Raw genomic sequence first — 53691 nt, 5'->3', positions numbered from 1 at the left:
CCGGCTCCTCCACCCCCCCCACCCCCGCCGCCGCCCCCGCCACCGCCGCCACCCCCCCCGCCACCCCCGCCGCCGCCTCCGGCACTGGTTGCCGGTGTGGACTATCCGTCAGCGACATCGCGCGAATATACGCGCAGCTGGGGTCTGGCCGGCATTAAGGCAGTGAAGGCATGGGAGTATGGCGCAACTGGCGCGGGCGTTCGTGTCGGCGTTATCGATACTGGGATCGATCTTCAGCAGATTGATCTCAGGAATAATATTTCGCCTTTGTCGCGCGATATGGAAACCGGCCGCCCCAATCAGACCATCGCGGCAGAAGAGCGTCACGGGACACGCGTATCGGGTGTGATTGCCCATGAGTTCAATGGCCAAGGCACGGTGGGCGTTGCCTTCAAGTCTACCATCATCAGCTATCGCGCAGACCGCGAGGGCACGTGTGAGGAAGTGGGTGCGGACAAAGGCTGTAAACTGCCAGAGACCAATATTGCACGCGGTGTCGATTCTGCCATTGCAGACGGCGTCCGTGTGATCAATCTATCCCTTGGTGGGTCAACGTCAACTGGGTCGACGCTAACCGCTGCCCTGTTGCGTGCAACCAATGCAGGGATCGTTATTGTGGCTTCGGCTGGGAATGATGCGACGGCGGATCCAGAATTCCCGGCGCAATTGTCGATTGATCCGCGATTCCGTGGTCTGATCATCGCGGCAGGTTCGACCGATACGGCTGAGGCGCTTTCGACCTTTAGCGCAAAGGCCGGGGTAACGCGCACCAATTATTTGGTGGCACCCGGTACGGATATCATTGCGGATTGCGACACAACTTCCTGCTGGCGCGTGTCGGGAACCTCTTTTTCGGCCCCGCATATCAGTGGTTCCTTGGCCCTTTTGTTCCAAGCTTTCCCTAATCTGACCGGTGTACAGGCGGTCGATATCCTTTACCGCACGGCGCGCGATCTAGGCACAACCGGCATTGATGACACATTTGGGCGTGGCATTATCGACCTTGAACGCGCGTTCGCGCCCGTCGGGGCGACGGCGACCACCAGTTCTAGCGGCGAAGCCGTGCGCGTCGACTTATTCGATGGGATTGCAGGCCAAGCCTTTGGCGATGCCTTTATGCAGGATGGCCTGTCGACTGCCGTGCTGGATGAATATCAGCGTCCTTTCAATGTCTCACTCGGTTACCGCCTACGTCCTCAATCGGATTTGGGCTTCAGTGCAGAAACCTATGCTTCTGAGCCACAACAGGCCGCCCAGATCGGCGATAGCCTTTTGAGCTTTAGCCGTCGCACGCCTGCCAGTGCCGCTTGGGGCGTGCAAGATGATCGGGTCCATGCACAAACACCGATTATTCGCGCTTTGATGCCCGCTTCAACAACGCCATGGGGCGGCAGCCTGGCCCTATCGTTAGCGCAGTCGGGTTCAGATGCCGCAACGCGACCCTATGGTCTGGCGGGAGATGCGGCAGGCGGTGGCACTCAGTTTGGCCTAATGGGCCTTGGGCAATTCCAATCCTTCCAAGGCCTGATTTTTTCGAAAGATGCTTTCAGTTTGCATGCATTCAATGCGACCGGTGGTGCCAGCCGTGTGCGGACCTTAGCTGAGACCCGCCAGAATGCTTCCCTTGTCCAACTGGCACATCAAGGTGCACGCCTTACCAGTGTGCTGGAACTGGGCAGTTTGGCAGAGCAGGGCAGCTTCTTGGGCTCTCGTTGGAATGATGGCGCGTCTCTGGTTGAAACCCGACAAGTCGACGGGACCCGGGCCCAAAGCCGGTTTTTGGGGCTACAGTTTGATTGGGCTTTGACCGAGACAGCCAGTGTAACCGCGCGGCTTCAAGGCGCGCGGCTGTCTGACTTTTCCGGCAACAAGGCTTTCGCGGCAGGAGCCCCAATTTACGCCAGCGCGGCATCGCTGGTTTATGCCCAAAGCCTATCCAATGGCTGGTGGCGCTTCGGGCTGGAGCAGCCTTTGCGGGTAGAGCAGGGCAGCCTGCGTTACCGTTTAGCCGATCCCTACCTAACTTGGGGCAGTGCTCAGACTTGGTCAGAGCGCCGCTTTGATGTGGCACCAACGGGCCGGGAGTTGCGTTTGACGGCAAGCCGGGACTGGCTCTTGGGGGGTGCATCTGAGACTTCCGCGTGGCTGGGCGTTGAATTGACCCACATTCACGAGCCCAACCATATCGCCGACGCCTCGTCACAAACCCTGATGCGGGTGCGCGCGTCGACGCGGTTCTAATACCGATTAAGTGTAGGCCCGATTGCACACCAACTAACAGTCATCGGGCTTCCAAAATTCGCAAGAGACCGTTATGTCTGTGCCTATAGGGCCCTTAAGTGAAGGGGCCCGCGACCCCTTGCCCGGCCGTCGCGCCGGGCGATTTTGTATCTGGAGGCCAGAAATCATGTACGAGATCTTGATGCCCAAAGCCACTGCCGTGTGGTTGATCGACAATACCGGCCTGACATTCGACCAGATCGCAGCTTTCTGCGGCCTGCATCCGCTGGAAGTTAAAGGGATTGCCGATGGCGATGTCGCAACCGGTGTGCGCGGGTTGGACCCAATCGCCAATTCGCAATTGTCGCGTGAGGAGATTGCGCGCGGTGAAGCCGACCCAAATTATAAGATTAAGCCGCTGGAAGGCCGCAAGTTAGACTTGCCACCGGTCAAGAAGCGGGGTGGTCGCTATACGCCGGTATCGCGTCGCCAAGACCGCCCAGACGCGATTGCTTGGTTCTTGCGCTACCATCCAGAAATCACTGACGCCCAGATGGGCAAGTTGATTGGCACCACCAAGTCGACCATCGAAAGCGTGCGCAGCCGCACCCATTGGAACAGTGCGCAGATTAAGCCGGTTGACCCCGTAACGATCGGCCTGTGCACGCAGATTGAGCTGGACGCTTTGGTCAAAGCTTCTTCTTCGCGCCGTGCAAAAGCCGCGGCTGAAGCTGGCATTATTGATCCGGAAGAAGGTCCAAGCCTGCAGCCCGCGTCAAAGCCCAGCTTCTATGTCGATGAGAGCGAATATTGATCTCTAGCCGAAAGGCGAGATTGGTACATGTCAAAGCCCTTCCCCATTTATGGGGAAGGGCTTTTTCTTGGGCTGCTTGGGGGGTCACTTGGAATTCCGCCGCGCCTTAGATGGGGGCACTTAGGCTGACTTACGCCCACTTATGAATTTCAACACTCAGGCCAAGCTATTGCGGGCATTCAAGAAGTAGTCTTGGATAGCAAAGTCCGGGGGCGGATGGGACACTGGGGGGCATATGGGGCGGGTTCAATCTTGGTTATCGCGTGCCCATCCGGCGGCTTTCATTGCCTATGGTGGCCTTGTTGCTTTTTGCGCCTATTTTTCGATGTTTGCGTTTCGCAAGCCGTTTTCGGCGGCGACCTATGAAGATGTCGCGGGCTGGGGCTTTATTCTCGATTACAAGGTCGCCTTGGTAATAGCCCAAGTGCTGGGTTATGCCGTCTCGAAATTCATCGGTATCAAGGTCATTGCGGAATTAGATGGGGCCAAACGGGGGGTCGCAATCTTGGCCCTGATCGGCTTTTCTTGGTTTGCCCTCATCCTATTCGCGCTTGTTCCAGCCCCTTGGAATGTCGCGGCACTGTTTCTCAATGGGCTGCCTCTGGGGCTGATTTGGGGCTTGGTTTTCAGTTTTTTGGAGGGGCGCAGAACCTCTGAGGCTCTTGGCGCAATCCTCTGTGTCAGCTTCATTGTCTCTTCTGGCATTGTGAAAACTGTCGGAAGCCTTTTGATGAGCCAGTTTGCCATCAGCCCGTTCTGGATGCCAGCGGCAGCTGGGGCATTATTCTTTCCGCTGTTGTTTTTGGCCGTCTGGGGCCTATCCCTCTTGCCACCTCCCTCAGAGGAGGATCAGGCCCAACGCGTCCGTCGCGCGCCCATGCAGCCCAAAGAGCGTAATGGCTTTATGTTGGCCTATGCGCCCGGCCTTATCCTTCTTGTCGGTGCCTATGTCTTTCTGACCGCCTTTCGCGATTTCCGCGACAATTTCGCCGCCGAGATTTGGCGCGACCTTGGCCAGGCCAATGGTGCCGCGATCTTTACCCTATCTGAGCTGCCGGTTGCTGTTGTGGCTTTGGCCATCTTAGCCTCCCTTATGGTAATCAAGGATAATCGGATCGCCTTTCTCGTTGTGCATGGCATTTTAGCGGCAGGCTTTGCCTGTATCGGCCTGTCGACTTTGGCTTTCCAGCTTGGGCTGATTGGTCCCATTCTCTGGATGATTTTGGTGGGCGCAGGGCTTTATGCGGCTTATACCCCGTTCAATACGGTCCTGTTTGACCGACTGGTGGCGGCCAGTGGCCGTGTCGCCACGGCCGGGTTTCTAATCTATGTTGCTGATTCGGTTGGCTATATTGGCAGTATCAGCCTACTTCTGACCAAGAATCTGGGCAATATCCATCTCGCTTGGGTGCCATTTTTTGTCCAAGCTGCCTATGGCGTTGGTTTTATCGGCTTCCTCGGCATTTGCGCCTCCGCGCTTTACTTTCGCAAACGCTTGGTACGGTGACAGGGCGTTTCAGCCTTCCAGACCCGCACATTCAGCCTCGAATGGCTTGGCTGAGGGCAGCAGCGCCTTGCAGGATGAAATCGTGATCTGAGCTTAAGACAAAAAGGCTCGCCCCTTTTTCACGCCAAAGGGGCACATCGCTAGTCCGCGCAAGGAACAACCCCGTGACCCGTCCTGCGGCTTTTCCAGCGGCAACGATCCGCTCGACAGCTGCCACGACGATCTCATCATCGGGCGTTGTCGCGCCATAGGCGACGGTCAGGTCCGCACGACCAATAAATAGCGCGTCAATTCCCTCTACCCGCGCGATTGCCTCACATTCTTCAACGGCTTCAACGTCTTCGATCTGTGCAATGACGATGACATTTTTGGCGGTCTCACGATGTTTCGCCATGCCCTTGGTTGTATAACCTGCTGAGCGGCTAGAACCGGCATAACCGCGACCGCCCCGGCCATAGTGGCAGGCTTTCACGGCTTCGGCGGCCTCCTCGGCACTGCGAATATGGGGAAGGACGACGCCATCGGCACCACAATCAAGGGCATTGAGAATGTGCTCATGACTGCTCGATGCAGGCCTCACAAGTACGGGTTTTGCATAGGCTCGTGCGGCCAAAATGCATAAGTCTAAGCTCGTCCGGTCAAACGGGGCATGTTCGGCATCGAGGACTAAGCAGTCCAGCGAACTCAGGCTCAAGACCTCGACAATCATTGGGCTAGGTGTTTTGACCCAAGTTGCTGCAATCACGTCACCCGCGCGCAGCTTATCTCGAAACGCACTCACGCGGCTTGGCTCCATAGTTTGCTGCTCGCCAATTCGGCACCATCAACCAATGTTTTGAGTTTAGCCCAGACAATTTCAGGATCAACCGCCCCAAACCCTGCAAAGGTCGAGAAACCGCAATCGGTGCCTGCAATCACGCGCTCTCGACCAATGATTCCAGCAAACCGCTCGAGGCGTTCTGCCACAACCCGGGGATGCTCAATGAAATTAGTCGTCGAATCAATAACGCCCGGGATCAGGATTTTGTCGTCTGGAATGATCGCCAGCATTTCAACAAAATAATTCCAGTCGTGCTGGTGACGTGGATTGGAGGTCTCGAACAATAGGCCTGCTGGCTTGGCCTTCATCAGTGTTGGCAGGATCACGCCCATCTCAACATCATGATGGTGCGGCCCTTCATAATTGCCCCAACAGACATGCATACGAACACGGTCTGCTGGTACATTGCGCAGTGCATGGTTCAGCACATCAACATGGGTGCCGATGAGTTTGAGATAGTCCTCATCGCTACGATCTTTATACATCATATGCCGCCCGAGCCCTAAATCTGGGCTGTCGAGTTGCAAGATCAGGCCAGCCGCGACGATTGTCTCATACTCTGGCCGCATGGCCTCGGCGAGGGCCTCAAGATAATCATCCTGTGTTGGGTAATGCTCATTAGGTTGGAAGAGCGCGATGACGCCGGGCGAAGCAGCATTCATGAAGCCCGCAACAGGCTGATGCTTCGCGATGGCCACTGCCATGAAGCGCAGGTCGGCCTTGAGGGGTTCCATCGACTTCACGGCAACCGGACCGATACATTTTGGGCGCCGATAGGTTGGCGTACCGCCACCACTGGCTTGGCGTTGCAGAAAGCTTGGAAAGGCTTCGAGGTCAGAAGGCGGGGTTCGTGGACTATCGCCGTCAAAGCCTGTGATCCGGTCCTTGATATAGGTCGCATAGGAAATCTTGGACATTTCGCCGTCTGAAACCAAATCGATCCCAACCCGAACTTGGTTCGCGACGGTCTCATCAACTGCTCTACCAATCACTTCGTCAAATTGGGCTTGGTCAATCGGGTCGCCGCGTTCTGCAGCAAAAATCAGGTCCGTGACGGCTTTGGAGCGCGGCAATGAACCGACATGGGTAGTTAGAATGCGGTCGCTCATGCGTTCATCTCCTGCTTTGGCGTTGTTTTTAGGGTGGTTAGCCAGTCTGAAATGGCCCGAAGGAAGGCTGATGGCTGCTCTAGCGGCACCAAATGCCCGGCACCTTCAATCTGGATAAGGCTGGCATGGCGATTACGGGCAGCCATTTGGGCGTGCCAGGCCGGTGGACATAGGCGGTCGTCTGCGCCAGCAAGGATAAGGATTGGGCCCTTGAAGCCGCCAATCACGTCGCATAGGGCTGGTCGGGTGCGAAGTGCCTCGCTTTGGCGCAAAAACACGTCTGGCCCAAGATCCATTCCCATTTTCAAAGTTAGGTCGAGGATTTCTGCACGCTTTTGGCCAAGCGAGGCAGGGCTTAGATAATGTGGCTTAAGCTCGTCTCGTACGATCTCGAGCAAGTGGCCGTCTCGAACTTGGGCTTGTTGGGCTAGGCGGGCAGCCGATCTTTCGGGTAAATCTGCCGTGCAATTGGTGCTGGAAAGCACCATCCCAACCAAGCGCTCAGGTGCGAGCTTGGCCATCATCAGCCCCACAATAGCCCCCATAGAAAAGCCGATTGGGATAATGGGCCCTGTAACTCTCTCCAAGATATTATGGGCCAAGCTCTCAACATGATCTGACTGGGTTAGGTCAGCAAACTCATTTGGGTAGCCAGTGATTGGCCCCACATCCTGCCACAGTCTGTGGTCGCACATGTGGCCCGGGATCCAAACGAGGGATGGAGGTGCCGTCACAACAGACGTGCCGACCGGCCGGACAGCAATTCCCCCGCGAACAAACGTTGTTCTGGAGAAATGTCTGGGCTTTCAATTCGCTCCAACAGCATGGCGACAGCCGCTTGGGTCATGCGCCGCACGGGCTGGCGGATCGTCGTGAGTTGATAGGCCTCCCAAGTTGCAGGGCTCACGCCATCAAAGCCCGTGATCGACAATTCGTTTGGAACCTTTTTGCCAATAATATTCCGCGCCGTGTCCATGGCCCCAATCGCCATTAAATCATTGACGCAAATCAGCGCATCCAGCTTGCCCTCTGTAAGGTCCATCAGTGTCTTTAGGCCGGCACCGCCACTTTCATAATCGAACCGACCCCGGACAAATTGGGCTTGAATGCCATGATGGGCGAGGCGATTCATCGCTGCATTGGCGCGTTCTTCGCCGACATAGGAATCAGCGGGCCCACCGATAATTCCAAAGCACCGATGGCCAGCTTGCACCAAACCGTCCACCAAAGCACGCTCGCCCAAGTCTGAATCACAACAGACGCTGGCGACCGGCACCCCTTCACCAACGCGGTTATAGAGCACCAAGGGGACCCCGCGGTTAGAGAAGGCAACCAATTGATCCGTAGACAGACGGGCGGCGACAATCGCGCCATCGACGCGGTAACGCCAGACCTGACCTAGAACTTCCTCAACATCAGATTCTGCGGCCAAACTAAACAAAAGGACGCGCACCCCATGTTGGGACAAACGTTGGGTGAGCTCGGCCAAGACCTCTGGATAATAGAGGTTTGTTAGATTGGAAATAATGATGGCAACGAGGTTGGAGCGCTTGGTAATCAAGCCTTGTGCAATGGCATTGGGCTCATAGCCTAGCGCTTGAGCGGCCTCGACAATGCGAGCCCGGGTAGCCGGTGCGACGGAAGCGCCTTTCCTGAAGGCCCGGCTGACGGCGGACTGGGACACGCCGGCGCGACGTGCAACATCATAGGATGTCACCCCAGTCTTCTCTTGTGTGGTTTGATCAAGCGGCTTCTTTTTTGCCATAACGTCGCACCCGAATATCTGCCTGCTCTTTATGGCCTGCAAAGCCTTCTATGGCGCAAAGGCGTGAGCAATATTCACCTATCATCACACTGGCCTCATCGGTCAAGACACGTTGATAAGTGCAGGTCTTGATGAATTTCCCAACCCACAGCCCGCCGGTAAAGCGAGCATTGCCGCGCGTTGGTAAAGTGTGGTTGGTGCCGATTACTTTGTCCCCATAGCTGACATTGGTGCGAGAGCCCAAAAAGAGCGCGCCATAATTGGTCATGTTTTTCAAGAAATAGTCAGGATCACGGGTCATGACTTGGACATGTTCCGAGGCAATTTGGTCGGCGATTGTGACCATCTCTTCATAGCTATCAGCAACGATGACTTGGCCATAATCGGCCCACGCTTTTCCCGCGATCGCCGCTGTTGGCAGGATTGTCAGCTGTCGCTCGATCTCTGCCATCGTATCGCGCGCCAGTTTCTCGCTATTGGTCAGCAAGACTGCCGGTGAATTGGGGCCATGTTCGGCCTGACCTAACAGGTCAGCGGCACATAGCTCGCCATCGACGCTCTCATCGGCAATGACGAGGGTCTCGGTCGGACCGGCCAATAGGTCGATGCCGATGCGGCCAAAAAGTTGGCGCTTGGCTTCTGCGACATAGGCGTTGCCCGGACCCACGATCATATCAACCGGGGCAATGGTTGAGGTTCCAAGCGCCATAGCGGCAACCGCCTGCACCCCGCCGATACAATAGATTTCGTCTGCACCCGCCATGTGCATCGCAACTACAATGGCTGGATTAGGCACGCCTTGATAGGGTGGGGCGACCGAGACAATCCGCTTCACGCCTGCAACTTTTGCAGTCACCACACTCATATGAGCAGATGCGACCAAAGGATATTTGCCGCCGGGGACATAGCAACCCACACTGTTCACTGGCAAATTCTTATGCCCCAGAACGACGCCGGGCAAAGTTTCGACTTCAACATCCTTGAGGGCGTCTCTTTGGATTTGGGCAAAATTGCGTACCTGTGTTTGCGCGAACCGAATATCTTCAATCGTCTGTAGGCTTAGTGCGCGATAGGCAGCATCGATCGCATCTGGGCCCAGTCTGAAATCATCGGGTGCCCAATTGTCGAATTTCGACGACCAATAGCGCACAGCATCATCACCTCTGGCCTTGATGTCTTGAATGATGGCCTCAACGGTTGCCCGAACGCCCGCATCGGCTTCCTCAGCTGCCGTTTCACTGATTCCGGTTTTCAGATACTTGGCCAAATCAGCCTCCCAACGCTTGCTACTTAGCTCGATTGCACGCTACGCTAACGGAAATGACTGCGAAGTCAAAGACCAAATTGCGGAAACAAGAATGGGATACAGTGATGGGAAAAAGCACGATGCTTCCAGTTTGGGCACAGGGGCTTTCAGGGCGACAAGCTGTCGTAACCGGGGCTAGTCGGGGGCTCGGGTCGAGCATCGCAGTTTATCTCGCGGAGGCGGGTGCCAAGGTGCATGCCGTGGCGCGTAACGCGGTCGATTTGCAAGAGCTGGCTGATCAAAACGCCAATATTCTACCGATGGTCGGCGATCTGACCGATCCTGAATTTATTGCCGATTTGGGCAAGCTCGAGATCGACATCCTTGTCAATAATGCCGGCATGAACCGCCCGCTTCCAATCCAAGAGGTCGAACCAGAGACACTCGATAGAATGCTAGACCTCAATGTACGCGCTGCCTATTTAGTCGCCCAAGCCGCCGTAAAATCGATGTTGGCCCATGGGCGTGGCGGCTCAATCATCAATATCACCAGTCAAATGGGTCATGTCGGCTCGCCAAGGCGCACGGTCTATTGCATGACCAAACATGCGTTAGAAGGTTTGACCAAGGCGATGGCGGTAGAGCTTGCCCCCCAAGGCATACGCGTAAACTCGGTGGCACCGACCTTTATCGAAACCGCGATGACCAAGCCCATGTTGGACGATCCCGCGTTCCTTAGTTTTGTTAAGGGCATGATCCCAATGGGCAAGATTGGGCAGGTGGAAGATGTTGCGGCGGCGGTCTTGTATCTTGCAAGTCCTGCCTCCGGCATGGTGACGGGCACTAGCCTGCTCGTTGATGGAGGCTGGACAGCGCAATAGGCAAGAAAAAGGGCTGAAGCGTTTCCACTTCAGCCCGTCATTCTTAAGTTGGCGCGAGATCAGAAGCGCAGATTTGCCTTAATGCCCCAGAGCTTAGGTGGCGCATAGCTGGCTTGGAGGGCACCGCCGCCGCCCCAAACGAAGCGGGTCGCCGTTGCTTCATCGGTCACATTGTTGACAAAGGCACCCAAAGACAGATTGTCATTCAGATCCCACGTAACGCGCAAGTCCAGTTTCGTGTAAGCGTCCTGCTTGTCCAAGATTGAGTTGGCAGGTTGGCCATAGAAACCGCTATTGAACGTCAGGACGGCTAAGGGCGTGACTTGGCCCAGACCGCCGAGGTCAAAGACATATTGAGCCGAGAAACTGCCCGAATAGTCAGATGCATATGGCAGTTTCTTGCCCGTCAGATCACAGCCAAAGGCCAAGGCTGGGGCACCTGGAGCGCCAGTCCCGGTTCCTGGAACTGGGCCACAATTATAGCCCGGTGCGAAAATGCGACGCTGCCCAGCATTGGCAATCGTGATGCCGTTGACAATTGTCGGGGTGAGTTGAGTTGCGTCTGCCACAACAATCGAGGTCCCGAATGGCAAGGGCACATTGGTATAGTCGGTGTATTTCGCATCTAGGACCGAGAGCGAGAAGTTCAGCGTCAAATCATCAATCGGACGCCAGATGGCCTCAATTTCAGCACCAGTGGCTTCGGCTTTACCGCTGTTCTCGATGATCGACAGGGTCGTATTGCCTGCCGGGATCTGCCGCTGCTCTTGCAGGCTGTCATATTGGTTGAAGAAAGCAGCAATGTTCAATTGCAGCGTATTGTCCAAGAAGCGATTTTTGCTACCGATTTCAAATGCGGTGACTTCTTCGGGTTTGAAGGTTGGGGTCAGAGCGGCTTGGTTCTGACCCGAGTTAAACCCGCCTGAACGGAAACCCGTTGAAACAGAGCCGTAAAGCAGGCTGTCTTCACTCAGCTGATAATCGGCGGCCAAGCGCCAGGTCAGCTTCTCAAACTCAGCCGTATCATAGGTCGCCCCAGTCAGCACTGCCGTATTGGCGGCCAAACAGGCAAAGCCCGGACGTGGCTGGATTGCGGTTGCCGCAAACACGCAATTGGTAGGCGCACCCTTGGACCCAAAGGCACTGGCTGGAATGCCGCCGGTGGCCAAGGTGATCGCGGTCCCCACTGGCGTTGGGGGTGTCCCGGTCAGGGGAAGCACGGATGCCGCATTGGCGAATTTGAAGTCCTTCGTGTCACGGGTAAATCGAAGGCCAGCCGTCAGCTTCAAGGCTTCGTTCACCGCATAGGTGCCTTGGGCATAGGCTGCAATCGACGTCGTATCAGCGCGTTGCTCATCATAGAAACCGGCCCCGGCAACAGGCAAAGTGACGGGTGCCCCCACCCCACGAATGGTCCGTGGTACTTGCTCGTTGATAAAGACGCCGCGCAATTCGTCATCAAAATAATAGGCACCCACAACATAGCTCAGCGGGCCTTCCCCGCGTGACAAGATCTGGAATTCCTGGCTGAACGTCTTCGCCGACGTTAGCTGATAGTCTGTACCGATTGTGCTGGCGGAAAAATCCGTGTCAGAGGTGCGCACGGCCTCAAAGTCCGCAAAGCCGGTGATGGACTTGAGGGTGAAGGCGTCAAACTCATAGGCAATGTTGGCGCTAGCCCCTGTGGAGCTTAGGTCCAAAATGGTCTTTTGGTCGGTATCAATGGTGTATGGGTCACCGGCAGCAAACAGCGGAATGCCAGCATCAATGGTGAGTGGCGCATCGACCACCCCATCGCGATTCCCGCCACGCGTATTCAAATTGCGGATCGGGGTTGCATTGAACAATTGCTGATTTGAAGGGACGTCGAAGAAAGTGCCGACAAGCTTATAGCCAAAGGCCGAGCCCCCCGCGCCACCACGGGTTCCTTGGTCGATCTTAATGGTCGCTGTCAGCTTGTCTGTTGGCTTCAGAAGTAAAGCTGCCCGCAAATAGCGCGTCTTTTCGTCAAACAGATTATTGCCGTTTGGATTGACGTTCTTGACATAGCCATCATCATCTTCTGAAGCCCCACTGATGCGCAAAGCGGCATTGTCGCTAATGGGGATGTTCACAAATGACTCGATGCGAACTTTGTTGTTCTCGCCGATTGTGACGTCTAGCCCGCTTTTGAACTGTCCCATGCGTGGCTGGGCGGTCGCGATGGAGATATTGCCGCCAAATGTGTTGCGGCCATAAAGGGTTCCCTGTGGGCCACGCAACACTTCAACGCGATCAAGATCAACGAAGCCTAAAGTCGCCTGCTGGGCGCGCGATTGATACACGCCATCAATGAAGAAGCCGATTGTGGTATCGCCATTTACGCCGACATTTTCGGTACGAACGCCGCGAATGGCGGGACGCGCATCAACACCCGAACGCCCAAATGTTAGGCCGGGTACCGAGTTTTCGAGGCGCGACATGTCGGTAAGGCCGCGCGCTTGAATTTGGGCAGCGCTAAAGGCGGATACAGACAGGGGCACATTCTGCAGGTTTTCCTCGCGCCGCTGTGCCGTCACCACAACGGTTTCAATGCCACGCTCAGGCTCGGCTGTTGCATCCGAGGGACTTTGTTGCGCGAAGCTCGGCGTCGCGACCATAAAGGCCAAGCTGGATATGGTTGCTAAAAGTGTTGTTTTTGTCGCGTGAGTGACGAAATTATTCAGCATCGCAAGGACCCCCTCGATTTTTCGAAAGATAATATGATTGTATTATGACTTCGAATGCAAGCAGAATTTAACAGGGTCATGCGCCGTCTGGGCGTAATTTATGACCTTGCTGCGCGAGAAATGTCCAAGTGTGGCAGAAATGCCCGCAAACTGGTCTAATGCTCTGCTCTATGAGGCAGGCACGACTCAGCCCATCTCGCATGCGCATGCAAAACTGAGTCGCCTTCAGACGAGATATTCAAACAGAGCCAAGGCGATCAAGGTGGCGACAAGATAGGCCAGCAACCACAGGCTCTGCTTATCAATTGCGCCCGGCATCGTATTCCAATTACCATCCTTGAGCGGCCGGCCTTCCGCTGCAAACCGGGCTTGTTGACCCGGCACGGAATAAGGGGACCATTCGGCTTGCTTGCCGTCCAAGATGCGGCTTGCGGTCCAGCCGACAATGATGGTTGCCGCCCCGCCGATCAAGCAGAACCAAGGCCAAGCAACATCGGTGTAATTTGCGACGAACCAAATGATGGCAAAACCTGCGACCACACCAGCCATCAGGCCGCGCTCAGTTGTGTGCTTTGAGAAGAAGCCCAAGCCATACATGCCAAGCTTTGCCCCAACAAAATAGCTGCCAATCTTGCTCAAAACTTCCAGAATGGAGCCGTTGGATTGATCGTAGAGGATTGCAGGGCCAATGATGATGACCGCCCAAATGACCGTCGCTATACGGGTTGCGCGGAGATAATGTGCGTCATCTCCATCTTTTTTGAAATAGCGTTGATAGAAGTCGACCACGCTGGCCGTCGCCATCGAATTGAAGGCAGAGCTTAAGGTCGACATGGAGGCCGCCAAAACCGCTGCTGCCAAGATACCGAGCAACCCCGGCACCCCAGACTCTGAGGCAAATTGCAAGATGATTTGATTGGGCTGGTCGAAAGGCTTGCCGTCATAATAGCCATAGGCAAGCACGCCGATGAAGAAGAACAGAAAATAGATCGGAAAGGCGGCATAGCCCATTAAAAGATAGGATTTTTTGGCGTCACCTATGTTCTTCGCCCCTAAGGTACGCTGAACCATCATCTGGTTCGCACCATAAACGGTGATGTGAAACAACGTCATGCCAAACAGGCCCGAATAAATGGTCGTCGCCACACTTGGGTCGGGTGTGAAATCAATCGCACTCAACCGCCCCAATTCCTTGAGGTTTGCCAAGACCTCACCAACTGGTGTCGGCATGGAAACAAAAAGCGCAATGAGAATGACGATCGCGCCACCAAACAAAACCGCTGCTTGGAAGACATCGGTCCAGATAACGGCCAACATGCCGCCCATCGTTGTATAGATGAGAGCCATAATGGTCACGATCACCACGGCCATGGGGATGGACATCCCAGTAATGAACTTCAAAACAAGGGCAGTCGCAAACAGGATCGCGCCCGTTGATAGGCCTTGTGTCACCAAGAAAATAATCGACATGACGGCCCGACTTAATTGCCCAAACCGACGTTCTTGATACTCATAAATTGAGGCAACCCCACTCATATAAAAGAAGGGTAGGAAGAAGCCTGTGACCAGAATAATGACGATGGGATAATTCAAATGAATGGCTAAGGCCGCCAGTCCATCCTTATAGGCCCAGGCGGGCGCGCCCAAAAAGGAAAGCGCACTGATATAGGTGGCAATCACCGACAGACCGATTGCCCACCACGGTGTTGAACCGCTTCCGAGGTTAAACTCCTTGGCAGTCGTGACTTTACGACCCAAGACATAACCAAGCACCAGATTGCCAATCAAAAAGGCGATGACGATTGCCCAATCAAGTGCGTCAAACTTCATGTCATGCCCCCGCTTTTGCTTTAGCCAAAGGGCCTGCAAACACATCTAAATCGAACTGCTTGAGCAGGTCGATCATATCGATAAAGACCCAATTTTCACTCAGGAAGTCGCCATCGCGACGCCAGAAATCCATAACGCGCATGGTTATGCGCTTGTTGGTTGCCGGAAGCCCTAACCACCCATCGCCCAGATGCGTCGCGTTTATGCTGGGCCAGCCTGAGGATGCGACAAAAGCACCATCCCCAATGCGACACCGGTGATTGCCGCCGATACGGTCTGGAAACGCGGTCAAAAAGGGTTGTTGGTGCGCCCGTTCATAATCCTGATGCCCGCGGGCACTGCCAATGCCGCCGGGCCCATACCAATGAAACTGAGGGGTCCAAAAGCGGGTCATGCCCATGCTCTTTAGCGACTTGCCGTCATAACTCATGAGACCGGCAATCATGGCTTCAACCAGTTTCAGGCTCTTCTCGCTCTCAGAAGCCTCCGACAAGCCAAGGTATAGGCCGTCTTGGGTGGCTGGTGCAGGCGACCAGGATTCACCCAATTGTGCTCGAACCGGCCAAACGCCACATTCTATCATCAGCCGTGCAATGTCTAGGATAACAATACTTTCAACAACTTGACCATATTCCAGTCGCTCAAACCAGCCAAAGCGAAGCCAGTGAGGACGATGGGTTGCGGCAATCCCAAAGAAGTCCTTTTCAAACCTGCCAACGAGCCAACCGTAACTGGCAATCCAATCACCCGATTTGAAAACACCCTGCATCAAGATGTCGGTGCGGCGTTCGAGGTCGGAGAAAGACGCCACTAAAGGGGCGAAGAAGCCCTCATAAATCGCGTCTCGACCAACCAAACGATCCCCCGTGGCGCGGTCAAATGGGGCACACACCGACATGACACAGTTTGGGGCATAGAGTTCGTTCAAGAGGTTGGACGCACAGAGGCTTAAGTCGCGCGCCGCATCGATTGCGCGCCAGTAGTCCGGCTTGAGGTTTTTCGGTTCGTTCATCCAAAGCATATTGACTTCGAATGCAACGGTCGTAAACCCTTATTTTGAAGCAAGTGGCTTTTAGGGTGTTGAAGAATCTGTCGATCGCCAGGTTCTGATGATTGGATGGTTGGGGTGGATCAGGATTTTGCTTCTATGTCCCGCGAAGGTCTGCGCCCCAGGCGCGCAGAAGATTGGGAAGCGCGTTTGGTGCGCTACGTAGATTTGCGTCCGTGCTATAATGCTTTCATCGACTGTCGTTCACCGGGGTCGGAAGCAAAAGAGAATTTCACCATTATTGGCCCCGGGGTTTCTGAAAATCCCGATCAATATGTCCATATTGCTGAGCCGCATGGTTTCAATATTGGGGGTGCCCGCCAACCACCCGCATGTGTGAACTCTCAGCATAGTCACGATACGGCAGAAGTATTTCTCGTTCATACGGGGCATTGGCGCTTTGATTTGGGTGAAAAGGGTCAAGATGCTCAGGTTGAAATGGGGCCTGGGGATGTCATTTCGATACCGACGGGCATGTTTCGCGGATTTACCAATATTGGCGAAGACATAGGCTTCCTGTGGGCGGTTCTGGGCCAGGATGATCCCGGTCGTGTTCTTTGGGCGCCAGATGTTTTCAAATTGGCCCGAAAGCATGGACTTGTCCTGTTGGAGACGGGTCAGTTGATCGACACGGTGGCTGGGCAAATGGTACCTCCTGATGCCGCCATCATGCCCGAAACAACCGCAGAGCAAGTTGCCTCACTTCGCGTTGTCACGCCGGCGGAGGCGGCATCTTTTGTTGCAAAAGCAAAGCCGGGCACCTACCCGATCATCCATAAAGACGGCATCTTGCGCGGTGAGCATGGTTTCAGCCTGTCGCAAGTCTCGCTCAAAGCGGGCCAAGAGCTTCAAGAGATAGCTGGTGCGGTGCTGTTTGTTCATCGAGGCGCGCTGACCCTGACGTGTGAAGACGGTCCCTTGCCTTTAGAGATTGGCGATACATTGTCTGTTCCTCGGGAAGAAACGCCCAAAATAATTGCCAACCAAGACAGCGTTATCCACGTCGTCAAAAAATTATAGGGCCACAATGAGCGCTTTGGGCCTTTATGGTCGAGACATTGCCGACCTCCTTGCGCCTCAAGGTGCACGCCGACAGCCCATGCAGGGCTTTGACCCGATTTATGTGGACATCATTGACTATATCATTCGCTGTACGCACCGAATTTGGGAGGAAAAGGACATTGGTCTTATCGCCACCCATTATAGTCCCGATTGTCCGATCCATTTGATGAGTGGCGATGTCGCGGGCGTTGAGGGTGTGATCGCGGGCACGCTCAAAACCTTGAACAGCTTTCCGGATCGAACCTTGGTGGGCGAGGCAGTTATCTGGTCGGGTAATGAGACCGATGGCTATCATTCATCCCATCGCATCACGAGCCACGCTACCCATCAAGGCGACGGCGAATTTGGGCCTGCGACTGGGCGCAGGGTTTGTTTCACAACCATTGCCGATTGCTTGTGCCTTGAAAACCGCATCGTTGAAGAATGGCTTGTCCGAGACAATGCCAAGATTGCCCGTGATTTGGGGACGAGCGCGAAGGCTTTAGGGCAGGCGCAAGCCAAGGTTTTACCAGCGGCCAATGCCGGGATCGCAGACTGGCGGGCAAAGCTTATTGATGACATTCTTGGCCAGGGGCCATTGGACTTTAAAGACCCATCATTTCCCGATCCCGCTCAAGATCCCGATGAGTTTGCCCACCTCGTTTTTCAGCAAATTTGGAACTTGCGTCGCTTATCGCGGGTGAGGGAAATCTATGCCCCCCATGCCCATTGGGCCGGGCCGGATGCCCGGTTGCTGTTTGGCCATGGCGAAATAGCGGGATGGATTGGCGCGCTCTTGTCCATGTCTAAAGGTGCACGCATTCGCGTTGACCATGTTGGATCCGTCACCGAAGGGCCCTTCACCGACATCGCGGTGCGCTGGAGCTTTGCCGGGACCCATAACAGCACGGGGCTGTACGGCCCGCCAACAGGTGTGCCGCTCTATATTTTAGCGATTAGCCATTGGCGCACCTTGGGCGGTGTCATTGTCGAAGAAACCACCATTTTTGACGAGATCGCCCTGTGGCATCAATTGAGCGGTGGAGCATGAGCGCCATGACCTTCGGCGAGATGTTGACTGAACTCTATGTCAACGAAAATGTCGGCGCGCTTGAACGACTCTATCTGCATCGGGCCACCCGACGTAGCCGCGGCGAACTTATCTTCGGGCGAGACGCCATCCGACAGCAGGCCCTTGCCGACCTCGCCGAGTTTTCAGGCTGGCGCTTCCAAATCAACGCCAGCACAGACGCGTTTGCAGATGTTGAGTGGTTATCGCCTGATGGCGCAACTGTGCGACGGCACTACTGGATCATACTGGAAAATGGCCGAATATCGGCCGATAGAGTGATTTCGCGTCCGCTTCATCCAGCACCAATTCAGCAACATCATCAGCTACTTGGCGAATTAGATTCAGGTCACGGGCAAGTCGGGCCGGGTGAGCTTGTTGGGTTCAGCTTGATCGCTCAAAATCTACACAAGATTTGGAACGGCAGGCAGATTGGGCTCCTAAACGCGCTTTATGATGATGAAGCACGCTGGACTGGCCCCGGCTTAGAGGGGGGGCTGTCAGACCTCAAAAGCTGGTGGCTCGCCCAATTCTTGGCGTTTCCGCAGTCCCACATTGTGTTTGAACGAGAACTGAGTTTCGAAAATCATAGAGCCCTTCTCTGGCAATGGGCCCGTATTGATGTCGATGGGCGTCGAGACCGCGTTGCTGGCAGCACGTGCCTGCACCTGGTGGGCGACAAAATTGTGCAAGAGACCACACTTATTGAGTGAGGCGCGCCCCTATTGAGGTGGCACACGCAGGGCGAGGCAAGCCAGCTTTCGATTTTCCCCTTCTCTGCGCGTTAGGGATCAGTTGGATTATTCTCATGCCCGCAGACCGATATCGCCTTGATCGCGGCCTTGCTTGGATCACCCCTATCCAGCTTGAGAGTGCGGATCTTACTGGCCGACGAACTTTGGGGCTGCGTCAAAGTCGGCCGGCGTGAAAGGCTTATCGGTGAAGAGGAATGGGTAATAATAGGTTCGAAGCTGGGTGTGAAAGGCCCGTACGCGCTCTTGATAAGCCAAGTGTGCGGCTACATCTGTGCGCGCAATGCGGTGCAGGCCGCGCTGGATCGCAATAGGCGGTAGAGCGAGGGCGACAAGTCCCGCCCGGGCATCACGCGTGGCGATCCCTTCGCGATAGGCACGCGACATTGGCGCAACCTGTTCATCGCCTAAATGCTGGAAAGCATAGTACCACTTCCACTCAAATGGTCTTTGCATAGGCGGTGATTCAGCAAATTCCGGATAGAGCTTGTAAAAGCGCTGTAGGGTCGCTTCGCGATCTAGATCCCAAGCATCATGCACTGCCTCGCGATTTTCGCGCATGATCGCAGCCCCATCTGGAATGGGCGTTGTGGCATTGATGACGAGATTGGAGCCGGCGGGCGCAATCAACGTGATGACAAACCAGATGGTGGCCAGCATGGCGGCATTGGTTGGCGAGCTTGATCCAGCTTGTGCGACGAGGGTTGCAATGAAGGTCCAAAACCCAAGAAAGACAAGGATGAGTGCAGTGAAGGCGAGCGTCTCGCCAAGTCCAGCACCGCTTACGACAGCACCGATCCAGAAGACCAATAGGAGAATTGCGCTGACCAAACCAAAGCGCGCCGCAATGCGGGGAATCCAAAGGCGGGTTCGGGCTTTTGGCATGACTTGCAAGCTCGACAGGCGTCCTGCCTCGCGTTCCCCAGACCACAGGTCATAGAAGAGAACAATCAGCACCAAAGGCGCTAAATAGATCAGTACGAAGGCAAAATCGAAGCGGCCGGGCAGCGTCAGCTCGGGGTTTTGCGCTTCATTCTCATGAATTTGACCCTCCAAAGCCAAAGCCCGAATACGCAGCACAGAGGGGGCAATATCGCGCTGGCCAAGGGCAGCAAAAGCAAGCGGGGCTGGCGGGTCCCAGGTGGGGTGAAAGCGATAATAGGCCGCGTCACCCGCCTCTGTCGCAAAGACTTTGATTGCGGCCGTATCCTTGTCTTGCAGCGCGATAACTTCGGTGATGGCGGCCCTTTGTTTGGCAACTTCCTGTAGCCCAAGCCAAACGGACCCGGCCGCTAAGGCGGCTAGGAGTGCAATCGCCCAAAGGCTTGCCCGCTGGCGCAACAGAAAGCCAATTTCTCGCCAGAAATGCCTCATAGCGCCCTGGCTCCCAAGGTGCGGGCACTAAAGCCTGCTAAAACGACCAAGCCAGCAAGCCAGGCTGCGAGCTTCAGGATTGGGGAGATGGCAGCAGAGAAGCGCTCGGCGGTGCTGGTGGGTTTGAACATAAAGTCAGGGGCTTTGGCCCAATAGTCTGAAGCGATGCGGGTGCGTTGCTCGGCTTGCCGATCCTTAGAGCGCGCCGCATCATCGGCAAGCCTTAGTTTATCGCGGTGGAGACCGTTGAGATATTGGACCATGGCGAAGCGATGGGCCTCGCTTTGCTGCAGAAAGCGCAAATGGGTTTCAAGATCGGTTCCCGCTCCTGCCATCGAGACGCGGCGAACCGCCAAGGCTGGGCTTAAAATCGAAAGATGCGACACGATTTGGCTTTGAGCGCGTTGGGTTGCGGCCAATTTGGAAAAATACTTGTCGAACAGTCTGGAGGTCAGCGCCTCCCCTTCGGCAGAAACGGCCCCTCGGAAATTGAAGGGGAGGTCCTCAATCTTCGTCACGCCATACCGGGCCAATGTCCGAGCTTTAAAGGCGGCAAAGAAGGGATCGTCTGGATTATGGCTATCGCCCAACTCGCGCAGCTCTGCTTGGATCCTCAAATCGGTTGCGGCACGGCTGTCTAATGGCACCAAGCGGCTTGCCAGTTCGGCGGCCCCGCGCGGGGCAATGATGGCGACAAAGCACCATATTCCAATCAGGATCAACAAAGCGGCTTGCCCTGATCGAGCTAGAGCTGAAGCGGAAACAATCCCAAGAACCCAGATCGCCACATAAAGGCCGTAGCCAAGTCCGATCATGGCAGCAGCAACGGCTTCGCTCGGCATCGCGATCGCCATCAGAATGAGGGCCAACCAGGCCGGCGTTAGCGCAGCAAAACCAACCACACCAAGTGCAAGTGTCTTGCCAAGGACCAAATCTCCGGGCGTCACACCAGAAGACAAAAGCAGACGGAGGCTACCTTGCGTGCGCTCCCGCGTGATCATCGAGAAGCCTAGAAAGATCAACAGAAGTGGGGCGAGCGTTTGCAGAACAAAGGCCGGCGTCAATTGACCAAAGCGCAGCAGACTGGAATTCTCGCGCACAGCCGAAATGGTTGCACTGTTCTGACGATGGCCCTCGAGATAAAGCGTTGTGCCGCTAAACGGGTCAATTCCCGGATCAAACCCGGCAAGTGAGCCAATCGGACGATAAACATAGCTGCCATAATGCACCATTCGGTGCGGGTGGCGGGCAGGCTGGGCCTCAAACAGCGCGTCCGTCTGTGTCTGATTGGCAAGGCGGTTTTGTCGTTCCTGTGCCATATGGGCGTGCGAGCTCGCCGCGGCGATTGTCGACAAAAGCACTAAGGCGATCACGCCAATCAAGGCCACGCGTGAACGTATCATGAGGGCAAGTTCCGCCCGTGCAATCAAGTGGGCGCGTTTCATGCAGGGGTGTTTCCGAGGCGCGCTTGGGTGAAGGCACCATAGAGGGATTGCAAGTCAAACCTTGGACTCGCCTGTTGGGCTTGCCATTGGGATGCCAGTTTTCCATCCACCATCAAGCCGATCGTGTCAGCGACATCAATGGCACCCAACAAGTCATGCGTCACCATCAAGATCGCCACATCCTTGGTCTTGAGGTCCACCAAGAGGGCATGGAAATCCTGTGTGGCTTGTGGGTCGAGCCCGCTCGTCGGTTCATCCAATAGGAGCACGGGGGTACGGCGTAGCAGGGCCAGCGCGATCGCTGTTTTCTGGCGCATCCCCTTGGAGAAAGTGGATAATCGTTGATCATGGGCGGCAGGAGCCAGCCGGACTTGTGCAAAGGCCGCGTCAATTTGGGCTTTAGGCCGTGATTGCCCGGCAAGGCTCAGGAAATACTCCACATTCTCCCGCGCGGTCAGATGTTCATAAAGGGCTATCGTTTCCGGCAAATAGGCGATCGCGTCCCGCACAGCATCGGGTCGATTGGCGGGGTCTTTGCCATCAACCAGAACCTGCCCGCTTGTGAGGGGCAAAAGGCCCAACGTGGCAAACAAGGCTGTGGACTTTCCTGCGCCATTGCCGCCCAAAAGCGCATAGATTTGCCCCGCTGGTACTGTCAGGGTCAGACCATCGAGCACGGTTTTCGAGCCGCGCCGAACCACCACATCCCGCAGCGATAAACCCTCGTCCCCCATCCGATCGCCCCTTAGAAGCTGTAACGCAAAGCCAAAGTCACACTTCGTGGGGCCCCTGGGGCAACCCAAAGCCTGCTGAATGAATTGGTGTAGAAAGTGGTGTCGGCGACATTATTGACTTGGCCTGATAATTCCAAATCATCGGTTAGGTCATAGGTCGCAAACAAGCGCAGCGTCGTATAGGCGGGCAACTCAAAGGTCGTTGCCGTTTCTCCGAGACGTTCGCCCACATAGAGTAATCCGCCGCCAAGCTCTAACTCGCGCCCGCCTAACTCAAACTCTTTCGAGACAAGCGCACTCACCGTATGCTCGGGTACATTGATCAGGCGGTCGCCCTTTCTAATGAGCGCAGCAAAATTGGGATCAAGCCCATCCTTGGTCACTTGCGCGTCCACATAGGCATAGGAGACTCTCAGATCGAGCTCGCCCGGTAGTTCTGCGGTCACGTCAATTTCAAGGCCACGGCTCTCGGCCTCGCCGATGGCGAGAGAAAAGCCCGCATTGACTGGGTCTGCCGTTAGGATGTTCGTCTTTGTCATGGAGAAGGCTGCAAGTGTCGCCTCCAAATCGCCATCGAGAAGCGTGATCTTACTGCCCACTTCGAAGGATTCAGATTCCTCTGGGGCAAAGGCCTTGCCGGCAAAATCTGTTCCCGAATTGGCCCTAAAGCCCTGTCCATATGACCCATAAAGGGTGAAGGCCTCATTGGCTTCAAAGACAAAACCAACTTGTGGGCTGAATTTGGTATCGCTGAACGAGGTCGTGCTATTGTTCGCTCGGTTCAGTCCGTCGGCAGAAAAATCATCATAGCGCCCGCCTATGCGGATATGCAGTCTATCCCCCAGTTTGATCTGGTCTTGGATGTAAAGCCCCCAAGCCTCTTGCTCATCCAAGCGATTGATCTGGGGACCCGGTGTTGGAAGCGGAAACTGGCCATAGGCCGGATTGAAGATATTGATCACATTGCCTGCAGCGGCGCTCGGGTTTCCGGCAAGCGAAGGCGGCCGAAAGCGCAAAAACAGCTGGTCGTTGGAAAATTGGTCATAGTCAAACCCCGCCAAGATTCGGTGCTCAAGGGCGCCGGTCTCAAACCGCCCACTGATTTCGGCGCGATAAACGATATGTTCGGCCTCATAATCGCGGAAGCGACGCTGGCGGGACAGGGTTTGACCATCCACAAACAAGCGTTGCCGCGCCGTGGCCAGTTCGGCTTCCGTTGAGAAGCCCTCTAGATCGGTGGCGCGATAGCCTGCGCCAAGTAAAAGGCTCCAGTCGTCATTTAAATCATGTTGAAGCTGAAGTTGGTGGCCAGTCGCATCTGCTTGCAGTGGCCCATCGCCCGGCTCGCCCAAAAAGCGCGAGCTTGGGATTACACCCAACTGATTGTTGAGAGAGACCACGCCACGATCAAAGGGAAGTTCCTGGCGGGTGATTTCGCCTTCATAGGACAGGCTGGTTCGTGGCGTAATGCGCCATTGTGCGACAGGAAATATACCCGAGCGTGTGGTTTCAAGTGTGTCGCGAAAGCTGTCGCTTTGCTCGTAAAAGCCGCCCAAGCGCACCGCCACGTTGTCGCTTAAGGGTCCCGTCCAGTCGCCGTCCAATCGGACTTTGTCAAAGCTGCCCAGCGCGAGGCCAATCGTACCTTCCGACTCAAACTCGGGTTTCTTTGTGACAAGATTGATGGTGCCTCCCGGTTCCCCCCGGCCGAAGACGGCTGCTGAGGGGCCCTTCAAAATCTCAATCCGCTCAATCCCAACAATATCGCGGGGGCCGCCAAAGCCCCTGCCAGCATTAAAGCCATTGACGAGATAGCCACTTGGCAAATTCTCATCGCCCGCAAAGCCACGCACCGCGAAATTATCCCACAGGCCACCGAAATTATTCTGGCGCGCCATGGAGGCTGACAAGTCCAACGCATCCGACAATCGGGTGATGCCAACCTCTTCCAAGGTGTCCGCCTCCAAAATGTCGACGGATTGTGGCGTCAGTTTTAAAGGAATATCAGCCCGATAGGCTTGGCGTTGGGCTGTGACGACGACTGTTTCGTCGGTTTCTGGGGCAGCAAAGGCAGGAACGGGAAGTAATGCAGCAGCAATGAGGGTGCTGGTCAAAAAAGAAATTCGGCGGGTTGTCATCGTGCCTCGGTGCCTCTGAAATGGGTTGGCATAAGTGTTCAAACACTTTAATGACGGATTGTTACATTATCACATAACAGATGTCAGGGGGGCGTAAGCAGAAGCCTGCCATTGTGTGATCACATGGTTGCGAGACGTGGGTGTGTGAAAGGCAGAGATAAAGCACGCCAGTCCATCGTGTCAGCCAGCCCCCACCGACATAGACTGTGCGTCAGCAGACATAGGCGCGCTCAATCTTGCGCTTAGATCGACCGGAGTGACAGTCGCGGCGTCACAAGCCTAGCCAACAGCCAGACTATGCCATTTAGGTTTTGGGAGATTAAAAAATGGAGCGGGCGATGAGATTCGAACTCACGACATCCACCTTGGCAAGGTGGCGCTCTACCCCTGAGCTACGCCCGCGTCCTTGGGTACCGAAGGGACAAGTCCTCCGTAAGGACGGCGCATATGCCTTAGAGCTGACTGAAGTGCAAGGGGGGTGAGGCCTGCTTGATGCAGCTAGGTGCCATGGGTTACAGCAGGGCCATGATGAAAACGCCTTCGAAACCCGCCAGCCGCGCTGATCTCTTCAAGCTTTTCGACCACTTGGGCATCGCGCACCATACGTTGGATCATCGCCCTGTTTTCACGGTGGAGGAGGGGGCAGATATCAAGGCTGCCCTGCCAGGCGGGCATACGAAAAACCTATTTCTGAAAGACAAGGATGGCGCATTTTTTCTCGTCTGCGCTTTGGGACAGACGCAAGTCCGTCTCAATCAGCTGCATAAGACCCTCGGCTGCGCCCGCTTAAGCTTCGGTAGCGAAGAGCATCTGTTGGAACTCTTGGGTGTCACACCGGGCTCTGTGACGCTTTTTGCACTCATCAATGATCCAGACCGGAGGGTTACTTTGGTGCTGGATGAGGCCCTCTTGGCTGCAGAGCCGATCAATTTCCACCCGCTGAAGAATAATGCCACGACCGCAATCTCGCAGGCCGATCTGGCAGTCTTTATCCGTAACTGGGGCGGTCGGGTGTATCGCTGTGACTTCTCAGGTGATTTGCCGCAGGCCGAACCTTGGACATGAGCTTTAGGAAACACAGGCAGCGGCTTGCAACCTGACTGGGGTAAGCCCATTTCTAAACGTGAGACGATTTTTCACGGACGCAATGTGAGAGGAGCGTGCGGCCCCGCACGGACACATCCATGGCCCTTATTGGCTTAGGCAGTTCAAAACCCAAATCAGGCGGTACCGCCGATCCAACCGGACTTATCAAGGATGGCAGCGATCAAACCTTTAAGGCTGACGTGATCGATGTTTCGATGGAAACACCGGTTCTGGTCGATTTCTGGGCCCCGTGGTGTGGCCCATGTCGGACGCTAACGCCAACCTTGGAGAAAGTGGTTCGCGCAGCAAATGGCAAAATACGTCTAGTCAAAATCAATATAGATGAGCATCCTGCCATCGCGGGGCAGTTACGTGTACAGTCCATTCCAGCGGTTTTTGCCTTTGATAAGGGCCGCCCCGTTGACGGCTTTATGGGGGCCCAACCCGAGAGCCAAATCAAGGCTTTGGTTGATCGACTGGTCGGTGCCCAGCCTGCCGGTGTGGACGAGCTTTTGGCCGCGGCAAAGGAAAGTCTGGACCTAGGAGATCTGGGTGGTGCTGCCCAATCCTATGCGCAAGCAGCCAGTCTGGATCCAGAAAACCCAAAGGCCTTGGCCGGTCTGGCCCGCGTTTATGTAATGGGCGGGGAGTTAGAAAAGGCCCAAGAGATTTTGGCTTCAATTCCCAAGGCTAAAGCCAAAGACAGTGATGTCATCAGCGTGCAAGCCCAGATCGATCTGATCCTGGATGTGGCTGAGGCGGGCGATGCCGCTGCCTTGACGGAGACGTTGGCCGATGCGCCAGAAGACCTGGCAGCCCGATTTGAATTGGCCAAAGCCCATATTGCCGCAGGCGACTTTGAAGGCGCAGTCGAGCATTTGCTCTTCATCATCAAAACAGACCGCACTTGGCAGGAAGATGCCGCCCGCAAGCAATTGTTGAAAGTGTTTGATGCGGCAGGGCCGATGGCCGAGGTTACGCGGCAAGGGCGGCGTAAATTGTCGGCCATTCTGTTTTCTTAATCCCACAACGGCGCTTGAACGAGGGCAAAGTCATGGTGGCAGGCTATGTCTACCGCAAACCATCAGACCTTCCGGCAACCATTCCTGTGTTTCCGTTGACCGGTGCGCTTTTGTTCCCGCGCGGCCAATTACCCCTGAATATTTTTGAGCCGCGTTATCTGAATATGATTGATGACGCCTTGGCTGGGAATCGGTTGATCGGGATGATCCAGCCGGATGGAACGGGAGACCCCGAAAAGCCGGGGTTATCGCGGGTTGGTTGCGTTGGAAAGCTCACCTCGTTTTCAGAGACTGACGATGGTCGGTATCTCATAACGCTGACCGGGATCTGCCGTTTTAAAGTCGCCCGTGAGTACCAAGTCACCACGCCTTATCGTCAAGTGACGGCGGACTGGCAGAGCTTTGCGGATGATTTAAAGCCGCCCAGCTCGATGGTCGGTTTTGATCGAACCGGCCTCTTGAATGCTTTACGCGCCTATCTCGAGCGCAATAATCTCAAGGCGGACTGGAGTTCAATCGACCAAGCCCAAGCCGAGCCTTTGGTGAATGCGCTATCGGCGCTGTGCCCCTTTGTGCCGATTGAGAAGCAAGCTCTGCTGGAAGCACCAACTATCGAGGATCGACGCGACGCATTGATTGCCTTACTGGACATGGATCAAGGTGACCGTGACGACGATTCCGATGATGAGGAGAGACCCCTGCAATGACCGATGCCGCCAAAAGCACTGCCACGGAAGGGCGTGAGATTGATCCCCGTTTGCTGGAAATCCTTGTCTGCCCCGTCACGCGCACCCGTTTGACCTATGATCGTGATCGCGGTGAATTGGTGTCGAAGGCAGCGCGCTTAGCCTATCCCATCCGCGATGGCGTGCCGATCATGTTAGCGGGCGAAGCGCGTGAGTTGAATGATGCCTGAGATGGCTGGTGGCAGTTCTGACCGGCCTTGGCCTGTGGAACTGGTCTTTCAGGCAGGTGCCAAGCGCCTCAGGGCCCGTTTTGACGACGGGGCGTGCTTCGATATCCCATACGAGCTTTTGCGCGTGGAGAGCCCTTCTGCTGAGGTGCAGGGCCATTCAGCAGCCGGCAAAAAATGGGTGACGGGTAAACAGGATGTCGGCATCGAGCGGGCAGAACAGGTCGGTCGCTATGCACTCCGCCTTGTTTTTGATGATGGCCACGACAGCGGCATCTACACGTGGGATTGGCTCTATCGCCTCGGCCGTGACCAGGATGCCCTTTTGGCCGATTATCGCCGGGCGATAAGAGCCTAAGCGACCACCGAGAGAATTTGGGCCGCTTCTTCAGCGTCACGTCCAATTTGCGCAACCAGTTCAGGCAAGCCAGCAAACTTCATCTCCGGCCGCAGGAAGGCGTGCAAGCCGACTTCAAGGCGGCTGCCATAAAGATCGCCCTCAAAGTCAAAGATATTGACCTCAAACAAGGGTTGTCGCAGGCCGGTTGTGGGGGTGCGGCCAAAATTGGCGACACCGCTATACCAAGCCTCATCGCCCACACGATTGACCCGCACGGCATAGACGCCAAAACGTGGTGCCAGTTGGTCTTCCAAATGGAAGTTTGCGGTTGGGAATCCGATCGTACGACCGCGCTTTTCCCCGTGTTGAACAACACCTTCCACCCGCCAAGGCCGTCCGAGCAGGGCGGTAACCATGGCCAGATGTCCGGCTTTCAAGGCCTCGCGCACACGGGTTGAGGAATAGCGCACCCCACTATGGTCCAGTACAGGTTCGACAATACTGACGCCAAATCCCAAATCTTTGCCCATGGCCTGCAGCATGGAACCATCGCCGCGGCGATCACAGCCAAAGCGGAAATCATGACCAACTGTGACATGGCGTGGCTTTAGCTTGCCAACCAGAATGTCGGTAATGAAATCCTCAGCCGCCATACTTGCCATACTGGCATCAAATGGGATTTCGAACATGATCTCCGCACCCACATCAGCTGCGCGCTCTGCCCGCAGTCTTGGTGTGTTGAGGCGGAAAGATGGGGTGTCGGGTCCGGCAAAGAAACATTTCGGTGGTGGTTCAAAGGCGGCTACGGCGAGTGGGCGTTCCGGGCACGCTTCTTGGGCAGCGCGCAGCACAGCGACATGGCCCAGATGCAATCCATCAAATGCCCCCAGCGCGACACTTGCGCCTTGAGCTTCGGTGGGAATGAGAGACCGGGTATCGAAACTCAGCATTAGCCCTCGCGCTTTGCGACCATCACAACAGCTTCACCACTCAGGACTGCTTTGCCAGCGATCAAGCAGGTTGTCGACAGGGTGACAAAGCCTTTCGCAGGGTCGAGTTGGGTGATCTCAACCCGGCTCGTCACGGTGGCCCCGATTTTGACCGGGCGCTTAAACTGCAAGGTTTGGCTTACATAGACCGAGCCGGGGCCTGGCAGACGCATACCAATGAGGGCTGAGACATGGCTGGCCGTTAGCATGCCATGGGCGATCCGCTCTTCAAACCGGGTCGTTGCGGCAAATTCTGAGTCGAAATGAACCGGGTTCATATCGCCTGATGCAGCACCAAACATAAGTATGTCTGCTTCGGTTACTGTGCGCGAAGATTCGGCTGTCTGGCCTACACTCAATTCTTCGAAATAAAAGCCTGCTGCAGGATTTGGCATCTGATGTCCTTTTTTGGAACGTGATTCACGCTTCTTTAGCGCTCAACTGGTAGAGGGTTGTCAACCGTGGGGTGAGAGTGGCCGAAGCCACCAAAGGAGAAGTCGTATGGCAGTGGATATGAACGCGCCAGTATTGGTCGTCGATGATTATCAGACAATGGTTCGCATCATTCGCAATCTTTTGAAGCAGCTTGGCTTTGAAAATGTCGATGAAGCCGCCGATGGGCGCGAAGCTCTCGAGAAAATGAAGAAGACCAAATATGGCCTCGTGATCTCGGACTGGAACATGGAGCCGATGACGGGCTATGAGCTTTTGCGCGAAGTTCGTGCCGATGAAATCCTGAAGCCAACCCCGTTCATCATGGTGACCGCGGAATCTAAAACGGAAAACGTGATTGCTGCGAAAAAGGCTGGTGTAAACAACTATATCGTCAAGCCGTTCAACGCCCAAACCCTGAAAGCTAAGATCGCTTCTGTTCTGGGCGATTTCTAAGCATTGCTTGTAAAAAGGGGGGCTGACGATGCCGTCACCAGAAGTTGCTACCAAGGTTCGTGACGCGATCACAGCGCTAAAGGGCGCAGACCTTAAAGACCCTCGCTTGGGCGAAGTGCTGACCTTGGCGTCGCAAATGAGCGAAGCCATGCAGATGTTTTTCAGCTCAATCGATCGCAGCCTGTTTGATGAGATGCGCTATATCTCATCCTATATTCAGCGCACGCGGCTTGAGATTTCTAATCTGCGTCCAAACGATCTGAGTGAAGATCGTATTCCAGGCGCCGGTGCAGAGCTTCACGCAGTTGTCCAACACACGGCCGAAGCCACCAATCTTATCATGGCTGTTGCAGAAGATGTGATGGCAGCAGACACAAGCGATCCTGCCGCTTATCAGGCCTTTGTGTCGGAAAAGATGATGGAGATCTTTGAGGCCTGCACGTTCCAAGACATTACCGGTCAACGGATCAAAAAGGTGGTCGACACCTTGACCCATATCGAGCAGCGTCTCGAGCGCTTCGCCAGTGTGATGGGCGTTGAAGATGCTGAGCTTGAAGAGACGGCAGAAGATAAGCGCAAGCGCGAGAACCTGCTCAACGGCCCTGCGCTCAACGGCCCAGAGGTCGCTCAAGACGATATTGATGCCCTCTTCGGTACGGAAGGCGCATCGATGGATCAAAGCGACTTGGACGCTTTGTTCGACTAAACCTGATCTAATCCTGCGGTTACCAAGCCTGCGTTTACAGAAGTCTGGAACGCATGGCTTGGCTCAGCATATCGATCAATGTAACGGCCACCACGATGATGATCCCGATGGCTGCCGTCTGCTCGTACTGGAAGCTGTTCATGCTTTCCATCAGCTTCATGCCAATACCGCCCGCACCGATCAGGCCCAAAACAGTGGCCGAACGGGAATTGGATTCAAAGCGGTAGAGCGCATAGGACGTCCATAGCGGCGCAACTTGCGGCAAGACGCCCCACATAATCTCATGCAGCTTTGCAGCCCCTGTCGCGCGCACGCCTTCAACAGGGCGGCTGTCGATCGATTCCACGGCTTCAGAGAATAATTTGGCCAAAACCCCTGCCGTATGCAGCGCGATTGCCAACACCCCAGCCAACGGACCAAGGCCAACCGCCACAATAAAGATCAGGCCTAGCACCAATTCATTCACCGAGCGCAAGAAGTCCATCAAGCGACGCATCGGCCATACAAGCCAAGACGGGGCTACGTTGGAGGCGCACATAAAGCCGAATGGAATGGCCATGATCACGGCCAAGCAGGTGCCCCAGATGGCGACTTGTACCGTCAGCCACATTTCCCGGACATAGACACGCCATTCCGAGAAGTCGGGATTGATCAGCCGCGTCGTGAAGGTCTGCATATTCTCCGAATTGGTGAAGAGGCGGGTGACCTTGGAAATCTCTGCGGGGCCAAAACTGATCACCAACAACAGAAAAATCCCACCCCAAACCAAAAGGTCATAGAGCTTGTCGGCTGCAGTGCGGGTTGGCGGTGCGGGCACATGGCCCAGCGAAACGGCACCGCTGGCTTTCATTGGGGTCGAACTCATTTCTTGACCGCCTTTCCTTCAACGGCATAGCCTTCAGTTGGGGTTGTCGGAAGCAGGGGCAGAGCACGGCTTTTGGCGGCTTCTGCTTCTGCTTGGATGGCATCGAAGGCTTCTTTGGCCTTGGCAATTCTGCCGACATCGCCCGATTGCTGGGCTTGCATCAGGTCTTCAGTTGCTTGCATCTGCCGGACAGGCAGCAAGTGGTCATTATTGGCTGGCTGGAACAGACCGAAGCTGAGCGAAGCGAGAATAGCCCGTTCGCGATCTTGTTGTGCCTTGTCGCCTTGCCGGCCATAATTCAAGAAGAAGTCTTTGATTTTCTTCTTCTTAACGGGGTCCAAATCCTTGCGCCAAATGATGGGGTCTTCGGGCAGAGTTGGTGATGTCCAAATGACTTTGACCCCGTTGATCAATTTTGGATCTTGTACGCCCAAGATTTGCAGAGAAGTGGAATTATTGGTTGCCGCATCCAAGAGGCCCGCTGCTACTGATCGCACATTGGCCTCATGATTGGCCGAACGCACGGTTTTAAAGCAATTGGACGGGTTGATGTTGCGGGGTGCAAACAAATAGGTCATCGGCGCTAAGGTGCCGGATGTCGAACTCGCATCCCCCATGCCAAAGTCCTTGCTTCGATCACAGGTCAATAATTGATCAATGGTCAAGGTGGACTTCTTGTTGACGATCACCACCGAATTATAGCCGTCCACACCCGACGGGTCGGACGAGCGGAGGAACACTTCTGCTGCGCCGGTACTGACAACCTCCCAGCCGGGCTTGTTCGAGAACCAGCCGACTTGGGTTTGACCAAATTGCATCGCGGTCACCAAGGGTGCGTAACCAGTTTGGAAATAGGGCTTAATTGTTAGGCCCGTTTGCTTTTCCATATCCGCCAATAAGGGCTTCCAGCGGGCCCCGAGATTCTGGCTGTTTTCAGTGGCGAGAATGGAGAAAATGATATCGGCCTCAACCTTTGGCTTGGCTTGCTGCCACAAGGCATAGGAACCGCCGATGACCATGGCCAAAGCCAAGCCCCATTGTACAGTTTTCTCGAGAAGGTTCCGATGACCCACTTTGGCCACTTCGGGAACGGGCTCCTCCTTTGGGGCCGCGTCGCCGGTTTCTTCGTCAAACTCTGCGCCATAAATTTCAATCAGGCGGTCACGGGTGAGGCCGTCTTTGGGCCCGTCATAGACAATCTGTCCGGCTTTGAGCGCGACAATTCGGTCGCAGAATTTTGTCGCATAATCGATTTGGTGCAGCGTGACGATCACGGTGACGCCATCGCGCTGATTAAGGTCGCGCAAGAGCTCCATCACTTTGCGTGCCGATACGGGGTCTAGTGACGCGACAGGCTCATCCAAGAAAATGGCTTCGGCCCCTTGCACTAAGGCCCGCGCAATTGCGCCACGTTGTTGCTGGCCACCCGACAAAGTGTTGGCGCGCTGGGCGGCATAATCGGCAACACCCACGCGGGCCAAAGCCTGCATGGCGCGTTCTTGATCGGCTTGCGGCCATTGGCCAAAGAAGCCTTGGACGAAGGGCAGACGCCCCAGAGAACCCAGCATGACGTTTTGAAACAGGCTGAGACGGCCAACTAAGTTGAATTGCTGAAAGACAAAGCCGACCCGCGCCCGGGCTTGGCGCACCGATTCTGACAATTTGCCGTTCTTCTGTACCGAAATGCCAAGCAAATTGACTTCGCCCGTACCTTCGTCGGTGGTGATCAGGCCAGTTGCATTACGAAGCAAGGTGGACTTGCCAGAGCCAGACGGTCCGATAAGGGCCACCATTTCCCCGGGCTGGACCGTAATAGATACATTATTCAGTGCCTTACGGGCACCATAGGTTCGAAACAGGCCTTTGGCCTCAAGAACTGGAGCTGTCATACTTCCCCACAAGCGATCATGCCCAGCCTGTTTAGCGGGTTTGTCGTCAGAGTCACGAGGTCACTGTATGACGGTTCTGTGACAGCGACGGCGCGGCCAGCTTTTAGCGCTGCTGTTTCCGTGCTATGGGCCCGCCCATGACCGTAACCCTCGATCTTTCCCATCGGCCCAGCGCGGCGGCCGACCCTGTTTCGACACCCATGTCGACGCGGACTTCGCTTGTCGGACTGACTTTGGCCGAAATGCGCGAAGCGGTGATTGCGTTGGGCGTGGAGCCTAAAAAGGCCAAGATGCGGGCGCAGCAAATCTGGCGTTGGGTCTATTTCTTTGGTGCGCGCGATTTTGACGTGATGACCGACATAGGCAAAGATTTGCGCGCTTTGCTGGAAACCCGCCATAGTCTTGATCGACCCGAAGTGATTGAGCGTCTGGTTTCTGCCGATGGCACCCGCAAATGGTTGATCCGCTCTGCCCCAGGCGTGGAGTTTGAGACGGTTTTCATCCCAGATGTAGCGCGTTCTGGTGCCTTGTGTGTGTCGAGCCAAGTCGGCTGCACCTTGACCTGCACCTTCTGTCACACCGGTACGCAGAAATTGGTGCGTAATTTAACGGCAGCTGAAATCGTCGCCCAAGTCATGATCGCACGTGATGATTTGGACGAATGGCCTTCGACAACAGATGGTCGCGCTTTGACCAATATTGTTTTCATGGGCATGGGTGAGCCGCTTTATAATCTTGATGAAGTGGCCAAGGCGATTGATCTCATCAGCGATGGTGAAGGTATTTCGATTGGCCGTCGCCGGATCACGGTGTCGACGTCGGGCGTGGTGCCAAAGCTTGAAGAGCTGGGCACCAAGACAGGCGCGATGCTGGCGATCAGCCTTCATGCGACGAATGATGAATTGCGCGATGTCTTGGTTCCGCTCAACAAGAAATACCCCCTTGAAGAATTGATGGCGGGGATCCGAGCCTATCCGGGCTTGAACAATGCTAAGCGCGTGACGTTTGAATATGTGATGCTGAAAGGCGTCAATGATAGCCCTGCCGAAGCGCGTGCTTTGGTGAAATTGCTCTCCGGCATCCCGGCTAAGGTGAACTTAATCCCATTCAATCCGTGGCCGGGAACAGCTTATGAGTGCTCGGACTGGAAAACCATTCATGCCTTTGCCGATATTGTGAACCGGGCGGGCTATTCGGCACCCATTCGTACGCCGCGCGGGCGCGATATCTTGGCTGCCTGCGGACAATTGCGCAGCGAAAGCGTGAAAACCCGCGCTAGCGTTGCCATGAAGGAACGGCTGGCGATGGCGGCTTCAGAAGAAGTTTAGCTTTGGAATGGTTCAATGCAACGCTTTGCTTGCATGGAACCCTTGTTCTTCTTCTTTTTTCGCGATTTCGGGAGTCAAGGGCGGCTTCCCCGACGCGCGTCGCGCGGCCCCTGCCAAGGCATTGCCGCGGGCAAAGACCGCCCAGATAAAGTGGCGCGAGTTCCGCCGAGACACATGGAAATTTTCTTGCGAGCCGTGGTCGCGGGTTCTCACCCTTGACCGCGGCCAATCGCTGTCAGACCCCCGTCAATAATGACGGCTTCGCCGACCATATAGTCCCCTGCGCGGGAGGCGAGGTAAATCGCCGTACCTGCCATATCTTCGGTCGTGCCGACCCTTTTGGCAGGTATGGCTGCAGCCACCATGTCGCCATGGTCACGCGCAATCGTATTGAGGTCTGAGGCAAAGGCCCCGGGTGCTAAGGCTGAAACCACGATATTGTGCTTGATCAGGTCTGCCGCGAGCCGCTTGGTTAGATGGGCGAAGGCGGCTTTACTGGCCTGATAGGCAAAGGTGTCGACGGAATTGACCGTGATGCCATCGATCGACGTGATATTGATGACCTTAGCGGGTTGGCCGGGTTTAGCGGCGGCCTTCAAATGACCCAACAAGGCTTGGACCAAGAAAAAGGGGCTTTTGACATTCAGGTCCATCACCTTGTCCCAGCCCTTTTCGGGGTAGGAATCCAGTGGGGCCATCCAGATCGTGCCGGCATTATTGACCAGAATGTCGAGATGATCTTCCAGTTTCGCAATGGTGTCTGCCAGAGCCTTCACCCCTTCGAGGGTTGAGATATCGCCCGGAATAGCGGTGCAGCTACGCCCACCTTTGGACATTTCTTCGGCCGCGGCCAAGCACTGGTCGGCTTTGCGCGCGGTGATATAGACTTTAGCGCCTTGGGCCAAAAAGCCCTCGGCGATCATGCGGCCAATGCCTTTCGATCCACCCGTAACCAAGGCAACACGCCCTTCCAGTGAAAACAATTTCTCAAACATGATGGCATTTCCTCGGCTAGTTTGTTTTACGACCGACCCTAGTGCGCATAAGGGTCAATGTACAAGCAGGTGTTTCTGCATTTAGGCCAAGACTTCAGTCGGGCTTTGGTCATTTCGCGGCGGACGGTCGGAAAAACTTCATGTCCCCATATTCCCAAGCCCATGGCACACCGGTTTCACCCAGAACTGCCTGTACAATCGCCGGAAACGCTGCTTCTGCGCGCACATCATTGGCCAAAAGAACCACACATTTGCGCCCAGCTTCAAGGCAAATCCAGGTATTGCCCGTCGTGTCATTATGCCCGCCCTTGTAAAAGCCAGGTCCCTGCGGGCCATTGAAGGCGATCACACCAAGGCCTGCTGATAGGGTCGGGAATGGAGCTTGTTCTAAAGGCGTTTGAAGGGAAGGAAATTGGGTCTTTGTTGAAATTGGCAACTGACCTTTGACCATCTCTTGGCGGGCCTTGGGGCTTAGTTTGTCACCGCGCACATAGGCCGCCGCCAACTTCCCCATATCCTCAATTGTGGTGTCCATCGAGCCTGAGGCGCGAACCTTGCTGCGCTCATCATGTTCTTCGACTTGGCCGTCTTGGCCGAACCCATTGGCGAGATTTGGTCGGAAGTCCGTTCGCCAGATCAAGCTGGTTCGGGTCATGCCTTGAGGATCAAAAATCCGCCTCTGCATTTCAGCACCGACATCCAGACCGAGTCCGCGTTCGAGCACGAATTGGAGTAACAAGATCCCTGCGCCCGAATAGGCATAACGCTCGCCTGGATCGAAATGGATTCGAAGTTTTCCGTCTGGCTCGAGAAAGGCGAAGTTGTGGAAGCCTGCACTGTGCGTGAGCAACATGCGCGGTGTGATTTTGCGCCAACGCCCATCCTCGGCAAGCCCTGCCCAAGGCACATAGCGGTTTGCATCGCTTTCTGAATCATAGCTTGGCAAAGGCTGGGGTAGATAATGGTCAATTGTGGTATCAAGATCGAGCTTGCCTTCATCAACCAATTGCATAACAAAATAGCCAAATGCCGCCTTGGTCAATGAGGCTCCATACATGATGGTGTCGGGAGCCAAGGGGTCGCCAGCGGCATTTCGAACGCCATAGGTCTTCGTCAGCGTTACCTTACCGTCCGAGACAACTGCAATTGCAACGCCGCGTGCCCCAGTCGCGGTCATGGCTGCTGGGACAAGCGTGTCGAGCGTTCCGGCTAGGTTTTGACCTCTAGGCGCGCCAGTGACACAGCCTGACAACAGACAGAGACCAGCCAAAGCTGTGGCGATAAAGTGTGGTTGATGTCGCGCCATAGCCGCCCCCAATGGGGCGAAAGCCGCCGCCAATCAACATCCTAGAGCAAATCCGGGGGCTTTGCTATCATGGTCTTAAAGCTAGCCCAGAGCTGTCATGCTTAAGGCTTGCGGGCCACCCCTTCACGGCGGGGATCAGCACCACCAACTAGGCCTTGTGGCGTCAAGCGAACCACATGCAGGCCAGAGCCCTCAGCCCCGCCGCCATCCCGGAAGGTTTGGCCCAAGGCTTCTAGGCCCTTAATCAATTCGGGGCTTGCCCGCGTGCGGTCGAGTGCCACAGGGCTAGAACGTGCGACAATATTGGGCAGCGCGACTGCATCTTGGGGCGACATGTTCCAATCCAGCATGCCCACCATGGCTTTGGCCACATAAGCGATGATGGCATTGCCGCCGGGTGAGCCTACGGCCAGTTCAAAATGGCCGTCCTTATCGAAAACGATAGTGGGGGCCATGCTTGAGCGGGGCTTCTTGCCGCCTGCTGGCGCGTTGGCGATTGGTTCGCCCTTCGCATCGACATTGCGGAAGGAAAAGTCGGTCAATTGGTTGTTCAGAAAGAAGCCGCGCACCATGCGTTGCGAGCCAAATAGGCTTTCAACCGTTGTGGTCATCGACACAACATTGCCGCGTTGATCGACGATTACGAAATGGGTCGTGCCAAAGACGTTGCCAGTTGCATCCCGACCGCGCTTAACCGCGCCGGGTGGCTCGCCAGGTTCAACCGTCTTCATGGTTGCGGTGTCAGAGATGAGGGCGGCGCGGCTCTTCAGATAGGTTGCATCGAGCAGGCCTGCGATGGGCACAGCCACATAGCGGTCATCTGCAACATAGGTGTCGCGATCCACATAGGCCAAGCGCTGGGCTTCAATAAAGCGATGCCAGCCAAGGGGATCATTCGGGCCGGTCGCGCCCATGTCGAAGTTTTCCAAAATGCCCAAGGTGGCCATCACGCCAATCCCGCCAGAAGACGGTGGCCCCATCCCGCACACTTTGCGCTCCCGATAAGCGCGGCAAATCGGCTCAAGCTTGTTGGGTTTATAGGCTTTCAAATCTTCCAGTGACAAGGTGCCGGGCATCGGCGCTTGTCCAGACCGCGCAACGATGTCGGCAGCAATCGGGCCCTCATAAAAGGCCTTTGGCCCTTGATTGGCAATTTGGGTTAGCGTGTCGGCATAGGCCGCATTTTTCAAAAGCGTGCCGGCAGGCAAAGGTGTGCCAGTGCTATCCATCAGATAGGACATCACATCAGGACCGGGTTCGGTGATACGCTTGAGCTGGGTGGCAACTCCGTTCAAGCGCGGTGAAATCTTAAATCCGTCGCTTGCCAGTTTAATCGCGGGTTGAAAGCTGCGGCTCCATGGCAATTTGCCATGCTCTTTCCACGCCATATGCAGCATCGCGACTGCCCCGGGCACACCTTGCGAGCGACCGGACTTAACCGCCGTCCAGAAGGGCAAGGGGTTGCCTGCATCGTCTAGAAACAAGCGGTCGGTAGCTGCGGCTGGGGCAACTTCGCGGCCATCATAGGCCACTACATCGCCTGTCTCAGCGTCATAATGTAGCATGAAGGAGCCGCCACCTATGCCGCTGGATTGGGGCTCCACCAAACCCAAGGCTGTTTGTACGGCGATTGCCGCATCAACCGCCGACCCGCCAGCGCGCAGGATTTCAAGACCAGCTTCCACCGCCAACGGGTTGGCTGCGGCAATCATGCCGCCATGGGTCCACACGCCTGCAGGCTTGGCCTCCGGCATCGTGGCAGCAGGCTTGAGAGCTATTGGGGGTGTGGCGGCTGGACTTGCCGCACAGGCTGCGAGGCAGAGCGCCAAACCGGAAACTAGAATTTGGCGCATATTATCCCCTCCACCCTAATAGCAAGCTTGCAGCTTAGTCCTTTGCGCGCTCAACGTAAGAGCCATCCTCAGTGAGAACGACAATGCGTGTGCCGGTTGCAATATAAGGAGGCACCATGGTGCGCACGCCGTTTGAAAGCATAGCAGGCTTGTAGGACGAAGAAGCGGTTTGGCCCTTCATGGTAGGCTCGGTATCGACGATTTCCAAAGTCACGCGGGTTGGCAAAACAGCTGCCAGCGGGGTTTCGTTGAAGATGGTCAGATAAACTTCCATGTTTTCTTGCAGATAGGCTGCGTCGTCGCCCAAGACCGCATGGGGAACCAAAACCTGCTCATAATTGTCTGGGTTCATGAAGACGTGGGCGGTGCCATCGTCATAAAGATAGTTGAACTTGCTTTCTTCCACGAAGGCCTTTTCCACTTGGTCCGTGGTCTTAAAGCGCTCGGTCATTTTGATGCCGTCGGTGATGCGACGCATTTCGACCTGGGTCACCGGCGTGCCTTTGCCGGGATGGATGTTCTGGGTTGTCAAAATGACATAGAGTTTGCCGTCTGTATGTTCGACAACATTGCCTTTGCGAAGGCTGGAGGCGATGACCTTGACCATAATCTGTCTTTCAGTGCTGAGCTTTGATCCGACTTCGGCCCAAAGCATGGAAATCTTGTGATGTGGGCGCCTTCTAACCTTTCTCGCTCAATCCGCCAAATGGGTGACGCATGAGTCGATCAGATGTGCCGCAGAGCCCATGGTGGGAGGCCAGTCGCCATGCCGATCGCAGGCCCTTTCTTCTGGCGCGCAACCGGATCAAGAAGGCGATGCGCGCCTGGTTTGAGGCTGAGGGCTTTTGTGAAATCGAGGCCGGACAATTGCAGGTTTCCCCCGGCAATGAGACCCATTTGCATGGTCTTGCAACAACAAGGCTTGCCCCAGACGGGGTGCCAACACCGCTCTATCTGCACACAAGCCCGGAATTTGCCTGCAAGAAACTTTTGGCGGCGGGCGAGGAAAAAATCTTTGATTTTGCCCGCGTGTTTCGCAATCGCGAGGCGGGCCCCTTGCATGCAACTGAGTTCACCATGCTGGAATGGTATCGGGCAGGTGCTGATTGGCAGATTGTGATTGAAGATTGCCTTGCCCTATTGCGGGTTGCGGCCTTGGCCGTTCCAACCGACCACTTCACATGGCGCGGCCATCACGTGCCTTTTGCCGCCGAACCCATACGTTTAAGCTTGGCAGAAGCCTTTGATCGCTACACCCAAATCGACCTTCTGGCCAGTATCGGTTTGGATGGCCAAGAAGATGCAAGCCATTTGCGCGCCCAAGCCATCCAGACCGGGGTCTCGACGGATGAGTCAGACACATGGTCTGATCTCTTTTCCAAAATTCTGGTGCAAAAGATCGAACCCAATCTGGGTTTTGACGCCCCATGCGTCTTGCATTCCTATCCCATGAGTGAGGCCGCTCTGGCCCGCAGAAACCCCTCTGATCCGCGGGTGGCAGAACGTTTTGAGCTCTATGTCTGTGGGGTAGAGCTTGCCAATGGCTTTGGCGAACTGACCGATGCGGTTGAGCAACGCACCCGCTTTGAAGCGGATATGGATGCAAAACAAGCCATTTATGGCGAGCGCTATCCTTTAGATGAGGATTTTCTGGCTGCCCTTACAAAAATGCCCAAGGCCAGCGGTGTGGCCCTGGGCTTTGATCGTTTGGCGGTCTTGGCAAGTGGTGCCCGACGCCTTGAAGACGTTTTATGGACGGGTGTTGTTTAGGGCTTTTTGGCCTCTTTAGCGGCAGCGGTCGGCAAAACCTTGATCAAGCGGGCTTTGGATGGGTCCAAATAGCGCTTGGCGAGAGCTTTCACATCGTCCAATGTCGTTGAAGCATATTGATCCTTCGCCTCACGAATACGAACAAGGCGCTGCCGGTCAAAGCTGGCTTGGTCTAAAGCGCCCAGCCACCAAGGATTATTGGCCGTGGTTTCATCAAAATCGGCGATCAAGGGCCGGCGTGCCCGTTGGAACAGGTCATCCTCGATCTTTCCGGCGGCCAAATCTGCAGCAATCGCCTCCATAGCGGCAATGACCTTATCGCTATCTTCTGGTTTGACTTCTGCGAGTGCGCCAATTCGGCCATAGCCCGGGAAGACACGCGATGGTGCCCAATCGACACCGGGCGAATAAGTGTCGCCCAATTCTTCCCGGATCACCTCGGTCAGTCGGTTTTGAAGAATGGCCGTCAGGATGCGAACACCGCGTGCCTCGCGTCCATCGCCATAATCGCGCATAGGCCAATAGACCATGGCGAGTGACTGATCTGGCCGACCCTTGTGGTTCAGGATGGTCGTGCCTCGACCTGCAGGGAATTCAACTTTGCGGGCCTCCGTACGGGCAGGGGGCGTGGCCAGTCGAGCCGGTAAAGCCCCGAACGTGGCGGCAACGGCGTCACGGGCTGCCTCCACCGTGGTGTCCCCGACGATCAGGATTTCAATCGCGGAATTTTTCCGCGCCGCATCCACCACAGACTTGGCCTTTTCCAAGGTCAATTGGTCAAATTGTTCTGCAGTTGGGAAGGCAAAGCGCGGGTTGTTGGCAAGCAGGACATATTCGCCTTGTGTTCCCCAGACGCTGCCCGGCGTCGTATCAATCTGGCGATAAATTGCGTCTTTTGAGGCCTTTAGGCGTGCAATGCCATTGGGTCGCCATGCAGGATCCGTCAAGAAAGCGGCAAATACCTGCATTTGTAGTCCCAAATCCGCAGCGGTGGTTGAGCTGGCGAAGCTGAAGCTTTCTTCGCCAATGAAGAAGCCCTGTCCAACACTGCGCCCAGCCAGTGCTCGCTCCAGTGCATCCGCATCTAACTTGCCAAGTCCGCCTGCGATAAAGGCTGCATCAATGGCGAAGGCCAGCCCCGGCTGGTCTGCGGGAAGCGCCAATTGTCCTTCGCCAAAATTGACTTGGACGCGGACGCGGCCTTCCTCAAACTTAGTTGGCTTGACGATGAGGCGCACCTGATTGGCAAAGCGCATTTGGGTGACACCCATGTCGGCCAAGAGGACTGCCTCTGTCACGGTCCCTTTCGGACCAAAGTTCACATAGTCCCACTGTGCCTTGGCTTCTGCTTTAGGCGCGCTGACCGGTTTGGCGCGCAGGGCTTGGTAGGCGGTTTGAACAGCGGCTTCACCACCCTCTATGGCCTCGCCTGTTGAGACAAATAGCTCTGGCACATCTGTGCCCCAGGCCTTCTTTAACTCCGCCAAAGCCGCTTGCGGGTTCAACGTGCTGGCCACCTTTTCAAACCATGCTAAATCATCTGCTGGCGTGGTATGGACCGCATCCTCACCAAAACTCGAAAGGATTTCATCGACCAGATCAGCGGATCTGGCTGCCCCGGCTTGAGCAGCAGCTCGGCGATATCCTTCCCGCGTGTCGGCCAAAGCGACCGAAAACTCATCCTCCGTGAAGCCGAAGCTTAAAGCACGGCGCAACTCGCCATCTGCAATATCAAGCGCTTCACGCCATTTGGCCGGTGTGGTCGCCGTGGTTTCAATTGACGCGATGCGTGCCGCATCAAACCAAGCGCCTGAGCTGATGGACGCACTTGTGATGGGTGAGCCCTCGCGCCGCGCAATCCGCTCTAGCCGTGTATTCACCATGCGATGCGCGAGAGCCAAGAGCAGGTCCTCGCGCCGATTGGCGCTGGTGTCTGGTTCGGCGACATAGGGCTTTACATTGAACAGGCTGACAGCAGTTGCGAGCTGGGGCTCCAAGAATATCTTCACCGAGCCTGGTTCGCGCTTTGGGGTGCCCAAGTCGGGGTCCTTGCCCGCGTCTTTGGGTTGTTCCCAATTGGCGAATTGCGCCTTGATCAGAGCTTCAGCGGCCTTTGGGTCGACATCACCCACCACAACCAGAAACGCACGCTGAGGGGTGTAAAAACGCTTGTAGAGGTCGACAAAGCGCTCTCTTGGGGCTTCGCGCACCACCTTCATGTCGCCAATGGGAAAGCGGCTTGGGATGCGGGTGCCATCTAGGGCTTGCGCGGCAAAGGCGCGGAACTGGCGGAAGCCCGGGTTTTCACGCGCCCGCTCTTCAGATTGGATAATCCCTCTCTCGCGATCAATCGCTTCTGGATTGAGGGTCAGGCGTCCGGCTGTTTCGCGCATCATGGACAGACCCAATTCCAGCTTTTCCGCCTTGGGCATGTCTAATTGATAAACCGTCTCGTCCCAGCTGGTATAGGCATTGGTATCGGGGCCAAAGGCCAAGCCTTCCCGGGCGAGAATTTTGTCAAACTCACTCTCAGGCACATTTTCAGAGCCATTAAACGCCATGTGCTCAAGGAAGTGGGCGAGGCCGGACTGATTGTCCTCTTCATTGAGCGAGCCGGCCGCAATCCGCAGGCGAATGGCGACTTCGCCCTTTGGCGTTGGCCATTTCTTGATCGCATAGCGCATCCCATTAGGCAGGGTGCCATAGGTCACAGCTGGGTCGGCCTTAAAGTCCTTGTACCGGTCCTGCGGAAAGCCCGGAAGGGGCGCGATTTGGGCCAAGGCTGGCTGCGCCGACAGTGCAATGAGGGAAACCAAGAGGGCTTTTGTCAATCGACGCATATAAATGCTCCATTCAAAATGGACGCCAGAGGTTATCCTTTGGCGCATTGGAAACTGGCTTGTAGTCACGAGATCACACGCGTTGCGGTCAAGTAACTTTTCAGCAAGGTTGCGCGCGCGTGTAGGTTCCAAACGGAACTTGCGCGGCAAAGGCTTCGGCAAGCGTATTGCGACCAGCCACGAAAACCTCGTGCTCATGTGCTTTGATATGGGCCAGAATGCGGTCCAGGGCACCAATTCGCCCCGGGCGACCCACGATCCGCAAGTGCAGGCCGATATTAAGGACGCGCGCGTGCCCGCGACGGGCTTCAGCTAGCAGGGCGTCGAAACTCTGGATGGCATACTCTGCCCAATCCCATGGTTGCATGGCCGGGGCGACCCACATTTTCATATCATTGGTGTCGATGGCATAGGGCGTAATCAGCATGGGCTTGATCCCCTGCTGGGTCTCAACACGGTCCCAAAAGGGCATATCGCCGGAATAATCATCCATATGATAGGTAAAGCCCTCTTCGGCCAAAATCCGCCGTGTCTGGTCGGTCAGAAGATAGCGTGAGAGCCAACCCACTGGCCTTTGCCCCGTCGTCTTCTCCAGGGAATCGCGTGCCTTTGTGATAAAGGCGCGTTCTTTGTCTTCATCCATCCAGAATTGGTGGCTCCAGCGATAGCCATGGGCCGCAACTTCCCAGTTTCGCGCGACAATATCGGCTGCGACTTCCGGTGCGCGTTCCAGCGCCAAAGCGGCAGCTGTGATCGTGGGCGCAAATTGATAGGAGTCAAACAGGTCGCGGATTCTGGGCCAACCTGCCTTGATGCCATAGTGATAATTGCTTTCATTCCCATAGACGCGCATGGGCCTGTTAGGTACGGCCCCTAATTCGTCCACGGGTTCAGGCCCTTTATCGCCATCGCGGATGTTTTGTTCGGCACCTTCTTCCACATTGATTACAAGAGACACGGCAAGCTTGGTGCCATTTGGCCAACGAAAATGGGACGGGATGACAGTCATGAGCGCGGCCCTATGCCTTAGAATTGCAAGACGCAGACCTGCCGCCCGCCAGCGGCCTTGTCAAGCAGACCCCGCCGCACCATGATGGATGCCTCTTCAAGGGCTTAAGCTCAAGGGATGGCTCCTCCATCCGATTATTCTATTTGTGGAATCCTATTTTGACTAACACCCGTCCCGAAACTTTCGACAGTTTGACCGGGCTCCGCTTTCTTTTGTCTATCTGGATTGCTGTCTTCCATTTAGGTGACATGTACGATCACGCAGGCTTTGGATCTTGGCCGATTATGAAGGCCGGTGTCGCGCGCGTGGACATATTCTTCGTTCTGTCCGGCTTTGTCTTGGCCCATATTTATTGGGCACGCAGCAAAGCGAAATTTCACTTTCCAACTTTCATGCGGGCCCGCGTTGCGCGGCTCTATCCGTTACATCTTTTGGCGCTCGCCATTTTGGCAGGCTTGGTTTTGGCGGCCCATCTCGTCGGAAAAGGCGACGAAGCCCGTAATTTCACGGCCCTCGGGCTCGTCGCCAACGTCTTTTTGTTGCAGGCTTGGGGCGTTCCAGGTGCCGGGGTTTGGAATTTTCCGGGCTGGACCATTAGCGCTGAATTTTTTGGCTATCTGCTATTTCCCGCTTTTCTTTGGATTGCTGCAAAGCTGCGGCACCGGCCTTGGTTGTTCTTTTTCCTAAGTGTGGCTCTGGTCTTGTTGATTGATCTGGGCTTTCGTCTTCTTCTCGGCCGGACCATGACGCAATCCACCGCTGATCTGGGCATTTTGCGCGGGGCCTCTGTCATTTTGGTCGGTGTGGCAGCTCGTGTTGTTTTTGAGACGTGGCACTTGTCCTCGCGCAACGCGCTTCGGCTCTTGTTGTTGGGAGCCTTGATCGCGGTCAGCGGCGCCTTCTTTGGTTTGACGACAGCCATGGTCGCTCTGGGGGGCGCGCTTTTGGTGATTGGCTTGGCCGCGCGCGATGTGACAAAGCCCGGGTCAGGTGTCGGCACCGGCCTAGACGCACCCCTCATGGTCAAGCTGGGTGGGTGGTCCTATGCGATCTTCATTCTGCATGTGCCCGTCTTTATGGCGATGCAGAATCTTGCAGGGGTTCTGGGCACGCCAATACCCATCAATCTTCTAACGATTGTCGTTATGACGGGTCTATTGATGCTGGTATCAGCGCTTGCCCATTATGTGATCGAGGAGCCCGCACGCTTGTGGCTACGAGGATCTAGTCGGCGGGCTCAATAAGGTCCCAACCATTGCCATAACAATCTTCAAACACCACGACTTTCCCATAGGCTTCATGCCGCGGTGCTTCCCGAAACACCACACCCGCCTCGATCATGGCGGCATAATCCTCGTCAAACCGGTCTGTTTGCAGGAAGAAACCGACCCGTCCGCCCATTTGTCGACCGATTAAGGCGGTCTGCTCTGGTCCGGACGCTTTGGCCAAAATGATGCGTGTTTGCGCGTCACCGCTCGGGGCGACCACGACCCACCGTTTGCCCCCGCCCATGGGGGTATCGACGATCAGCTCAAAGCCAAGCTTGGAACGGTACCAAGCAATCGCTTCATCATAGTCTGCAACCAGAATCGAAATCGCCGATAAGAACGCCATGGAACCCCCTAAGTCGATGATTAGTGAGGCTCTTCTCCGCCTGACACATTCATGCTCTCGCCAGTAATATAGACAGCATCGGCACTGCACAGGAAGGCCACCGCCGCAGCCGTATCTTCAGGCAACCCGGGCCGCCCCAAGGGAATGCGCGCCGCCATGGCTTTTAGATACTCCTCGACAGAGGCCGCACCCACGACTTTGGAAAAATATTCATTCTGCCAAGCCCCAAGGCCTGTCGTTACATGGTTAGGGCAAACATTGTTGACGGTGATTTGATGGGCGCCCAGTTCAACTGCGGCAGAGCGTGCCAATCCAACTAAGCCATGTTTGGATGAGGTATAGGCTTGGGCATGCGGGAAGCCTGACTTTGCCGCTTGGCTGGCGATATTGATAATGCGCCCGCCTTTCCCGGCTGCAATCATCCGCTTGGCTGCGGCTTGAATGCCAAAGAAGCAGCCCTTCAGATTTACATCGATCACTGCGTCCCAGTCGCCCTCGGTCACGTCCAGAAGTGGCTTCATAATATAGCCGATCCCAGCATTATTGACCCAGATGTCTAGGCTGCCGAATGTGTCCACCCCATGCTGGGCCAAGGCATCGACCTCGGAAGGGATGCGGACGTCGCAGGCCTTGGTCGTAACGCCCACCCCCATGGCGGCGATCTCCTTTGCGATCGCGGCCATCTCGTCTTCCTGGCCCACATGCTCAGCCGCAGTAGCCGCATCGCGCGCCCGGCCAATATCAGAAAGGACGATATTTGCGCCTTCAGCGGCTAGTCGGCGCACAATGGCTTCACCTAAGCCTTTGCGCCGTCCAGACCCCGTGACAACCGCTGTTTTGCCTAAGAAACGCTTGTCTGCCATAGTGATCTCCGAAAAAATGTTGTGCGACAGGTTGCCACGCTCTTTTCATCTGGCAATAGGTATATCATTTAGAACGGAAATGGCCACAGCGTGTGGCTCGGGAGATGTGAGCATGTCCAGTCTCGTCAGCGATAAGCCCAAAGCACAGCCTGCCCGTCCCTATGACGGCCCACCAGATTACCGCGTTGTCGGCCAGCATGGCATGTATCCTCAGCTGAGCCATGATGAGATTTCGCGCTTCAACTTCTTGGCGCATATGAATCGGCATTTGTCGACGCAGATTATGCCGGGCGTCAAAGAAGCCTTTGATGCGCGCGTTGAGCCCAAATTCATCGCGACCCAAGGCCGCGGCTTCAAGGATCGCCATGAAGTTCGCAAAGCGCTTCTCAAGGATCCCATGTTCCAATGGTGGAGTGCGCTGCGCCGTGCCACGATGGAAACCCGCCAACAGGCTGGTCGCTGGGTGACATTGCGCCAAGCTGACCACTTAAACGCCAAAGCCAAGGCCCTGACCGAACATGATCAACGCCTGAAGCTGAACCCTGACCTGCCCTTGCCCCGCTATGTTGAGGCCATTGACCACCATTGTATGCCCGGCAGCTATCATACGGAGCTGGCTGAAGGCGATGTCACCGGACCCTGCAATTATGATATTGGCATTTTTGCCACCACGGGCGGCATGTTGGGTCGCTATAATGATGGCGGTGGTCAAGCGATTGCAGCTTGGGTCAAAGAGGCCCTGCCTGATTTAAAGCCCAAACGCATTCTCGATATTGGTGCGGGCCTTGGCCATAATGTCGTGCCGATTGCACAAGCTTTTCCAGAGGCAGAGGTCGTCGCCGTTGATGTCGGTGCACCGATGCTGCGCTATGGTTTGGCACGGGCTAAAACCATGGGCGTCGAGAATATCACCTTTGTGCAAGGCGATGTCAGCGACCTATCGGATTTAGCCGATGAGAGCTTTGACATGATCCATTCGTGCATGTTCCTGCATGAGACTTCCTATGCCTCCATGCCGAAAATTTTTGCGGAAACCCATCGCTTATTGAAGCCGGGCGGGATCGTCTTTCATGTTGAGCAGCCGCAATATACCCCGGAAATGCCGTTGTTTGAGCAGGCAATGCGCGACTGGGACGCCTTTTATAATAATGAGCCGTTCTGGACCAAAATGCATGAAGTCGACCTCGATAGCTGGATGGTAGCAGCGGGTTTTGCCCCCGACAAATTGATCCATGGTGGCGTGGCTGCCGTGGTTGATCCAGACGTATTCCCGCAAGCGGCGCAAGATACAAAGCAGGAAGATTATGGCCGCAAAGCCGCTTGGCATGTGGTGGGAGCGGTAAAATGAGCAAGATCGATCCCCTTGTCCTCGCGGGCGCAAAGTCAAAGGGTAAGCGGCCGTACTTTTTGGATACCGATGTTGAGCGCCTGACCAATATCGTCCTCGTGCTGGCCCAGGAATTGGCCGTGGTGCGCGAGCGGACCGACACGTTAGAACGATTGTTGGAGCAATCAGGTGTGCTTACGCGCCAAGAAATTGAAACCTTCACACCAACCAAGCAGCAGGCTGACGAGCGTGGGGCTTGGACACAGGAATATCTTGCCCGCGTCTTCCGAGTCCTCCAGCAGGAGCGGGAGGCTTTGCAGGCGCAAGAGGCCTCAAGCGAAGAAGTCGCAGACGAATTGGCTAAGGTTTAAGTGTGGCTCAGAAGCGGAGCTGTACCACAAGTGTGGTCGCCCAAATCAGCGCGGCGATGTTTGGATAAAAGGTCGCAACAAAACCAAAGGTCCGATAGATCGGATTGATCGTATAGCCAATCCAATAAAAGATGCGCGCCAAAATGAAGAGGGTCACCAGCACCGGCAAAACGGGCAGAAGGCTGGTGGGGAGCGTGGTTGCCAAGGCTAGATGCGCTGTCGCCAGCAACAAGAACTGCTCAAGCGTATTGCGCTGGATGCGCACTTGTACGGATAAGCGCTCGGCCTGATCATTCCCGTCGATCACATCGCTAGCTAATGGACGAGCTCCGGCAATAAAGCCAATCATCGCCAATAATATCAAAATCGCAAAGAGCTGGTTTTGCAGCGCAAAGCCGATCCGGCTGGCTACATCATCGCTAACTGGACCTGCAAACAGCCCTGAATGGAAAGCAAAATAGGTAAAGGCGATCTGGCAAGGCACCGAGATCAAGATTTGCAGGCCGATTAGGCCCTGTTGTTGCCTTAAGGTCATGTTTTTGCTCCCCATCTGTTTTGGAAGAGGCTGGTGACCGCTGCCGAAAGCCCAAGGCGTTGAAGCTTTGGCCACCAGAATACCCCTTGTTAGCCCTGCTTGCCCTCTGGATAGCGGCTGTAAACATGCACCCAGATTGCCGAATTTACCCGAAGGTTTCCAGTGATTTTTGCGATCGCCTCTGTGATGCGCACAATCTGGTTTTGTGCCGCCTCATTCTGAAAGGGCGTATCGAGGTCAATCCGCAGGGTGAGAGGGAAGGGCGAGGTGACTGCAGCTTGGCCCTGTTCCAGTGGCAAGCTTACCAGAACGCTTGCCACCAACCCTTGGGCGAGCAGGCCACGACGGCTAATCTCTGTGGGAGGGAGAGGATGGCCCATAATGGCTCCTTATTTTGGGGCCAAGGCCGCTTTCATCATATCGAGCGTGAGCGCACGACCACCCATGCCCCAGCCGCCATCTGGCACTTCATTGATATGGACCCAAGTGAACTGGCGGGCAGCAGGAATGCCTTCAGCCTTCACACTGGCATCGGTGACCAGTTCAATCATTTTGGCTTTGGTCGCGGCATCGAGCGAACCGGCGGGAACGGAAATTTGAATGAGGGGCATGTGTTAATCCCTAGAGCTAAAACCTAGACCGAATGTCTATGGCGATCACCATAATATGGTGATCAGTATAATTTGTCAAATGGCTTGAGCTGGGAATTCGCTTTCCTAAATAATTAGTTGTTTTTATTGGCTTGTTTGGGCTATTATGGGCGGATCAGGTAGATCGACCCGGCGGGTGCCGCGCATCAACCATATTCGTAAAGAGGTCAGCGACGGCCTCAAAAGGGGCGGCAGAGCCTTGTACGCGGGCCAGTGTTCGTGCGCCCTCAAGGGCAGCAAGCAGCGCGGCAGCGAGCCTGTCTGCCTCCGTCTCGGATAAGCCGCGGGTGCTGAGTTGGCTGGCTAGGGCTTCCTGCCATTGCGTGAAGCCCGCTTTCAAGCGCGCCGCAAGAGCAGGCTCTTCAAAGGCCTTATCCATGGCGATATTGGCCATGGCGCAGCCAAGTTGGAACCCACTTTGGGCCATCTCTGCCCCAAGCCCTGCGCAAACGGCTCGGATATAATGGCCTGCATCATTTGGCCGGTCTTTTCCAGCATGTTTGAGAAAGCTTGCGCCGGCCGCGCTATAGCGATCCAAAACTTGCAAGGCGAGTTCCGCTTTGCCGTCTGGAAACAGATAATAGAATGAGCCTTTCGGCGAGCCACTTTCAGCGATGATCTGGGCAAGGCCTGTCGCAGAATAGCCTTGCTGACGGAATAGGCGTTCGGCCGTTGCGACGGCCAAACTGCGCGAATGTTCTGAATTTCCCATAAGCTATCCGATTGCACATCCTGATTGACATCGCCAGTCTCTGAATTATGGTGATCGTCATAAAAGGAGTCAAGCATGCGTGCTCTTATTTTCCTCAAGCCTGGCCATCTGATGTGGCAAGAGCAGCCTGAACTCTCGCTGCAGGGTCCGCGAGACGCCATTGTGCGCCCGATTGCAGCGACCACATGTGATCTTGACCGCCTGATTATTCGTGGAGAGGCACCGTTTCGCGGCCCGTTCGCGATCGGGCATGAGTGTGTGGCCGAAGTGGTCTCGGTCGGTGATGCCGTGGTCAAGGTCAAGCGGGGCGATGTCGTGATTGTCAATTGGCATATCTCGTGCGCCCAGTGCGACCGCTGCCATGATGGGCGCCCCAATGCCTGCCGTACCCATCAAAAGGGTGCCATGTATGGTTTACCCGGGCTGGGCGATTGGGGTGGGACTTTTTCGGAATCCCTGCATGTGGTCGAGGCTGACTTTGCCCTGACCAAAGTACCAGCTCATGTGTCGCCGGAACTGGTTGCAAGTGGTGCCGACAACTTGCCCTTTGCGTTTGAATTCACCGTTCCGCACCTCCGCCAAACCCCCGGCGCAGACGTGCTGGTGATGGGCGGTTGCGGGTCGATTGCGCTCTATGCGGTTATGTTTGCGCGGGCCGCAGGGGCTGGACGCGTTGTTTATCGGGATGAGGACCCTCACCGTCTTGACGTCGCGGCCAGATTGGGTGCGGAAGTCATTGAAGGTCCACCGCCGCGCCATGCGGGCAGCTTTCCCATCGTCGTGGACGCCAGCGCCAATGCGGCCTCGCTTCTTTGCGCCCTTCGGTCGGTTGAGCCAGAGGGGATCGTGTCGTCAGTTGGCGGTCATTTCTCAGATGTGCCTATGCCTTTGTTCGACATGTATCGCACAGGGGTCCGCTTCTACACCGGTCGTGGGCGCGGCGGGCCCAATGTGGCCGAGACCCTCGATTGGGTGGCGCGGGGTCTTGTTGACCCCAGTCCTGTCACATCTGAAATCGCGCCCTTTGAAGATGCGCCGACGGTCTTAGCAGAACCCAGTCTCAAGCCGATTTTGACCCGGCCTGCCCTTTATGGCGGGACCTAGACTAGATTAGTCAGCTAAGGCGTTGAGTGCGAGGCGATTACCTTCGCTATCCTCTATTTCGGCTACATAGCCGCCAGCCCCAATATGCTTCTTTGGGTAGAGGATTTTACTTCCCCGCGCGACCGCACGTTCAAGGACGGGGTCAATATCGGCGACATCAAAATAGACAATGGCCCCGGTCTTGGATGGGACATAGACGTCACCCTTTGCTAGGGCTCCACTCGCGCCGGGCTTGCCATCGGCGCGGGGGAAGAAGGCCATCTCATAGCCATCGACGGTTTCCCGATTAAGTTTCAGTTCAAGGACCGCTTCATAAAAAGCAATGGCGCGGTCCATGTCGGTGACGGGGATTTCGAAATGATAGACCGGATTGGCCATGGCCGGGCGCTCCTGCGGTAAGGGTGAAGATCCCGCTGGGCTGGTTTGGCCTTGTTGACAGGCTGCAAGGGCCAGAAGGCAGAACCCTAAAGGGCCCATCATGGCGGCTCTTACGAGGGGCGGCGGGATTTTGAACATGGCCCAGCTTTTACCCTAGGTAAGTTCGGCCGCAAGGTGGCTCACAGCCAGATGTGGCCCAATTGGGTCACAAGGCTGTGAGCCTTCTCGATTTAATTCCGGGTACCGCGGAGTGATTTGGAGACGGCTTTATCGCGTGTGTCGTTCCAGTTATTGGGGTTGGTGCGAGCGGCGGCCCCGGCTGCGGTGGCGTCGGATCGTGGGACGAAGGCACCGGTGGTGCCGATGGGGCCCATGGGATCGCCGCCTGGACCGAAGGCCCCTTGGCAAGCGCTAGCGCCTGGAACGCCGTAGATGTTGGACATCATTTCGACGACAGCACGTTCAATGACCGAGCGGACGGCGAGTTGGACCGGCTCTTGGCTGCGGCCGCCAACCCCGAGGTCGAGGGTGATATTGTCGAGGAATTGGAAGTAGCCGAGACCGACTTCACGGCCGATGATCTGCTTTTGGTAAGAGATGACATCGACGACTTCCAGCGTCTTGGTATCGATGAGGCGTAAGTCGAGACCGACATTCATGACATAGAGCTTGCCATTGACGATGCCCTTGCCATTGGTGGGGTCACGGTCACCGATGAAGGTGTCGGTGCCGACCGAGCGGATGTTGTAGTTAAGCTCGGTGATGCCGCCGATGAGATAGAAGTCAGAGCCTGGGACTTGGCCAGCAAGAATGCGACGGAAGTCTTGGCCTTCTTCCCCGATCAGACGGTTGTTGGCATATTTGAGTTCAAGCTCGGACACCGAGGTATCGAAGCGCTCAACCAGACGCGCGCCGGATTTGGCGAAGGCCGAGATAGCCATCAAGGAAGCGCCTTGGGTGACTTGGCGACCGCCTTCAAAGTCAGACTTGCCGGTGTAATCCAAGATACGACCGACAGCGACACGGGGCCCACGGATATTCTGGGAGCGGGCATAATTGCCCAAGCAGACCAGAGCGGCCGAATAGGGGGTTGGGTTGGCGGTGACAGGCGCATTGCCGATGGGGCGGGCATAATTGCCGGCTGGTGTGGCGGTGGGCGAGATACAGCCGGTGAGGGCGAGGGTGCCTGCAAGGGCGAGGCTGGCCCATTTAGCGCGAGCGAAGAGAGTGGATTGGGTCATTAGAAGTCGAGCCCCCCGTTGAGCGTCTGCTGGGCGTTATTGTTGGTGGAAGGGACAGCCGATGCCGCAGCGGTCGTGGTGTTGCCCGTGGTTGTTGAGGCGGTTTGCCCGTTGATGATGACGGTTTGGTTGCCGTTATTGATCTGGGTTGAATTGACGATCACGGTGTTGAAGCTGCCGGTGGTGTTGACATTGAGCTGGTTGCCAATGGCGGCCCCTGTGCCGGAGAAGCCCATGCCGGAAGAGCCACTATTATAGAGGCCCAGAGGCAAAGAGGATAAGTCATCGCCTACAACGATGCGGCCATCGATAATGACGCGGTTGCCATTGAGGTCGCGGGTGCTGGCATCATAGGGGCGGTTTTGGTCGCCGGGATTGGTGCCATAGGGACGGCTGAATTCATTGGCATAGCCGGCCCGGCTCTGCGCATGGGCTGGCATTGCAGCAAGCATGGCTGCCACGCTCAAAGATGCAGCCGACAATCCAAAAGCGGCACGGGCAAAGCGAGCGCGATCAAGCTTCACAGGGCTAGTTGGATGAGCTTCCTTCATATTCTTCGCTCCTTTAGGACGAACACTGCACCTCAGTCTGCAATG

The 53691-nt window shown here is 55.7% G+C and carries 50 protein-coding genes, 1 tRNA gene and 2 pseudogenes; 20 read left to right on the top strand and 33 right to left on the bottom strand.

From position 1 onward, the window contains the following. The 3 genes from IOB61_RS01465 to IOB61_RS01455 all read left to right on the top strand — a co-directional run. Positions 1-2241 (top strand): S8 family peptidase (locus IOB61_RS01465; RefSeq protein ID WP_290811116.1); only part of this gene is annotated, 2241 nt, incomplete at its 5' end. 166 nt (positions 2242-2407) lie between these two features. Further along, on the top strand, positions 2408-3034 hold the full coding sequence (locus tag IOB61_RS01460; RefSeq protein ID WP_290811127.1) for a DUF1013 domain-containing protein: 627 nt from the start codon (positions 2408-2410) through the stop codon (positions 3032-3034). 235 nt (positions 3035-3269) lie between these two features. Continuing rightward, on the top strand, positions 3270-4541 hold the full coding sequence (locus IOB61_RS01455) for a DUF5690 family protein (protein ID WP_290811113.1): 1272 nt from the start codon (positions 3270-3272) through the stop codon (positions 4539-4541). 31 nt (positions 4542-4572) lie between these two features. Here IOB61_RS01455 and IOB61_RS01450 read toward each other — a convergent pair whose 3' ends face one another. The 5 genes from IOB61_RS01450 to hisD are packed head-to-tail and all read right to left on the bottom strand — an operon-like array spanning position 4573 to position 9502. Beyond that, entirely contained in the window at positions 4573-5322 is a 750-nt protein-coding gene (locus tag IOB61_RS01450) for an aldolase/citrate lyase family protein (protein WP_290811111.1), read from the bottom strand. Then, a complete protein-coding gene (locus tag IOB61_RS01445) occupies positions 5319-6470 on the bottom strand; it encodes a cobalamin-independent methionine synthase II family protein (protein ID WP_290811108.1) in 1152 nt (383 codons plus the stop codon). The genes IOB61_RS01450 and IOB61_RS01445 overlap by 4 nt, the downstream gene beginning before the upstream one ends. Next, positions 6467-7165 carry an alpha/beta hydrolase gene (locus IOB61_RS01440; protein ID WP_290811105.1) on the bottom strand — a complete coding sequence of 233 codons (699 nt, stop codon included), beginning with the start codon at positions 7163-7165 and terminating at the stop codon, positions 6467-6469. The genes IOB61_RS01445 and IOB61_RS01440 overlap by 4 nt, the downstream gene beginning before the upstream one ends. Positions 7166-7200: 35 nt before the next feature. Then, on the bottom strand, positions 7201-8235 hold the full coding sequence (locus IOB61_RS01435) for a LacI family DNA-binding transcriptional regulator (RefSeq protein ID WP_290811102.1): 1035 nt from the start codon (positions 8233-8235) through the stop codon (positions 7201-7203). Beyond that, positions 8213-9502 carry a histidinol dehydrogenase gene (hisD, locus tag IOB61_RS01430; RefSeq protein ID WP_290811099.1) on the bottom strand — a complete coding sequence of 430 codons (1290 nt, stop codon included), beginning with the start codon at positions 9500-9502 and terminating at the stop codon, positions 8213-8215. The genes IOB61_RS01435 and hisD overlap by 23 nt, the downstream gene beginning before the upstream one ends. Positions 9503-9621: 119 nt before the next feature. Between hisD and IOB61_RS01425 the strand changes: the two genes are divergently transcribed. Beyond that, complete coding sequence (locus IOB61_RS01425) at positions 9622-10362, top strand: SDR family NAD(P)-dependent oxidoreductase (RefSeq protein ID WP_290811096.1); 741 nt, start codon at positions 9622-9624, stop codon at positions 10360-10362. Between the two features lie 59 nt (positions 10363-10421). Here the strand turns inward: IOB61_RS01425 and IOB61_RS01420 are convergent, their stop codons facing one another. From IOB61_RS01420 to IOB61_RS01410, 3 genes are all read right to left on the bottom strand, one after another. Continuing rightward, positions 10422-13070, bottom strand: a complete 2649-nt coding sequence (locus tag IOB61_RS01420) for a TonB-dependent receptor (RefSeq protein WP_290811093.1) — start codon at positions 13068-13070, stop codon at positions 10422-10424. A gap of 225 nt (positions 13071-13295) precedes the next feature. Further along, complete coding sequence (locus IOB61_RS01415) at positions 13296-14900, bottom strand: sodium:solute symporter (RefSeq protein WP_290811090.1); 1605 nt, start codon at positions 14898-14900, stop codon at positions 13296-13298. A gap of 1 nt (position 14901) precedes the next feature. Next, positions 14902-15912 carry an ester cyclase gene (locus IOB61_RS01410; RefSeq protein ID WP_290811087.1) on the bottom strand — a complete coding sequence of 337 codons (1011 nt, stop codon included), beginning with the start codon at positions 15910-15912 and terminating at the stop codon, positions 14902-14904. A 189-nt stretch (positions 15913-16101) separates the two neighbouring features. Here IOB61_RS01410 and IOB61_RS01405 point away from each other — a divergent pair, with 189 nt between their 5' ends. Genes IOB61_RS01405 through IOB61_RS01395 form a run of 3 tightly spaced genes read left to right on the top strand, consistent with a single transcriptional unit; the run spans position 16102 to position 18771 of the window. After that, positions 16102-16968, top strand: coding sequence for a cupin domain-containing protein (locus tag IOB61_RS01405; protein ID WP_290811084.1), 867 nt, complete (start codon positions 16102-16104; stop codon positions 16966-16968). Positions 16969-16975: 7 nt separating this feature from the next. Further along, positions 16976-18040 (top strand): ester cyclase, encoded by a 1065-nt coding sequence (locus IOB61_RS01400; protein ID WP_290811081.1) that lies wholly within the window; start codon positions 16976-16978, stop codon positions 18038-18040. Further along, positions 18037-18771 carry a nuclear transport factor 2 family protein gene (locus IOB61_RS01395; RefSeq protein ID WP_290811078.1) on the top strand — a complete coding sequence of 245 codons (735 nt, stop codon included), beginning with the start codon at positions 18037-18039 and terminating at the stop codon, positions 18769-18771. The genes IOB61_RS01400 and IOB61_RS01395 overlap by 4 nt, the downstream gene beginning before the upstream one ends. Before the next feature lie 168 nt (positions 18772-18939). On the opposite strand, the gene IOB61_RS01390 is transcribed toward IOB61_RS01395, so the two are convergent. The 5 genes from IOB61_RS01390 to IOB61_RS01370 all read right to left on the bottom strand — a co-directional run bounded on the left by IOB61_RS01390 (position 18940) and on the right by IOB61_RS01370 (position 24903). Beyond that, positions 18940-20184: a DUF3526 domain-containing protein gene (locus IOB61_RS01390; RefSeq protein ID WP_290811075.1), complete on the bottom strand. Its 1245-nt coding sequence runs from the start codon at positions 20182-20184 to the stop codon at positions 18940-18942. Then, complete coding sequence (locus IOB61_RS01385; RefSeq protein ID WP_290811072.1) at positions 20181-21629, bottom strand: DUF3526 domain-containing protein; 1449 nt, start codon at positions 21627-21629, stop codon at positions 20181-20183. Before IOB61_RS01385 ends, IOB61_RS01390 begins: the two co-directional genes overlap by 4 nt. Then, the gene (locus tag IOB61_RS01380; protein WP_290811068.1) at positions 21626-22363 is read right to left on the bottom strand and encodes an ABC transporter ATP-binding protein; all 738 of its coding nucleotides are present in this window, start codon (positions 22361-22363) and stop codon (positions 21626-21628) included. Before IOB61_RS01380 ends, IOB61_RS01385 begins: the two co-directional genes overlap by 4 nt. 11 nt (positions 22364-22374) lie before the next feature. Beyond that, positions 22375-24501 carry a TonB-dependent siderophore receptor gene (locus IOB61_RS01375; protein WP_290811065.1) on the bottom strand — a complete coding sequence of 709 codons (2127 nt, stop codon included), beginning with the start codon at positions 24499-24501 and terminating at the stop codon, positions 22375-22377. Positions 24502-24828: 327 nt separating this feature from the next. Beyond that, positions 24829-24903 (bottom strand) — tRNA-Gly (locus IOB61_RS01370). Between the two features lie 123 nt (positions 24904-25026). Between IOB61_RS01370 and IOB61_RS01365 the strand changes: the two genes are divergently transcribed. The 5 genes from IOB61_RS01365 (at position 25027) to IOB61_RS01345 (ending at position 27880) form a co-directional block, all read left to right on the top strand. Beyond that, entirely contained in the window at positions 25027-25566 is a 540-nt protein-coding gene (locus IOB61_RS01365) for a prolyl-tRNA synthetase associated domain-containing protein (RefSeq protein ID WP_367272785.1), read from the top strand. 119 nt (positions 25567-25685) lie between these two features. Then, positions 25686-26609: a thioredoxin gene (gene trxA / locus IOB61_RS01360; protein WP_290811062.1), complete on the top strand. Its 924-nt coding sequence runs from the start codon at positions 25686-25688 to the stop codon at positions 26607-26609. Positions 26610-26641: 32 nt separating this feature from the next. Next, positions 26642-27316 carry an LON peptidase substrate-binding domain-containing protein gene (locus tag IOB61_RS01355; protein ID WP_290811060.1) on the top strand — a complete coding sequence of 225 codons (675 nt, stop codon included), beginning with the start codon at positions 26642-26644 and terminating at the stop codon, positions 27314-27316. Then, complete coding sequence (locus IOB61_RS01350; protein ID WP_290811057.1) at positions 27313-27525, top strand: Trm112 family protein; 213 nt, start codon at positions 27313-27315, stop codon at positions 27523-27525. The genes IOB61_RS01355 and IOB61_RS01350 overlap by 4 nt, the downstream gene beginning before the upstream one ends. Beyond that, positions 27518-27880 (top strand): gamma-butyrobetaine hydroxylase-like domain-containing protein, encoded by a 363-nt coding sequence (locus IOB61_RS01345; protein ID WP_290811054.1) that lies wholly within the window; start codon positions 27518-27520, stop codon positions 27878-27880. Before IOB61_RS01350 ends, IOB61_RS01345 begins: the two co-directional genes overlap by 8 nt. On the opposite strand, the gene ribF is transcribed toward IOB61_RS01345, so the two are convergent. After that, positions 27877-28812 carry a riboflavin biosynthesis protein RibF gene (ribF, locus tag IOB61_RS01340; protein ID WP_290811051.1) on the bottom strand — a complete coding sequence of 312 codons (936 nt, stop codon included), beginning with the start codon at positions 28810-28812 and terminating at the stop codon, positions 27877-27879. The genes IOB61_RS01345 and ribF overlap by 4 nt on opposite strands. Next, positions 28812-29246, bottom strand: a complete 435-nt coding sequence (locus IOB61_RS01335; RefSeq protein ID WP_085338484.1) for a MaoC family dehydratase — start codon at positions 29244-29246, stop codon at positions 28812-28814. Before IOB61_RS01335 ends, ribF begins: the two co-directional genes overlap by 1 nt. Positions 29247-29358: 112 nt before the next feature. On the opposite strand from IOB61_RS01335, the gene IOB61_RS01330 reads away from it, so the two are divergent. Together IOB61_RS01330 and IOB61_RS01325 are read left to right on the top strand one after the other, a co-directional pair. Further along, positions 29359-29739 carry a response regulator gene (locus tag IOB61_RS01330; RefSeq protein WP_367178423.1) on the top strand — a complete coding sequence of 127 codons (381 nt, stop codon included), beginning with the start codon at positions 29359-29361 and terminating at the stop codon, positions 29737-29739. A 28-nt stretch (positions 29740-29767) separates the two neighbouring features. Further along, entirely contained in the window at positions 29768-30445 is a 678-nt protein-coding gene (locus IOB61_RS01325; protein ID WP_290811046.1) for a protein phosphatase CheZ, read from the top strand. A 34-nt stretch (positions 30446-30479) separates the two neighbouring features. On the opposite strand, the gene phnE is transcribed toward IOB61_RS01325, so the two are convergent. From phnE to phnC, 3 genes and pseudogenes are all read right to left on the bottom strand, one after another. Then, entirely contained in the window at positions 30480-31310 is an 831-nt protein-coding gene (phnE, locus tag IOB61_RS01320; RefSeq protein WP_290811043.1) for a phosphonate ABC transporter, permease protein PhnE, read from the bottom strand. Next, positions 31307-32329 (bottom strand): annotated as a pseudogene (phnD, locus tag IOB61_RS01315) (phosphate/phosphite/phosphonate ABC transporter substrate-binding protein); the annotation flags it as partial. The gene phnE and the pseudogene phnD, both read right to left, overlap by 4 nt. A gap of 81 nt (positions 32330-32410) precedes the next feature. Beyond that, positions 32411-33199, bottom strand: a pseudogene (gene phnC / locus IOB61_RS01310) (phosphonate ABC transporter ATP-binding protein); the annotation flags it as partial. Positions 33200-33336: 137 nt separating this feature from the next. Here phnC and rlmN point away from each other — a divergent pair. Next, complete coding sequence (gene rlmN / locus IOB61_RS01305) at positions 33337-34527, top strand: 23S rRNA (adenine(2503)-C(2))-methyltransferase RlmN (protein WP_290811040.1); 1191 nt, start codon at positions 33337-33339, stop codon at positions 34525-34527. A 209-nt stretch (positions 34528-34736) separates the two neighbouring features. Here the strand turns inward: rlmN and IOB61_RS01300 are convergent, their stop codons facing one another. From IOB61_RS01300 to efp, 4 genes are all read right to left on the bottom strand, one after another. Then, a complete protein-coding gene (locus IOB61_RS01300; protein ID WP_290811037.1) occupies positions 34737-35522 on the bottom strand; it encodes an SDR family NAD(P)-dependent oxidoreductase in 786 nt (261 codons plus the stop codon). 109 nt (positions 35523-35631) lie between these two features. Continuing rightward, on the bottom strand, positions 35632-36828 hold the full coding sequence (locus tag IOB61_RS01295) for a serine hydrolase (protein WP_290811034.1): 1197 nt from the start codon (positions 36826-36828) through the stop codon (positions 35632-35634). A gap of 101 nt (positions 36829-36929) precedes the next feature. Next, a complete protein-coding gene (ggt, locus tag IOB61_RS01290) occupies positions 36930-38681 on the bottom strand; it encodes a gamma-glutamyltransferase (protein WP_290811031.1) in 1752 nt (583 codons plus the stop codon). Positions 38682-38715: 34 nt separating this feature from the next. Beyond that, complete coding sequence (efp, locus tag IOB61_RS01285) at positions 38716-39288, bottom strand: elongation factor P (RefSeq protein ID WP_085338506.1); 573 nt, start codon at positions 39286-39288, stop codon at positions 38716-38718. A 110-nt stretch (positions 39289-39398) separates the two neighbouring features. Here efp and epmA point away from each other — a divergent pair, with 110 nt between their 5' ends. Then, a complete protein-coding gene (epmA, locus tag IOB61_RS01280) occupies positions 39399-40451 on the top strand; it encodes an EF-P lysine aminoacylase EpmA (protein WP_290811027.1) in 1053 nt (350 codons plus the stop codon). Here the strand turns inward: epmA and IOB61_RS01275 are convergent. Beyond that, on the bottom strand, positions 40448-43291 hold the full coding sequence (locus tag IOB61_RS01275) for a pitrilysin family protein (RefSeq protein WP_290811024.1): 2844 nt from the start codon (positions 43289-43291) through the stop codon (positions 40448-40450). The two genes, epmA and IOB61_RS01275, sit on opposite strands and share 4 nt — an antisense overlap. A 100-nt stretch (positions 43292-43391) precedes the next feature. After that, on the bottom strand, positions 43392-44300 hold the full coding sequence (locus IOB61_RS01270) for a polysaccharide deacetylase family protein (RefSeq protein WP_290811021.1): 909 nt from the start codon (positions 44298-44300) through the stop codon (positions 43392-43394). A gap of 23 nt (positions 44301-44323) precedes the next feature. On the opposite strand from IOB61_RS01270, the gene IOB61_RS01265 reads away from it, so the two are divergent. Then, the gene (locus IOB61_RS01265) at positions 44324-45544 is read left to right on the top strand and encodes an acyltransferase family protein (protein ID WP_367272783.1); all 1221 of its coding nucleotides are present in this window, start codon (positions 44324-44326) and stop codon (positions 45542-45544) included. Here IOB61_RS01265 and IOB61_RS01260 read toward each other — a convergent pair. Both IOB61_RS01260 and IOB61_RS01255 read right to left on the bottom strand, forming a co-directional pair. Further along, positions 45525-45914 carry a VOC family protein gene (locus IOB61_RS01260; RefSeq protein ID WP_290811018.1) on the bottom strand — a complete coding sequence of 130 codons (390 nt, stop codon included), beginning with the start codon at positions 45912-45914 and terminating at the stop codon, positions 45525-45527. The two genes, IOB61_RS01265 and IOB61_RS01260, sit on opposite strands and share 20 nt — an antisense overlap. A gap of 20 nt (positions 45915-45934) precedes the next feature. Continuing rightward, positions 45935-46777 (bottom strand): SDR family NAD(P)-dependent oxidoreductase, encoded by an 843-nt coding sequence (locus IOB61_RS01255; protein ID WP_290811015.1) that lies wholly within the window; start codon positions 46775-46777, stop codon positions 45935-45937. Between the two features lie 112 nt (positions 46778-46889). Between IOB61_RS01255 and IOB61_RS01250 the strand changes: the two genes are divergently transcribed. Both IOB61_RS01250 and IOB61_RS01245 read left to right on the top strand, forming a co-directional pair. After that, a complete protein-coding gene (locus IOB61_RS01250) occupies positions 46890-48125 on the top strand; it encodes a class I SAM-dependent methyltransferase (protein ID WP_290811012.1) in 1236 nt (411 codons plus the stop codon). Then, complete coding sequence (locus IOB61_RS01245; RefSeq protein WP_085338495.1) at positions 48122-48475, top strand: hypothetical protein; 354 nt, start codon at positions 48122-48124, stop codon at positions 48473-48475. Before IOB61_RS01250 ends, IOB61_RS01245 begins: the two co-directional genes overlap by 4 nt. Before the next feature lie 7 nt (positions 48476-48482). Here IOB61_RS01245 and IOB61_RS01240 read toward each other — a convergent pair whose 3' ends face one another. From IOB61_RS01240 to IOB61_RS01225, 4 genes are all read right to left on the bottom strand, one after another. After that, complete coding sequence (locus tag IOB61_RS01240) at positions 48483-49010, bottom strand: MAPEG family protein (RefSeq protein ID WP_290811007.1); 528 nt, start codon at positions 49008-49010, stop codon at positions 48483-48485. Positions 49011-49099: 89 nt separating this feature from the next. Beyond that, positions 49100-49390: a hypothetical protein gene (locus tag IOB61_RS01235; RefSeq protein WP_290811004.1), complete on the bottom strand. Its 291-nt coding sequence runs from the start codon at positions 49388-49390 to the stop codon at positions 49100-49102. Between the two features lie 9 nt (positions 49391-49399). After that, positions 49400-49621, bottom strand: coding sequence for a tautomerase family protein (locus IOB61_RS01230; RefSeq protein WP_290811001.1), 222 nt, complete (start codon positions 49619-49621; stop codon positions 49400-49402). Between the two features lie 154 nt (positions 49622-49775). Further along, positions 49776-50372: a TetR/AcrR family transcriptional regulator gene (locus IOB61_RS01225; RefSeq protein WP_290810998.1), complete on the bottom strand. Its 597-nt coding sequence runs from the start codon at positions 50370-50372 to the stop codon at positions 49776-49778. A gap of 75 nt (positions 50373-50447) precedes the next feature. Between IOB61_RS01225 and IOB61_RS01220 the strand changes: the two genes are divergently transcribed. Next, positions 50448-51476 (top strand): alcohol dehydrogenase catalytic domain-containing protein, encoded by a 1029-nt coding sequence (locus tag IOB61_RS01220; RefSeq protein WP_290810996.1) that lies wholly within the window; start codon positions 50448-50450, stop codon positions 51474-51476. A 6-nt stretch (positions 51477-51482) separates the two neighbouring features. On the opposite strand, the gene IOB61_RS01215 is transcribed toward IOB61_RS01220, so the two are convergent. The 3 genes from IOB61_RS01215 to hfaA form a co-directional block, all read right to left on the bottom strand. Next, positions 51483-51956, bottom strand: a complete 474-nt coding sequence (locus IOB61_RS01215; RefSeq protein WP_290810994.1) for a VOC family protein — start codon at positions 51954-51956, stop codon at positions 51483-51485. 128 nt (positions 51957-52084) lie between these two features. Continuing rightward, positions 52085-53095: a holdfast anchoring protein HfaB gene (hfaB, locus tag IOB61_RS01210; protein ID WP_290810991.1), complete on the bottom strand. Its 1011-nt coding sequence runs from the start codon at positions 53093-53095 to the stop codon at positions 52085-52087. Then, on the bottom strand, positions 53095-53646 hold the full coding sequence (gene hfaA / locus IOB61_RS01205) for a holdfast anchoring protein HfaA (protein ID WP_290810988.1): 552 nt from the start codon (positions 53644-53646) through the stop codon (positions 53095-53097). The genes hfaB and hfaA overlap by 1 nt, the downstream gene beginning before the upstream one ends. Positions 53647-53691 lie beyond the last annotated feature (45 nt).

Origin of the sequence: Aquidulcibacter sp. (genome assembly GCF_020253525.1) — a bacterium.
GTDB lineage: Bacteria > Pseudomonadota > Alphaproteobacteria > Caulobacterales > Aquidulcibacteraceae > Aquidulcibacter.
Note: the sequence above shows the minus strand (reverse complement) of the source record. Positions and strands in the feature narration are given on the sequence as shown.

Bases quoted from the DNA above. Each gene is read 5' to 3' on its own strand.
- IOB61_RS01385 (WP_290811072.1), bottom strand. From the start codon at position 21,629: ATGAAACGCGCCCACTTGATTGCACGGGCGGAACTTGCCCTCATGATA.
- IOB61_RS01235 (WP_290811004.1), bottom strand. From the start codon at position 49,390: ATGGGCCATCCTCTCCCTCCCACAGAGATTAGCCGTCGTGGCCTGCTC.
- IOB61_RS01250 (WP_290811012.1), top strand. From the start codon at position 46,890: ATGTCCAGTCTCGTCAGCGATAAGCCCAAAGCACAGCCTGCCCGTCCC.
- IOB61_RS01435 (WP_290811102.1), bottom strand. From the start codon at position 8,235: ATGGCAAAAAAGAAGCCGCTTGATCAAACCACACAAGAGAAGACTGGG.
- IOB61_RS01260 (WP_290811018.1), bottom strand. From the start codon at position 45,914: ATGGCGTTCTTATCGGCGATTTCGATTCTGGTTGCAGACTATGATGAA.
- IOB61_RS01245 (WP_085338495.1), top strand. From the start codon at position 48,122: ATGAGCAAGATCGATCCCCTTGTCCTCGCGGGCGCAAAGTCAAAGGGT.
- IOB61_RS01275 (WP_290811024.1), bottom strand. From the start codon at position 43,291: ATGCGTCGATTGACAAAAGCCCTCTTGGTTTCCCTCATTGCACTGTCG.
- IOB61_RS01375 (WP_290811065.1), bottom strand. From the start codon at position 24,501: ATGACAACCCGCCGAATTTCTTTTTTGACCAGCACCCTCATTGCTGCT.
- IOB61_RS01365 (WP_367272785.1), top strand. From the start codon at position 25,027: ATGATGAAAACGCCTTCGAAACCCGCCAGCCGCGCTGATCTCTTCAAG.
- IOB61_RS01240 (WP_290811007.1), bottom strand. From the start codon at position 49,010: ATGACCTTAAGGCAACAACAGGGCCTAATCGGCCTGCAAATCTTGATC.
- IOB61_RS01270 (WP_290811021.1), bottom strand. From the start codon at position 44,300: ATGACTGTCATCCCGTCCCATTTTCGTTGGCCAAATGGCACCAAGCTT.
- IOB61_RS01225 (WP_290810998.1), bottom strand. From the start codon at position 50,372: ATGGGAAATTCAGAACATTCGCGCAGTTTGGCCGTCGCAACGGCCGAA.
- IOB61_RS01380 (WP_290811068.1), bottom strand. From the start codon at position 22,363: ATGGGGGACGAGGGTTTATCGCTGCGGGATGTGGTGGTTCGGCGCGGC.
- IOB61_RS01295 (WP_290811034.1), bottom strand. From the start codon at position 36,828: ATGGCGCGACATCAACCACACTTTATCGCCACAGCTTTGGCTGGTCTC.
- IOB61_RS01455 (WP_290811113.1), top strand. From the start codon at position 3,270: ATGGGGCGGGTTCAATCTTGGTTATCGCGTGCCCATCCGGCGGCTTTC.
- rlmN (WP_290811040.1), top strand. From the start codon at position 33,337: ATGACCGTAACCCTCGATCTTTCCCATCGGCCCAGCGCGGCGGCCGAC.
- ribF (WP_290811051.1), bottom strand. From the start codon at position 28,812: ATGCTGAGTTTCGATACCCGGTCTCTCATTCCCACCGAAGCTCAAGGC.
- IOB61_RS01425 (WP_290811096.1), top strand. From the start codon at position 9,622: ATGCTTCCAGTTTGGGCACAGGGGCTTTCAGGGCGACAAGCTGTCGTA.
- IOB61_RS01325 (WP_290811046.1), top strand. From the start codon at position 29,768: ATGCCGTCACCAGAAGTTGCTACCAAGGTTCGTGACGCGATCACAGCG.
- IOB61_RS01400 (WP_290811081.1), top strand. From the start codon at position 16,976: ATGAGCGCTTTGGGCCTTTATGGTCGAGACATTGCCGACCTCCTTGCG.
- IOB61_RS01415 (WP_290811090.1), bottom strand. From the start codon at position 14,900: ATGAAGTTTGACGCACTTGATTGGGCAATCGTCATCGCCTTTTTGATT.
- ggt (WP_290811031.1), bottom strand. From the start codon at position 38,681: ATGCGCCAAATTCTAGTTTCCGGTTTGGCGCTCTGCCTCGCAGCCTGT.
- IOB61_RS01445 (WP_290811108.1), bottom strand. From the start codon at position 6,470: ATGAGCGACCGCATTCTAACTACCCATGTCGGTTCATTGCCGCGCTCC.
- IOB61_RS01300 (WP_290811037.1), bottom strand. From the start codon at position 35,522: ATGTTTGAGAAATTGTTTTCACTGGAAGGGCGTGTTGCCTTGGTTACG.
- epmA (WP_290811027.1), top strand. From the start codon at position 39,399: ATGAGTCGATCAGATGTGCCGCAGAGCCCATGGTGGGAGGCCAGTCGC.
- IOB61_RS01335 (WP_085338484.1), bottom strand. From the start codon at position 29,246: ATGCCAAATCCTGCAGCAGGCTTTTATTTCGAAGAATTGAGTGTAGGC.
- IOB61_RS01395 (WP_290811078.1), top strand. From the start codon at position 18,037: ATGAGCGCCATGACCTTCGGCGAGATGTTGACTGAACTCTATGTCAAC.
- IOB61_RS01460 (WP_290811127.1), top strand. From the start codon at position 2,408: ATGTACGAGATCTTGATGCCCAAAGCCACTGCCGTGTGGTTGATCGAC.
- phnE (WP_290811043.1), bottom strand. From the start codon at position 31,310: ATGAGTTCGACCCCAATGAAAGCCAGCGGTGCCGTTTCGCTGGGCCAT.
- efp (WP_085338506.1), bottom strand. From the start codon at position 39,288: ATGGTCAAGGTCATCGCCTCCAGCCTTCGCAAAGGCAATGTTGTCGAA.
- IOB61_RS01390 (WP_290811075.1), bottom strand. From the start codon at position 20,184: ATGAGGCATTTCTGGCGAGAAATTGGCTTTCTGTTGCGCCAGCGGGCA.
- IOB61_RS01410 (WP_290811087.1), bottom strand. From the start codon at position 15,912: ATGAACGAACCGAAAAACCTCAAGCCGGACTACTGGCGCGCAATCGAT.
- IOB61_RS01440 (WP_290811105.1), bottom strand. From the start codon at position 7,165: ATGTGCGACCACAGACTGTGGCAGGATGTGGGGCCAATCACTGGCTAC.
- IOB61_RS01220 (WP_290810996.1), top strand. From the start codon at position 50,448: ATGCGTGCTCTTATTTTCCTCAAGCCTGGCCATCTGATGTGGCAAGAG.
- IOB61_RS01420 (WP_290811093.1), bottom strand. From the start codon at position 13,070: ATGCTGAATAATTTCGTCACTCACGCGACAAAAACAACACTTTTAGCA.
- hfaA (WP_290810988.1), bottom strand. From the start codon at position 53,646: ATGAAGGAAGCTCATCCAACTAGCCCTGTGAAGCTTGATCGCGCTCGC.
- trxA (WP_290811062.1), top strand. From the start codon at position 25,686: ATGGCCCTTATTGGCTTAGGCAGTTCAAAACCCAAATCAGGCGGTACC.
- IOB61_RS01345 (WP_290811054.1), top strand. From the start codon at position 27,518: ATGCCTGAGATGGCTGGTGGCAGTTCTGACCGGCCTTGGCCTGTGGAA.
- IOB61_RS01215 (WP_290810994.1), bottom strand. From the start codon at position 51,956: ATGATGGGCCCTTTAGGGTTCTGCCTTCTGGCCCTTGCAGCCTGTCAA.
- IOB61_RS01230 (WP_290811001.1), bottom strand. From the start codon at position 49,621: ATGCCCCTCATTCAAATTTCCGTTCCCGCCGGTTCGCTCGATGCCGCG.
- IOB61_RS01350 (WP_290811057.1), top strand. From the start codon at position 27,313: ATGACCGATGCCGCCAAAAGCACTGCCACGGAAGGGCGTGAGATTGAT.
- hfaB (WP_290810991.1), bottom strand. From the start codon at position 53,095: ATGACCCAATCCACTCTCTTCGCTCGCGCTAAATGGGCCAGCCTCGCC.
- IOB61_RS01255 (WP_290811015.1), bottom strand. From the start codon at position 46,777: ATGGCAGACAAGCGTTTCTTAGGCAAAACAGCGGTTGTCACGGGGTCT.
- IOB61_RS01355 (WP_290811060.1), top strand. From the start codon at position 26,642: ATGGTGGCAGGCTATGTCTACCGCAAACCATCAGACCTTCCGGCAACC.